This is a genomic window from Variovorax sp. Root434, from assembly GCF_001426595.1.
Taxonomy (GTDB): domain Bacteria; phylum Pseudomonadota; class Gammaproteobacteria; order Burkholderiales; family Burkholderiaceae_C; genus Variovorax.
Genome location: NZ_LMEK01000005.1, coordinates 57672 through 113283, shown reverse-complemented (window position 1 = coordinate 113283; position 55612 = coordinate 57672). Strand labels below are relative to the sequence as shown.

At 68.2% G+C, this 55612-nt stretch carries 57 protein-coding genes (2 of these 57 only partly in view); 36 read left to right on the top strand and 21 right to left on the bottom strand.

The annotated features are described in order from the left end of the window. The 13 genes from ASD05_RS06700 to ASD05_RS06640 all read left to right on the top strand — a co-directional run. On the top strand, positions 1 to 125 hold the 3' portion of the coding sequence (locus tag ASD05_RS06700; protein ID WP_007838156.1) for an HPr family phosphocarrier protein. It extends 145 nt beyond the left edge of the window; the window shows 125 of its 270 coding nt (coding positions 146-270); the start codon falls outside the window, past its left edge; its stop codon occupies positions 123 to 125. 10 nt (positions 126 to 135) lie between these two features. After that, on the top strand, positions 136 to 1944 hold the full coding sequence (gene ptsP / locus ASD05_RS06695) for a phosphoenolpyruvate--protein phosphotransferase (RefSeq protein WP_056589446.1): 1809 nt from the start codon (positions 136 to 138) through the stop codon (positions 1942 to 1944). A 214-nt stretch (positions 1945 to 2158) separates the two neighbouring features. Beyond that, positions 2159 to 2533: a hypothetical protein gene (locus ASD05_RS06690; RefSeq protein ID WP_056589443.1), complete on the top strand. Its 375-nt coding sequence runs from the start codon at positions 2159 to 2161 to the stop codon at positions 2531 to 2533. Positions 2534 to 2586: 53 nt separating this feature from the next. Next, the gene (locus tag ASD05_RS06685; RefSeq protein WP_056589440.1) at positions 2587 to 3051 is read left to right on the top strand and encodes a Spy/CpxP family protein refolding chaperone; all 465 of its coding nucleotides are present in this window, start codon (positions 2587 to 2589) and stop codon (positions 3049 to 3051) included. Next, positions 3044 to 3547: a DUF4260 domain-containing protein gene (locus ASD05_RS06680; RefSeq protein ID WP_056589437.1), complete on the top strand. Its 504-nt coding sequence runs from the start codon at positions 3044 to 3046 to the stop codon at positions 3545 to 3547. The genes ASD05_RS06685 and ASD05_RS06680 overlap by 8 nt, the downstream gene beginning before the upstream one ends. Beyond that, on the top strand, positions 3541 to 3933 hold the full coding sequence (locus ASD05_RS06675) for a hypothetical protein (protein WP_056589435.1): 393 nt from the start codon (positions 3541 to 3543) through the stop codon (positions 3931 to 3933). Before ASD05_RS06680 ends, ASD05_RS06675 begins: the two co-directional genes overlap by 7 nt. A 50-nt stretch (positions 3934 to 3983) precedes the next feature. Then, positions 3984 to 4682 carry a response regulator transcription factor gene (locus ASD05_RS06670; protein ID WP_056589432.1) on the top strand — a complete coding sequence of 233 codons (699 nt, stop codon included), beginning with the start codon at positions 3984 to 3986 and terminating at the stop codon, positions 4680 to 4682. A gap of 29 nt (positions 4683 to 4711) precedes the next feature. Continuing rightward, a complete protein-coding gene (locus ASD05_RS06665; RefSeq protein WP_056589429.1) occupies positions 4712 to 6100 on the top strand; it encodes a sensor histidine kinase in 1389 nt (462 codons plus the stop codon). A gap of 121 nt (positions 6101 to 6221) precedes the next feature. Next, positions 6222 to 7268 (top strand): NADP-dependent oxidoreductase, encoded by a 1047-nt coding sequence (locus ASD05_RS06660; protein ID WP_056589427.1) that lies wholly within the window; start codon positions 6222 to 6224, stop codon positions 7266 to 7268. A 171-nt stretch (positions 7269 to 7439) separates the two neighbouring features. Further along, a complete protein-coding gene (locus tag ASD05_RS06655; protein ID WP_056589424.1) occupies positions 7440 to 8009 on the top strand; it encodes a fimbrial protein in 570 nt (189 codons plus the stop codon). Between the two features lie 152 nt (positions 8010 to 8161). After that, on the top strand, positions 8162 to 8938 hold the full coding sequence (locus tag ASD05_RS06650; protein ID WP_056589421.1) for a molecular chaperone: 777 nt from the start codon (positions 8162 to 8164) through the stop codon (positions 8936 to 8938). A 20-nt stretch (positions 8939 to 8958) separates the two neighbouring features. Further along, complete coding sequence (locus ASD05_RS06645) at positions 8959 to 11628, top strand: fimbria/pilus outer membrane usher protein (RefSeq protein WP_056589418.1); 2670 nt, start codon at positions 8959 to 8961, stop codon at positions 11626 to 11628. Next, a complete protein-coding gene (locus ASD05_RS06640) occupies positions 11625 to 12626 on the top strand; it encodes a fimbrial protein (protein ID WP_056589416.1) in 1002 nt (333 codons plus the stop codon). The genes ASD05_RS06645 and ASD05_RS06640 overlap by 4 nt, the downstream gene beginning before the upstream one ends. Before the next feature lie 7 nt (positions 12627 to 12633). Here ASD05_RS06640 and ASD05_RS06635 read toward each other — a convergent pair whose 3' ends face one another. The 9 genes from ASD05_RS06635 to ASD05_RS06595 form a co-directional block, all read right to left on the bottom strand. Next, the gene (locus tag ASD05_RS06635) at positions 12634 to 12957 is read right to left on the bottom strand and encodes a hypothetical protein (RefSeq protein ID WP_056589413.1); all 324 of its coding nucleotides are present in this window, start codon (positions 12955 to 12957) and stop codon (positions 12634 to 12636) included. Between the two features lie 76 nt (positions 12958 to 13033). Further along, entirely contained in the window at positions 13034 to 13873 is an 840-nt protein-coding gene (locus tag ASD05_RS06630) for a DMT family transporter (protein WP_056589409.1), read from the bottom strand. 199 nt (positions 13874 to 14072) lie between these two features. After that, complete coding sequence (locus tag ASD05_RS06625) at positions 14073 to 14783, bottom strand: AraC family transcriptional regulator (RefSeq protein ID WP_056589406.1); 711 nt, start codon at positions 14781 to 14783, stop codon at positions 14073 to 14075. Between the two features lie 83 nt (positions 14784 to 14866). After that, entirely contained in the window at positions 14867 to 16018 is a 1152-nt protein-coding gene (locus ASD05_RS06620; protein WP_056589404.1) for an SLC13 family permease, read from the bottom strand. Continuing rightward, complete coding sequence (locus ASD05_RS06615) at positions 16015 to 17268, bottom strand: MFS transporter (RefSeq protein WP_056589401.1); 1254 nt, start codon at positions 17266 to 17268, stop codon at positions 16015 to 16017. The genes ASD05_RS06620 and ASD05_RS06615 overlap by 4 nt, the downstream gene beginning before the upstream one ends. Positions 17269 to 17287: 19 nt before the next feature. Further along, positions 17288 to 18043 (bottom strand): hypothetical protein, encoded by a 756-nt coding sequence (locus tag ASD05_RS06610; RefSeq protein ID WP_056589397.1) that lies wholly within the window; start codon positions 18041 to 18043, stop codon positions 17288 to 17290. A 150-nt stretch (positions 18044 to 18193) separates the two neighbouring features. Next, a complete protein-coding gene (locus ASD05_RS06605) occupies positions 18194 to 19549 on the bottom strand; it encodes a sigma-54-dependent transcriptional regulator (protein ID WP_056589394.1) in 1356 nt (451 codons plus the stop codon). Next, positions 19534 to 20994, bottom strand: coding sequence for a sensor histidine kinase (locus ASD05_RS06600; RefSeq protein WP_056589390.1), 1461 nt, complete (start codon positions 20992 to 20994; stop codon positions 19534 to 19536). The genes ASD05_RS06605 and ASD05_RS06600 overlap by 16 nt, the downstream gene beginning before the upstream one ends. Then, positions 20991 to 22520: a class I adenylate-forming enzyme family protein gene (locus ASD05_RS06595; protein WP_056589489.1), complete on the bottom strand. Its 1530-nt coding sequence runs from the start codon at positions 22518 to 22520 to the stop codon at positions 20991 to 20993. The genes ASD05_RS06600 and ASD05_RS06595 overlap by 4 nt, the downstream gene beginning before the upstream one ends. 195 nt (positions 22521 to 22715) lie before the next feature. Between ASD05_RS06595 and ASD05_RS06590 the strand changes: the two genes are divergently transcribed. Beyond that, positions 22716 to 22958 (top strand): GlsB/YeaQ/YmgE family stress response membrane protein, encoded by a 243-nt coding sequence (locus ASD05_RS06590; protein ID WP_056589387.1) that lies wholly within the window; start codon positions 22716 to 22718, stop codon positions 22956 to 22958. Between the two features lie 13 nt (positions 22959 to 22971). Then, positions 22972 to 23466, top strand: coding sequence for a hypothetical protein (locus ASD05_RS06585; RefSeq protein ID WP_007830173.1), 495 nt, complete (start codon positions 22972 to 22974; stop codon positions 23464 to 23466). Between the two features lie 15 nt (positions 23467 to 23481). Here ASD05_RS06585 and ASD05_RS06580 read toward each other — a convergent pair whose 3' ends face one another. The 9 genes from ASD05_RS06580 to ASD05_RS06540 all read right to left on the bottom strand — a co-directional run bounded on the left by ASD05_RS06580 (position 23482) and on the right by ASD05_RS06540 (position 32214). Then, on the bottom strand, positions 23482 to 24909 hold the full coding sequence (locus ASD05_RS06580) for a hypothetical protein (protein ID WP_056589383.1): 1428 nt from the start codon (positions 24907 to 24909) through the stop codon (positions 23482 to 23484). A 46-nt stretch (positions 24910 to 24955) separates the two neighbouring features. Then, complete coding sequence (locus tag ASD05_RS06575; RefSeq protein ID WP_056589379.1) at positions 24956 to 26062, bottom strand: DegT/DnrJ/EryC1/StrS family aminotransferase; 1107 nt, start codon at positions 26060 to 26062, stop codon at positions 24956 to 24958. Next, positions 26059 to 27015 (bottom strand): Gfo/Idh/MocA family protein, encoded by a 957-nt coding sequence (locus tag ASD05_RS06570; RefSeq protein ID WP_056589376.1) that lies wholly within the window; start codon positions 27013 to 27015, stop codon positions 26059 to 26061. The genes ASD05_RS06575 and ASD05_RS06570 overlap by 4 nt, the downstream gene beginning before the upstream one ends. 19 nt (positions 27016 to 27034) lie before the next feature. Continuing rightward, positions 27035 to 27811: a hypothetical protein gene (locus ASD05_RS06565; protein WP_056589372.1), complete on the bottom strand. Its 777-nt coding sequence runs from the start codon at positions 27809 to 27811 to the stop codon at positions 27035 to 27037. Continuing rightward, positions 27808 to 29145 (bottom strand): glycosyltransferase family 4 protein, encoded by a 1338-nt coding sequence (locus ASD05_RS06560; protein ID WP_235507880.1) that lies wholly within the window; start codon positions 29143 to 29145, stop codon positions 27808 to 27810. The genes ASD05_RS06565 and ASD05_RS06560 overlap by 4 nt, the downstream gene beginning before the upstream one ends. Positions 29146 to 29246: 101 nt before the next feature. Further along, positions 29247 to 30248, bottom strand: a complete 1002-nt coding sequence (lipA, locus tag ASD05_RS06555) for a lipoyl synthase (protein ID WP_056589367.1) — start codon at positions 30246 to 30248, stop codon at positions 29247 to 29249. Between the two features lie 7 nt (positions 30249 to 30255). Next, positions 30256 to 30984: a lipoyl(octanoyl) transferase LipB gene (gene lipB / locus ASD05_RS06550; RefSeq protein ID WP_056589365.1), complete on the bottom strand. Its 729-nt coding sequence runs from the start codon at positions 30982 to 30984 to the stop codon at positions 30256 to 30258. Between the two features lie 31 nt (positions 30985 to 31015). Then, on the bottom strand, positions 31016 to 31324 hold the full coding sequence (locus ASD05_RS06545; RefSeq protein WP_056589362.1) for a YbeD family protein: 309 nt from the start codon (positions 31322 to 31324) through the stop codon (positions 31016 to 31018). After that, positions 31321 to 32214, bottom strand: a complete 894-nt coding sequence (locus ASD05_RS06540; protein ID WP_056589359.1) for a D-amino acid aminotransferase — start codon at positions 32212 to 32214, stop codon at positions 31321 to 31323. Before ASD05_RS06540 ends, ASD05_RS06545 begins: the two co-directional genes overlap by 4 nt. A 157-nt stretch (positions 32215 to 32371) precedes the next feature. Here ASD05_RS06540 and ASD05_RS06535 point away from each other — a divergent pair, with 157 nt between their 5' ends. From ASD05_RS06535 to ASD05_RS06440, 20 genes are all read left to right on the top strand, one after another. Next, the gene (locus tag ASD05_RS06535; protein ID WP_007830187.1) at positions 32372 to 32857 is read left to right on the top strand and encodes an ATP synthase subunit I; all 486 of its coding nucleotides are present in this window, start codon (positions 32372 to 32374) and stop codon (positions 32855 to 32857) included. 4 nt (positions 32858 to 32861) lie between these two features. Continuing rightward, on the top strand, positions 32862 to 33731 hold the full coding sequence (atpB, locus tag ASD05_RS06530) for a F0F1 ATP synthase subunit A (protein WP_056589357.1): 870 nt from the start codon (positions 32862 to 32864) through the stop codon (positions 33729 to 33731). Positions 33732 to 33792: 61 nt separating this feature from the next. Then, on the top strand, positions 33793 to 34056 hold the full coding sequence (gene atpE / locus ASD05_RS06525; protein WP_007830191.1) for a F0F1 ATP synthase subunit C: 264 nt from the start codon (positions 33793 to 33795) through the stop codon (positions 34054 to 34056). Between the two features lie 81 nt (positions 34057 to 34137). Further along, positions 34138 to 34608: a F0F1 ATP synthase subunit B gene (locus ASD05_RS06520; protein WP_007830193.1), complete on the top strand. Its 471-nt coding sequence runs from the start codon at positions 34138 to 34140 to the stop codon at positions 34606 to 34608. A gap of 8 nt (positions 34609 to 34616) precedes the next feature. Beyond that, on the top strand, positions 34617 to 35147 hold the full coding sequence (locus ASD05_RS06515) for a F0F1 ATP synthase subunit delta (protein WP_056589354.1): 531 nt from the start codon (positions 34617 to 34619) through the stop codon (positions 35145 to 35147). A 39-nt stretch (positions 35148 to 35186) separates the two neighbouring features. Then, positions 35187 to 36800 carry a F0F1 ATP synthase subunit alpha gene (atpA, locus tag ASD05_RS06510; protein ID WP_007830199.1) on the top strand — a complete coding sequence of 538 codons (1614 nt, stop codon included), beginning with the start codon at positions 35187 to 35189 and terminating at the stop codon, positions 36798 to 36800. Positions 36801 to 36833: 33 nt separating this feature from the next. Continuing rightward, a complete protein-coding gene (gene atpG, locus ASD05_RS06505; RefSeq protein WP_056589351.1) occupies positions 36834 to 37709 on the top strand; it encodes a F0F1 ATP synthase subunit gamma in 876 nt (291 codons plus the stop codon). Between the two features lie 88 nt (positions 37710 to 37797). Then, positions 37798 to 38184: a hypothetical protein gene (locus tag ASD05_RS06500; RefSeq protein ID WP_056589348.1), complete on the top strand. Its 387-nt coding sequence runs from the start codon at positions 37798 to 37800 to the stop codon at positions 38182 to 38184. A 134-nt stretch (positions 38185 to 38318) separates the two neighbouring features. Next, positions 38319 to 39719, top strand: coding sequence for a F0F1 ATP synthase subunit beta (gene atpD / locus ASD05_RS06495; RefSeq protein WP_007830203.1), 1401 nt, complete (start codon positions 38319 to 38321; stop codon positions 39717 to 39719). A 12-nt stretch (positions 39720 to 39731) separates the two neighbouring features. Beyond that, positions 39732 to 40151 (top strand): F0F1 ATP synthase subunit epsilon, encoded by a 420-nt coding sequence (locus tag ASD05_RS06490; protein ID WP_007830205.1) that lies wholly within the window; start codon positions 39732 to 39734, stop codon positions 40149 to 40151. A 306-nt stretch (positions 40152 to 40457) separates the two neighbouring features. After that, positions 40458 to 41627 carry an ROK family protein gene (locus ASD05_RS06485; protein WP_056589346.1) on the top strand — a complete coding sequence of 390 codons (1170 nt, stop codon included), beginning with the start codon at positions 40458 to 40460 and terminating at the stop codon, positions 41625 to 41627. Beyond that, positions 41624 to 43162, top strand: a complete 1539-nt coding sequence (locus ASD05_RS06480; protein ID WP_056589342.1) for a sugar ABC transporter ATP-binding protein — start codon at positions 41624 to 41626, stop codon at positions 43160 to 43162. The genes ASD05_RS06485 and ASD05_RS06480 overlap by 4 nt, the downstream gene beginning before the upstream one ends. After that, entirely contained in the window at positions 43125 to 44153 is a 1029-nt protein-coding gene (locus ASD05_RS06475; RefSeq protein ID WP_056589339.1) for an ABC transporter permease, read from the top strand. The genes ASD05_RS06480 and ASD05_RS06475 overlap by 38 nt, the downstream gene beginning before the upstream one ends. Before the next feature lie 61 nt (positions 44154 to 44214). Continuing rightward, the gene (locus ASD05_RS06470; protein ID WP_056589335.1) at positions 44215 to 45177 is read left to right on the top strand and encodes a substrate-binding domain-containing protein; all 963 of its coding nucleotides are present in this window, start codon (positions 44215 to 44217) and stop codon (positions 45175 to 45177) included. Positions 45178 to 45327: 150 nt separating this feature from the next. Further along, positions 45328 to 46491 (top strand): Gfo/Idh/MocA family protein, encoded by a 1164-nt coding sequence (locus tag ASD05_RS06465; protein WP_056589332.1) that lies wholly within the window; start codon positions 45328 to 45330, stop codon positions 46489 to 46491. Between the two features lie 25 nt (positions 46492 to 46516). Next, entirely contained in the window at positions 46517 to 47221 is a 705-nt protein-coding gene (locus tag ASD05_RS06460) for a phosphatase PAP2 family protein (protein ID WP_056589329.1), read from the top strand. A 77-nt stretch (positions 47222 to 47298) separates the two neighbouring features. Beyond that, entirely contained in the window at positions 47299 to 47826 is a 528-nt protein-coding gene (locus ASD05_RS06455; RefSeq protein ID WP_056589326.1) for a DUF3617 domain-containing protein, read from the top strand. A 91-nt stretch (positions 47827 to 47917) separates the two neighbouring features. After that, positions 47918 to 49045, top strand: a complete 1128-nt coding sequence (locus ASD05_RS06450; RefSeq protein WP_056589323.1) for a ligase-associated DNA damage response exonuclease — start codon at positions 47918 to 47920, stop codon at positions 49043 to 49045. Beyond that, complete coding sequence (locus ASD05_RS06445; protein ID WP_056589320.1) at positions 49042 to 50697, top strand: ATP-dependent DNA ligase; 1656 nt, start codon at positions 49042 to 49044, stop codon at positions 50695 to 50697. The genes ASD05_RS06450 and ASD05_RS06445 overlap by 4 nt, the downstream gene beginning before the upstream one ends. Further along, positions 50694 to 53444, top strand: coding sequence for a ligase-associated DNA damage response DEXH box helicase (locus ASD05_RS06440; protein ID WP_056589317.1), 2751 nt, complete (start codon positions 50694 to 50696; stop codon positions 53442 to 53444). Before ASD05_RS06445 ends, ASD05_RS06440 begins: the two co-directional genes overlap by 4 nt. 5 nt (positions 53445 to 53449) lie before the next feature. Here ASD05_RS06440 and trxC read toward each other — a convergent pair whose 3' ends face one another. Further along, on the bottom strand, positions 53450 to 53899 hold the full coding sequence (trxC, locus tag ASD05_RS06435; RefSeq protein WP_056589314.1) for a thioredoxin TrxC: 450 nt from the start codon (positions 53897 to 53899) through the stop codon (positions 53450 to 53452). A gap of 77 nt (positions 53900 to 53976) precedes the next feature. Between trxC and pdeM the strand changes: the two genes are divergently transcribed. Beyond that, positions 53977 to 54654 (top strand): ligase-associated DNA damage response endonuclease PdeM, encoded by a 678-nt coding sequence (gene pdeM, locus ASD05_RS06430; RefSeq protein WP_056589311.1) that lies wholly within the window; start codon positions 53977 to 53979, stop codon positions 54652 to 54654. Positions 54655 to 54775: 121 nt separating this feature from the next. Here pdeM and ASD05_RS06425 read toward each other — a convergent pair whose 3' ends face one another. After that, complete coding sequence (locus tag ASD05_RS06425) at positions 54776 to 55306, bottom strand: TPM domain-containing protein (RefSeq protein ID WP_056589486.1); 531 nt, start codon at positions 55304 to 55306, stop codon at positions 54776 to 54778. 5 nt (positions 55307 to 55311) lie between these two features. Beyond that, positions 55312 to 55612: the 3' end of a TPM domain-containing protein gene (locus ASD05_RS06420; protein ID WP_414930039.1), read on the bottom strand. The gene runs 602 nt beyond the window's last position; the window shows 301 of its 903 coding nt (coding positions 603-903); its start codon lies beyond the right edge, outside the window — the gene reads right to left on this strand; its stop codon occupies positions 55312 to 55314.

Sequence of the window (55612 nt, the reverse complement as noted above, 5' to 3'; positions counted from 1 at the left end):
GCGTCATGATGCTGGCCGCCGGACTGGGCAGCACCGTCGAGCTCGAAACCAACGGCGAGCAGGAAGATGAAGCAATGAACGCCATCGTGCTCCTGATGGACGACAAGTTCGGCGAAGGCGAATAAGGACCGTTCCATGACTTTTGCAGTCCACGGCCTTCCCGTCGCCCGTGGCATTGCCATCGGGCGCGCGGTGCTGGTGGTGTCGAGCCGCATCGACGTGGCCCACTACTTCATCAAGCCTGAAGAAATCGAGACCGAGATCGACCGCGTGCGCACCGCGCGCAACGCGGTGGCCGACGAGCTCACCAAGCTGCAGGCCAACGTTGCGCAGATGGGCCCGAACGACACGCCGCACGAACTCTCGGCGCTGCTCGAGGTGCACCAGATGCTGCTGCAGGACGAGGTCCTCACCGGCGGCGTCAAGCACTGGATCACCGAGCGGCTCTACAACGCCGAATGGGCGCTGACCACGCAGCTCGAGATCATCGCGCGCCAGTTCGACGAGATGGAGGACGAGTACCTGCGCGAGCGCAAGGCCGACCTCGAGCAGGTGGTCGAACGCCTGCTGCATCGCATGAAGGGCACGGCCGCCGTGCTCGCGCCGAGCCCGCCGCGCCGCAAGCGCGCCACCTCCCAGGACGACGACAACGACAACGACGATCCCACCGCGGGCGACGGCATCGACGTGCCGCTGGTGCTCATCGCGCACGATCTCTCGCCGGCCGACATGCTGCAGTTCAAGAAGAGCGTGTTCGCCGGCTTCGTCACCGACGTGGGCGGGCGCACCTCGCACACCGCCATCGTGGCGCGCAGCATGGACATCCCGGCCGTGGTCGGCGCGCGCACCGCGAGCCAGCTGGTGCGCCAGGACGACTGGGTCATCATCGACGGAGACGCCGGCGTGGTGATCGTCGACCCTTCTCCGATCATCCTGGCCGAGTACGGCTTCAAGCAGCGCCAGGGCGACCTCGAACGCGGCCGGCTCGCGCGGCTGCGCCACAAGCCCGCCGTCACGCTCGACGGCCAGCGGGTGGAACTGCTCGCCAACATCGAGATGCCCGAGGACACCTTGGGCGCCGTCAAGGCCGGCGCGGTGGGCGTGGGCCTGTTCCGCAGCGAATTCCTCTTCATGGGCCGCGAGTCGACCACGCGCCAGACCCGCCTGCCCGACGAAGAGGAACAGTACCAGGCCTACAAACGCGCGGTCGAGGGCATGCAGGGCATGCCCGTCACCATCCGCACCATCGACGTGGGCGCCGACAAGCCGCTGGACGGCAAGTCGGCCAACAAGCAGGAGCACCTGAATCCCGCGCTCGGCCTGCGCGCCATCCGCTGGAGCCTGGCCGACCCGGCGATGTTCCTCACCCAGCTGCGAGCCATCCTGCGCGCCGCGGCGCACGGTGAAATCCACCTGCTGATTCCCATGCTCGCGCACGCGAGCGAGATCCGCCAGACGCTGTCGCTGATCGATTTCGCGCGCACCGAACTCGACAGCCGCGGCGCCGTGCACGGGCAGGTGAAGCTCGGTGCAATGATCGAGATTCCCGCGGCGGCGCTCACGCTGCGCATCTTCCTGAAGCACTTCGACTTCCTGTCGATCGGCACCAACGACCTGATCCAGTACACGCTGGCCATCGACCGCGCCGACGAGTCGGTGGCGCACCTTTACGACCCCGCGCACCCGGCGGTGCTGCGCCTCGTGGCCGACACCATCGCCGAGTGCCGGCGGCAGGGCAAGGGCGTGGCCGTGTGCGGCGAGATGGCGGGCGACGTGGCCTTCACGCGGCTGCTGCTGGGGCTGGGCCTGCGCAGCTTCTCGATGCATCCCTCGCGCATCCTCGCGGTCAAGCAGGAGGTGCTGCGCGCCGACACCGGCAAGCTTGAAGCCTGGGCCCAGAGCGTTCTCGACTCCGACGACCCCGCCGCCGCAATGGCGGGCTGATTCGGCTGCTCATTCGGGAAACACCGCGGAACCGGCTTTGCCGGGCCGCTGGTGTTGCCCCCGGTAGGGGGTTGGAGAAGCGACACGAAGTGCGCGCAGCCTGGGGGCGAGCTGAAACTTAACGAAACACGCCGAAACCGCGGCGAAAGGACTTGCGGCAGCGCCGCAAGCACGATCAGGTCTCCTCTTCAACCCCGAAAGAAAGACCTGCATCATGAAATCTCTCTCCCTGACCCAGCTCGTTGCCGTCGGCTCCTTCGCCATGCTCGCCGCCGCGGGCGCCAAGGCTGAAAGCTACGAGGGCGTGCAGCCCGCCGTGTCGGCCAAGAGCCGCGCCGACGTCAACGCCGAAGCCGTGCGCACCGCATCGGCACCCGACCAGAACGTGGTGCGCGGCTCGCGCGGCGCAGAAGGCATGGCCGTGTCGACCGAGCGCGCACGCATCGTCGCGGAAGCAGTGCGCGCCGCCGCCGCACCCGACCAGAACGTGACGTCCAGCTCGCGCGTGAACAGTCAGGTCGTCTCGACGATGCAGAACCCTGTCGACGCGCGCGCCGCAGCCGCCAACGCCAAGAGCAGCCGGCTGTAAGACCTCCCCCCAACGATGCCCTCGGGCGACTCGAGGGCGAGCAAGGAATCATCATGAAGCACTGGATCAAACGCACTCTTTTCGGATTCGCGGGCGCCGCGATGGTCGCCGGCAGCATTGCCGGCTGCGCCGGCCAGCGACATGGCTGGGGCGGCGACAGCGCCGACTTCCGCGCGAAGATGGTCGAGCGCGTGGGCAGCAAGCTCGAACTCGACGCCAACCAGAAGCAGAAGCTCACCGTGCTCGCCGAGAAGCTGCAGGCGCAGCGCGAAGCCATGCGCGGCGCCGGCGGTTCGGGCGATCCGCGCTCGCAGTTCAAGGCGCTGTTCGCGGGCAACAAGCTCGACCAAGCCGGTGCCGCGCGCCTGGTCGACGAGAAGACCACCGCCGTGCGCAATGGCAGCCCCGAGATCATTGCCGCCGCCGCCGACTTCTATGACAACCTGAACGCCGCGCAGCAGCAGAAGGTGCGCGAATTCATGGAGCGCGGCGGCCGGCGCTGGAGCCGTCATGGCTAGGCTTGGCTCAACCCCAGGCTTTGCGCACTTCGTGTCGCTGCGCCACCCCCCTCTCCGGGGGCGACACCAGTGGCCCGGCGAAGCCGGTTCCACGGCGGCTCCCGAAGAGGCCGCTGCGGTAGCCGCGGGCGGCGTGCGCACCCTGCTGCGCCTCGAAGGCGCCGTGGTGCTGGGCGTGGCGCTCGCCGCCTACGCCCAGTTCGGTGCGGGCTGGGGCGTGTTCGCGCTGTGGCTGCTCGCGCCCGATCTCTCGCTGCTGGGTTACCTCGCGGGACCGCGCACGGGAGCGGCGCTCTACAACGGGGCGCACTCGTACGTCGGCCCGGTGCTGCTGCTGGCGCTCGGCGCGCTCGCGGCGATGCCGTGGGCGGTGGCCGGCAGCCTGATCTGGCTGGCCCACATCGGCATGGACCACGCGCTCGGCTACGGGTTGAAGTACGCGACCGGCTTCGCCGCCACGCACCTGGGCCGCATCGGCAAGGCTGATCCATGGTGAGCCGCGACGACATCGCTTCCCATGCCGTGCACGCGCCTGCCGCGCGCGCATGGATGCTGACAGAGGCGCTCGCGCTGGGCATCGCGTCGATGGTGCATGCCGGGTTCCTCGTGCCCGGCTACGCGCATCCGGCGGCCCGCACCGCAGAGGCGGTGATCGCCACCGTGCTGGTGCTGGCCTCCGTCGAGACCTGGCTGCGCCCGCACCATGCGCGCCGCGCGGCCATCTTCGGCCAGGGCTTCGCGCTGCTGGGCACGCTGGTCGGGCTCGGCACCATCATCGCGGGCATCGGTCCGCGCACGGTGCCCGACGTGGTCTATCACGCGTTGCTGCTTTCCATCCTCGTGACGGGCCTGACCTGGGCGGTGCGATGCCGGCAGGTCTGATGGTCAGCGAGGTCATCCGCCACTTTCTTGTCAGGAGGCACAATCCCGCCATGCCGCGCATCCTGCTGATCGACGACGACGAACATCTCGCCGCGCCGCTGACCACCTACTTCGCACGCTTCGGCTGCACGCTCGAAAGCGCCGTGCGCCCGAGCGAAGGCCTCGCAAAGTTGCGTGCAGGCACCTACGACGCGGCCATCCTCGACGTGATGCTGCCCGAGATGGACGGCTTCGCGCTGTGCCGCGAGATCCGCAAGGAAAGCGACATTCCCATCGTGATGCTCACCGCGCGCGGCGAGGTCATGGACCGCGTGGTCGGCCTCGAACTCGGCGCCGATGACTACGTGCCCAAGCCCTTCGAGCCCCGCGAGCTGGTGGCGCGCGTGCAGACCATCCTGCGCCGCCAGCGCAGCGCCGCGCCGCAGGCAGTGGCCAACGGCACGCAGCACCGTGTGTTCGATGGCCTGACGATCGACCTCGACCGGCGCCAGGTGCTGCGCCACGGCGAGCGCGTGGAGCTCACCGGCACCGAGTTCGAGCTGCTCGCGCTGCTGGCGGCCGAGCCCGGCAAGGTGTTCAGCCGCGACGACATCCTCAACCGTCTGCGCGGCCACGAGGCCGAGCTCTACACGCGCGCCGTCGACATCGTCGTGAGCCGCCTGCGCAAGAAGCTGGAGCCGCTGGACTGCATCAAGACGCTGCGCAACGCCGGCTATGCGTTGGCGGTTGCGCGCAGCGAGCCTGCATGAATCTCGGACGAAGCAGGGAGTCCCGCAGGATGCGGTGGCGCGGCGAGGAGTGTCGCGACGAAATCGCGCGCAGCGACTGGCACGCGAAGTGGCATGCGCGCTGGAACGAGAAGGTGCAGGGCAAGCGCCGCTGGCGCCGTTCGCTGCGCGTGCGGCTGGTGCTGATGTTCGTGCTGCTCGCGCTGGTGATGGCGGCGGTGTTCATGGGCGGCATGAAGAAGTCGTTCTCCACCGGCTGGGCCGAGGCCGCCAAGCCGATGCTGACCGACTACGCCGACCGCCTCGTGGCCGAGATCGGCACGCCGCCCGACGTGGCGCGCGCGCAGGCGCTGGTGGCGCGGCTGCCGATCACCATCCGCATCGTCGGTCCCAAGGTCAACTGGGATTCCAACCCCGGCGGCGCGAACAGCCCCGGCGGCTGGATGCACGACCGCGAAGACGTGTTCGGCGGCGACAAGTGGTTCATCCGCCCCACGGCCGACGGGCACCGCGTGATCTTCGGCTGGGCGCCCAAGCTCTGGCAGCTCGCGCCGCGCGTCATCGGCTGGGCCACGCTGGGCCTGCTGCTGTCGTGCGTGCTGCTGGGCTACGCGTACGTGAGCCGGCTGTTGCGCCCGCTGATCGACATCCGCGAGGGCGCGCAGCGCTTCGGCCGCGGCGAGTTCACGCAGCCCATTCCGGTGCGCCGTAACGACGACCTCGGCGACCTGGCCGAGCGCATCAACACCATGGCCGAGGACATCCAGGCCATGCTCGATGCCAAGCGCGGGCTGCTGCTGGCGCTGAGCCACGAGCTGCGCTCGCCGCTCACGCGCGCCCGGCTCAACGCCGAGCTGCTGCCGAGCACGCCCGAGGGACAGGCCGAGCGCGACGCGCTGCTGCGCGATCTGAACGAGATGCGCGACCTCATCAGCGACCTGCTCGAAAGCGAGCGCCTCGCGAGCCCGCACGTGGCGCTGCAGCGCGAGCCGGTCGACCTGGCGGCGCTGATCCGCGAGATCGCCGCCGAGATGCCCGGCGCGGAGCATGTGCACCTCGACCTCGCCGAAGGCCTGCCGCCGCATGGCGTGGACCGCATGCGCGTCCGGTTGCTGGTGCGCAACCTGCTGGACAACGCGCTGCGCTACAGCGCCGACGCGCCCCGGCCGCCGTGCGTGTCGCTGCGCGCGGTGATCGAGGGCGAGGGCAGCCGGCAGGGCGTGGAGATCGAGGTGCGCGACCACGGCCCCGGCGTGGACGAGGAGCAGCTCGAGCGCCTGACCGAGCCCTTCTACCGCACCGACGGCGCCCGGGCGCGCGCCACCGGCGGCGTGGGGCTGGGCATGTACCTGTGCCGGCTGATCGCCGAGGCGCACGGCGGCAAGCTGACGGTGCGCAACGCGGAGCCGGGGCTGCAGATCGTCGTCAGGCTGGCTTAGAAAGAAGGGCGGCCAAAGGGCCGGCGGGTGCTGTCGCCTGCGCTACCTGCCTGCCGGGAGGGCGCCGCTACGATGCGCCTGCGCGCCAGCCCCCTCATTCAAGGTCAAGGAGACAGCCACCATGAGCAGCCCACTCACCAATCACCAGGTCCGCCTCGCCAAGCGCCCCGAAGGCGCGGCCACGCGCGAGAACTGGAAATTCACCACCGAACCCGTCGGCGAGCCGGCCGAGGGCGGCGTGCTGGTCAAGACGCTGTCGCTGTCGCTCGACCCCGCCATGCGCGGCTGGCTCAACGACGCCAAGAGCTACATCCCGCCCGTGGGCATCGACGAAGTGATGCGCGCCGGCGGCGTCGGCCGCGTCGTTGCCTCGAAGAACCCGCAGTTCGCGGTGGGTGACACCGTCTATGGGACGCTGGGCGTGCAGGAATACATCCTCATCCCGCAGGAAGAGCTCAAGCGCAACGGCCTCGTCAAGATAGACCTGCGCGTGGGCAGCATCACCCAATGGCTCAACGTGCTGGGCATGCCCGGCATGACCGGCTACTTCGGCCTGATGGACGTGGGCATGCCCAAGCCGGGCGAGACGGTGGTGGTTTCCGGCGCGGCCGGCGCGGTCGGCCAGACCGTGGGCCAGCTGGCCAAGATCAAGGGCTGCCGCGTGGTCGGCATTGCCGGCGGCGCCGCCAAGTGCGACTGGGTGGTCAAGGAGCTGGGCTTCGACGCCTGCATCGACTACAAGGCCGGCGCCGGTGCGGTGCGCGAAGGCCTCAAGACCCACTGCCCGAAGGGCGTGGACATCTATTTCGACAACGTCGGCGGCGAGATCCTCGACATGGTGCTGGCGCGGCTCGCGCGCAAGGCCCGCATCATCATCTGCGGTGCCATCAGCCAGTACAACAACGCCAACAGCATGCCCGCGGCCGGCCCGAAGAATTACCTGAGCCTGCTGGTGAACCGCGCGCGCATGGAAGGCATCGTGGTGTTCGACTACGCCGACCGCTATCACATCGCCATCGCCGAAATGGCCGGGTACCTGAAGGACGGACGCATGAAGAGCAAGGAAGACATGGTGAAGGGCCTGGACACCTTCCCCGAATCGCTCAACAAGCTGTTTGCCGGAGAGAACTTCGGCAAGCTGGTGCTGCAGGTGGCTGCCGACGAATAGTTTCCCGAAGCCGGGTGTGGTGCTTTATTTCACGGGTATTCGAAGAAGACTATTAACTATAGTTAATCGCCACTAACTTCGTTCATTTTGCGTCCTTGAGTCAATAGACTGCGCCTGCCTTGCCGAAAAGCAGGTAGTCAATCAGTCATATCAACACTCAGGGAACGCAAAATGCAAAAGACCATCTTCGTCAAACTCGCAACGCTGGCCGTGGCCGGCATGCTGTCGCAAGGCGCTTTCGCCGCCGACGGCACCGTCAACTTCACCGGTGAAATCGTCGACGCGCCCTGCTCGATTTCGCCCAACAGCCAGAACCTGACCGTGCCGCTGGGCAAGGTGTCGCGCACCGTGTTCGGCACCGTCACCGGCACGCCGCCCGTGAGCACCGCGACGATCGGCAAGAAGTCCACGCCCGCCAACTTCACGATCGACCTGCTGGGTTGCGGCGCGACCGCCAAGGGCGCGACCGTGACCTTCTCGGGCACCGCCGACCTCGACGACGCCAGCTATCTGCGCGTGGCCAATGCCGGCCAGGTGGGCGTGGGCGCGGCTTCGGGCGTGGCGATCGAGCTTGGCGATTCCGCCGGCACCAAGATCGCGCTGGGCTCGCCGTCCGGCGAGTACGTCCTGGGCCTCGGTGACAACTCGCTGAAGTTCCAGGCTGCGTACGTCGCGACCCGGACGGCCGTGACGGTCGGCCCGGCCAACTCGGTCGCGCAGTTCACGGTTGCCTACAAGTAAGTAGCGCCCTTCGCCGGCGCCGAGCCCGGACCCCGCGTCCCCGGCCGGCGCCGGCATTTCCCTCTTTCCAGTTTTTTCCGGCGGTGCCGCGATGCGCCGCCGTGCCGGGGTGCGCGTGTTGCGCACCTCGCTCGCGCCAAGGACTTTTTCTCATGTGCAGCAACAATCGCTTCCGCTGGGCTCTTGCCGTCCTGCTGATGCTGGGTCTCCAGTGGCCGGCCGGCGCGGGCGTGATGCTCGGCGGCACCCGCGTGATCCTCGGTGAAAAGGACCGCGAAGCTTCCATTCCGGTGAAGAACACCGGCACCACGCCCTACGTGGTCCAGACCTGGATCGATGCCGGCGAAGGCAGGAACAAGACCCCGCTGCTCGTCACGCCGCCGCTGTCGCGGCTCGACCCCGGCATGGAAAACATCCTGCGCATCATGCGAGTGGGCGGCGAACTGCCGGCCGACCGCGAGTCGGTGTTCTGGCTCAACGTGAAGGAGATTCCCGAGAAGCCGAAGGAAGAAAACGTGCTGCAGATTGCGGTGCGCAGCCGCATCAAGCTGTTCTACCGGCCTTCGAAGCTCGCGGGCAAGCCCGAGGAATCGCGCGCCCAGCTCAAGTGGGCGGTCGGCGCCGGCGCGCAGGGGCAGGGCGCCGTGCTCAAGGTAGGCAACCCCACGGCCTATCACGTGACCTTCACCGCGCTGAACGTCAACGACGGCCAGCAGCTGATCAATGCCGACATGGTGCCGCCGTTCGGCGAAATGGCGTATCCGCTGAGCGCCGTGAAGACTCCGCAGGCGGTCCAGGTCAACTTCACCACGCTCAACGACTACGGCGGCGAGTCGCCCGAAGAGTTCGTCAAGGTGCCCGCAGGTGCCGAGCCGGTGGCCGTGCAGGCCGAGCCGGTCCCGCTGCCCGCACGCAGTGCGAAGCCTTGAGACGCGAGGGACGAACCGCCATGCGTTGCTCATCCGCTTTCCACGCGCCGTTCCGGCTGACGATATGCGCCGCCTTGCTGGGCGCCATGGGCCTGCCCGGCCATGCGCAGCAGCAGGTGGCCGGCTCCAGCTTCAACGAAGAGTTCCTCGGCATCGGCGGCGACCAGCCACATGCGGACCTGTCGCTTTTCTCCTTCGGCAACCGCGTGCTGGCCGGCAAGTACATGGTCGACGTGTCGCTCAACGAACGCGGTGCCGGACAAACCGAAATCCGCTTCGTCGAGAAGGACGGCAAGAACGACGCCGTGCCCTGCCTCACGCGCTCCATGCTCGACGACTGGGGTGTCAACGTGGCGGTGTTCCCCGCACTGGCGAGCGCCGCGGACGATGCCTGCGTCGACCTGGCTGCGACCATTCCCGATGCGGCGTTCACCTATGACGGCGGCAAGCAGCGCCTGTTCGTCAGCATTCCGCAGGCGGCGCTGAAGCGCTCGGCGCGCGGCGCGGTCGGTCCCGAGAAATGGGACAGGGGCATCACCGCCGGCATGTTCGACTACCAGCTCAATTTCGCGCGCTACAGCGGCAACCGCTACCGCAACGATGCCAACCCCTTTGCGGTGCCGCAGAACGTGTTCGACGGCAACCCCTTTGTCGATCGCAACAGGAACACCCTCCAGCGCAACACCCTGTTCGCGGGCCTGCGCGCCGGCTTCAACCACGGCGACTGGCGCTTGCGCCATTTCTCGACCTACAACCGGGGCATCGACGGCCGCAGCCGCTGGCAGGGCATCAGCACCTACGCGCAGCGCGACCTCGCCTCCATCAACGGCCGGCTGCTGATCGGCGACGGCAACACGCCGGGCAACTTCTTCGACAGCCTGCCGTTTCGCGGCGTGCAGCTGTCGTCCGACGGCGCAATGCTGCCCGACAGCCAGCAAGGCTATGCGCCCACCATCCGCGGCGTCGCGCAGACCAACGCCCGCGTCACGGTGCGCCAGAACGGCTATGTCGTCTACAGCACCTTCGTGGCGCCGGGCCCGTTCGTCATCGACGACCTCTATCCGACCGCGTCGAGCGGCGACCTCGAGGTGACCATCGCCGAGGCCGACGGCCGGCAGACCCGGTACACCCAGGCCTTCTCGGCCGTGCCCACGCTGCTGCGCGAAGGCACCTGGCGCTATTCGGCCACTGCGGGCAAATACCGCAACGGCTATCACGGCGGCACACCGGGCCTGCGGCGTTCCCTCTCGCAGCCGGCTTTCATGCAGGCGACGCTGGCGCGCGGCCTGGGCAACGAGTTCTCGCTCTACGGCGGCGCGCTGATGGCGAACATGTACCAGTCGCTGCTCGTGGGCGTGGGCAAGAACCTGCGCGATTTCGGGGCCGTGTCGGTCGACCTGTCGAGTGCGCGCACCACCGACCGCACCCCCGCCCACGGCGTGAGGACCTACGACGGGCAATCGCTGCGCTTCCTCTACTCGAAGGCCTTTCTCGATTCCGGCACCAATTTCCGCGTGGCCGGCTACCGCTATTCGACCAGCGGCTACCGCACCTTCCAGGAAGCGGTGCAGATGCAGGACCTGCAACCCTTCGAATCGTTCAACAGCCGACGCAACGAGGTGCGCTTCGAGCTCTCGCAGCAACTCGGCGACCAGGGCACGATGTACGCGTCCGCACGCCAGCAGAGCTACTGGGGCACCACTGCCAAGGACCGGCTGGTGCAGCTGGGCTACTCGGGCAACTACAAGCAGTTTGGCTACAGCGTGTTCTACAACCACACCACCAGCCTGAACCGGCCGGCAAGCCGCCAGATCATGTTCACGCTGACCGTTCCGCTCGGCGACACCCGCGCCAGCGCCCAGTACGCCGTGACCCGCGACGGCGGCGGCCGCGTCAACCAGCAGGCCAGCGTCTATGGCTCGGCCTTCGACGACAGCCGCCTGACTTACAACGTGACGGCCGGCCATGCGAACCGGGGCGGCAGCGACAGCGGCAGCGCGGGTGCGAGTTACCTGTCGCCGGTCGGGCGTTTCGACGTCGGCCACTCGATGGGCCGCGGCTATGGCCAAAGCACCTTCGGCATGGCCGGCGGGGTGCTGTTCCACGGCGGCGGTGTCACGCTGTCGCAGCCGCTCGGCGAAACCGTGGCGCTGGTGCAGGCGCCAGGGGCGCAGGGCGTGGGCTTCGAGTCGCAGCCCGGCGTGGCAACCGACTGGGCCGGCAATGCCGTCGTTCCCCACCTGACGCCGTACCGCCTGAACCGCCTGGCCATCCGCACGGCCGATCTTGGCGACACGGTGGAGGTGAAGAACGCCGCGACCGAGGTGGTGCCCACGCGCGGCGCCGTGGTGCGCGCGAAGTTCGAGACCTCGGTGGGCTTCCGCCTGCTGATGACGCTGACCGATCCGGGCGGCCGCATGCTGCCCCTGGGCTCGAAGGTCGAGAACGAGGCGGGCCAGGAGGTCGGCGTCGTCGGTCCCGAGGGGCAGGCTTTCGTCACCGGCGCAGGCAGCACCGGCCGCCTGACCGTGCGATGGGGGACTGGCAAGGCCGACCAGTGCGTCGTGCCCTACAGCCTTCCCGAAGAAAAGAACCCACCGCCGATCCGCGAGCTGAGCGGCCAATGCGACACCACCGCCACAGCCGCCGCCCCCACGCCAAACGACAAACAACCAAAGGGAACGGAATGAGCCACAGCATTTCTTCTGGCCTCATGCGTATCGCCGTTGCGGCAGCGGTGGCGCTGCTCGGCGCGCAAGGCGCCTGGGCGGCGTGCACGCGCTACCCAGGTGCGGCGGAGAAGTTCATCACCATGGACATGGGCAAAGTGGTCATTTCCAATGATCTGCCTGTCGGAGCCGTGATTGCGAGGAAGGTGTTTCCTATTCCAACCAGGGGCACCGCGGAGTACATGTTCGACTGCACCCGGGGCGGCGGCACGCTCATCGGGGAGATGCTGCAGGGAGCACCCATGCCGAGCGATCCGACGATCTACTCGACGGCGGTGCCAGGTATCGGCATCCGCTTGTCGCGAGTGATCGACGCAACGCTGACCGTGAACTACCCGCACCGGCTTCCGCGTGGACCCGTCTACATCTACTTTCCGCTGGGAACGCAGTTCCAGGTCGAGCTGATAAAAACAGCGGCTGCTACCGGAAACGGGCCACTGGCCTCGGGGACCTATACCCGCTACCACGGTGACGGCGACGGTGTGTCGATGCTGACCACCGTGCTCTCCGGCAATGGCATCACCATCGTCACCCCGTCATGCTCGGTGGATCTGGGCTCCCGGAACATTTCGGTGCAGTTCGGAAGGGTGCCCCAGAGCAACTTCAAGGGCAGGGGCTCCACCACCGGAGACCGCAACTTCAACATCAAGCTCAACTGCCAGGCCGGACAGAACATGCAGAACACCGTCCACCTGCGCATGGATGCCACGCCGGACCCGTCGAACGAACGAGGCGTGCTGAAGATCACGCAGGGCGGCACGGGCACTGCCACCGGCGTCGGCATCCAGGTGGTCGACAACCAGAGCCTGCCGGTCGCGTTCGGCGAAGACACGCTGGTCGGCCCGTCGAAGAATGGCGACTATGTGCTGCCGTACACCGCGCGCTACTACCAGACGGGCAACAAGGTGACACCGGGGCGTGCGGACGGCACGGCCACCTTCACCCTCGACTACAAATAGCCTGCGCTCAGTTCTCGTCGGGGCGCATGGGAATGTCGCCCATCGCCTCGTCCTCGCGCAGGCCGCGCGCGGCCTTCAGCAGTTCGATCGACAGCCCTTCGCCGTGGCCGGCGAAACCCTTGGCAATGCCTTCGAGCACCGTCGACAGGCCGGTCTCGCCGTCGCTGCGCGCGTCCATGCTGATGTTCAGCACCCGGGCCGCCATCTGGCGGTAGGTGACGGCGCCCGCGCCCTCCAGCGCGGCCACGAGGTCGAGGTACAGCGCCAGGTTCAGGTCGAACACCAGCTTGGGCGTGATCTCGAAATCCTCGCTCTTGCTCTTGCTGTCCATGGGAATTGGCTCCTTTTTTTCCTTGGCCCCCACTCTAGCCAGAAAAAAGCGGGCAATCCGTCGGATACAGCCTGATTCAGCGTGCGCGCGTGCCCATGATCGCGGCCGAGATGATGAGCCAGGCCGCGAGCACGATGGTCCAGGTCAGCGGCCTGCCGGTGACGAGCAGCAGCAGCGCGGTCGAGCCCAGCGGCGTGATGTAGCTCAGGATGCCGATCTGCCGCGCGTCGCCGCGCTTGAGCGCCATGTCCCACACGAAGAAGGCCGCGCCCAGCGGACCGAGGCCGCACAGCACGAGCAGCAGCCAGTCGCGGCCCGACAGCGCCACGGAAGGTTCGAGCACCGCATGGCAGGCCAGCGAGAGCAGGCCCGAGACCAGCCCGAACAGGCCGATCGCCGAGGTCGGGAAGGCCTCGACGCGCTTCGTCCACAGCGAGTAGCTGGCCCAGACGAAAGCCGAGGCCAGCGCCGGCAGGAAGCCCCAGTAGCCGGCGACGGCCGTGGCGCCAACCCTTGCGCCGAGGATCGCGGCAGCCGCGCCCGCGAAGCCCAGCAAGCCCGCCACCAGGTGCAGCGGCCGCAGCGACACGCCCGGCAGCAGCACCGGCGCCAGCACCACCATGAGCAGCGGCCACAGGTAGTTGACCAGGTTGGCCTCGACCGGCGGGGCGTAGCGCAGCGCGATGAACAGCAGGAAGTGGTAGCCGAACAAGCCGTAGATGCCCAGCGCCAGCGTGCGCGGCGGCACTTTCCATGCGCGGCGGTCGCGCAGCACGAGCGGCCAGCTCGGCACGCTGCCGATGATGAGCGCGAGGCCGGTGAGCAGGAACGGGGGCAGGTGGGACAAGGCCGTGCCGAGCGAGGCGAGTGTGGTCCAGAGCGCGATGGCGAGAAGGGCGTAGACGGTCGATGACATGGAGGCCGAGGCTACGCGATGCGGTCGTCGTGCAATGACGGTTCGTCGTCGCGCAACGACGGTTTGCTCTCCTGCTCCTTCTCCCTCTGGGGGAAGGTCGGGATGGGGGCAGGCCTTGGAGCAGGTGCTGCGCCGTTTCCGAAGCCGCCGTGCCCCCACCCCGGCCCTCCCCCAGCGGGGGAGGGAGAAATGCGGGGGATCAGCGACGCAATGCGGCGGTCAGTGCCGATGGCGAGCGATAGCCCGTGCGGCGCGCCGTCTCCGCCACGCTCATTCCGCCGAGCCGCAGCTCGCGTGCATGCGCCAGCCGCAGCGCGCGCAGCCAGTGCATCGCGCCCATGCCCTGTTCGTCGCGGCAGCGCTGCGCGAACTGGCTCGGGCTGAGGCAGGTGGCACCGGCCAGATCGGCCACGCCCAGCGGTTCGTGCCAGCGGGCGCGGGCCCAGTCGGCGAGCACAGGCCAGTCGATGCGACGGCGGCGTGAATCCGAATGAGAGGGCGGCGCGGGGTTCCAGGCCTCCAGCAGCAGCGCGGGCCCGTTCTGCAGGGCCAGGGCCGAGGCCTTGGGCTGCCGCAGGCATTGCGCCAGGTAGCGCGCCAGCGTGTGCAGCTGCGGCGCGTCGGGCGGTGCGCGCTCGGCGCAGCGGGCCCATGCCGCGTGTGTGGTGTCGAGCACCAGGCACACGCTGCCTTGCTTGCGCGCGCTGAAGTCGTGCCGGTCGCCGGGCGCGACCACCTGCGCCTCGCCCACGCCGATGCCGGCACCGCGGCCTTCCACTTCGATCTCCAGCACGCCGTCGAGGCCGATCAGCACCTGGAAATGGTCGTGCGCGTGGCTGCCATGCGAGTCGCCGTAGTTGCGCAGCGAGAGTGCATGGCTCGTCGGCAGGGAAGAGGCAGGGGTGTACATGTTCTTGCGTATTGTCCGCGCAGCCTCTTCGAGGCGGACAGCTGCCGGCCGCGACACGTCACAGGCGTGCGCGGCGCCATCAATCAACCGAGCCGCAGCAGCACTGCCGACGCCGCGCACACGATCAGAAACGGAATGCTGATGCGGTGGAACTCGCGCAGCCCGTGCGGCACCTTGGCCAGCCGCAGCGCGATCAGGTTGGCCAGCGAGCCCAGCACGCAGCCGAAGCCGCCCACGCTCACGCCGGCCGCGAGCGCGGGCAGGTCGTGCACGTAGCGGTCCAGCAGGATGGTGGCCGGCACGTTGCTGATGAACTGCGAGGTGACGATGGCCGCGAAGTACGCGCGCCAGCCTTCGGCAATCGGCCACTGTCCCACGGTCGCGGCCACGGCCGGCAGCTCGGCGAGCTGGCGCAGGTCGACGAACATCAGCGCGATGATCGCCAGCAGCGCCCAGTCGACATCGCGCAGCACGCGGCGCTGGAACAGCAGGAAGGCGCCGAACACCACCGCCAGGCCCGCCAGCAGCCAGTGCCGGTCGAGCGCGACGACGAAGCCCACGAACAGCACGCCCGACAGCGCCAGCAGTTGCGGCCGTACCGCGGTGGGCTCGGCGGCGGGCTTGAGCGCGATCGGCGTTCGCGGCCCCAGCAGCCACACGGCCACGACCAGCCAGAGCAGCATGACGAGCACCGTGGGCGCCATCATGGCCATGAAGCCGCCGAAGCTCTCGCCGGTGCGGTGCCACAGGTACAGGTTCTGCGGATTGCCGATGGGCGTGAGGGCAGAGCCCGCGTTCACCGCCAGCGCTTCCAGCACCACCAGCCGCGCCAGCGGCAGGTGCGCCTGCGTGGCCAGCACGCGCGTGAGCGGCACCAGCAGGAACAGGCTCACGTCGTTGGTGACGAGCGCCGACAGCACGGCGGCGGTGGCGGTGAGCAGCAGCGCGAGCTGGCGCAGGTTGGTGGTGCGTGCGAGCAGGCGCTGCGCGGCCGATTGCAGCATGCCGCTCCTCTCCACTCCCTGCGTGATCGCGAGCAGCCCGGCCAGGGCTCCCACGGTCTGCCAGTCGACCAGCTGGAGCCAATCCATCGGTGCGCGCGGCCGCAAGAAGGCGAACGCCACAGCCACCACCAGCAGCACCCAGAGCAGGCCATTGCCGCCGCTTTCGTGCGGCAACGGGGCGTTGTCGTCGGGGGAGGCAGGAGGCAGGGCGGGCGCGGTGTCTTTGGTCATGGGGCGGTGGTGGTCAGGGCGGAGGCGGCCGGCGCGCTCGCGGGAGAAGAACGGGGCCGGTGGCGAGTTTCGGGCATTGCCAGGGCAAACAGCGTCAGGGCACCGGCCGCAATGCCCGCGAGCATGACAAATGCCGTGCCGTAGCCGGCCAGGTGCGCGACCGTGCCCGCGACCAGGTTGCTGAGCGCAGCGCCCAGCCCCACGCAGGCCCCGCCGAGGCCGAGCGCAAAGTTGAAGTGGCCGCTGCCGCGCGTCAGGTCGCCGATCATCAGTGTGAACATGGCGCCGAAGATGGCCGCGCCGATGCCGTCGAGCACCTGCAGCGCCAGCAGCACGGCAGGGCTGTCGGCCAGCAGGTAGAGCAGCCCGCGCACCGGCAGCACCGCGAAGCCGACCAGGAAGATCGGCTTGCGCGCGAGCCGCGGCGCCCAGCGCCCGACCGCGAGGCCGATCGGGATGGTCACCAGTTGCGTGACGATCACGCCGCCCGAGAGCCACAGCGTGGCCGAGCTGCCGGACTGCTTGCCGACCTTTTGCGCCACCAGCGTGAGCATCGCGGCATTGGCCAGGTGGAACAGGAAGGCGCAGGCCAGCAGCACGAAAAGGCGATGGTCGTGCCAGCGCGCCGTGGAGGGCGCACCGCCGGCCTGCGCATCGGCGCCGCGCGCAAGGCGCAGGTCGATGTCCCGGTGGCGGATCGCGAGCGCCGCCGCGATGGTCGGCAGCGCCATCGCCACCGCATAGAAGAACATCGCATGCGGCCCGAAGGCGTGGCCCACCCAGCCGGTGCCCAGCGCCCACAGCACCGTGCCGGCTGCTGTGATCGCGACGTTGCGGCCGACGCGGGCGTCCAGCCCCGCACGGCCCACCATGCCCAGGCTGGTGGCGGCGATGGCGGGCGCAACCAGCGTGCCGGCCGCGCCGATCAGCGACTGTCCCGCGAGGATGACGCCGTATCCCGGCCAGTTCGCCATGACCACGAGGCAGCTCGCGATGAGCGCGATGGCCCCGGCGATCCAGCGCGGCTTGTGCCGCACGCTGTCGATCAGCGCGCCGGCCGGCGCCTGCATCGCCAGCCCGACCAGCGCCGAGACGAACATCACGGTGCCGATGCGCTGCGGATCCCAGGCCAGCGTGCCGGCCATGAAGACGATCAGGAACGGACCGACGCCGCCCTGGATGTCGGGCGCGAAGAAGACGAGCGCGTCGAGGGCGCGCAGGCTGCGGCGGGAGGGGGCGGTGGTGGTCATGGCGGGCCGATGCGAGGGATCAGGAAGCGGGCGCCGGCGGAGGCGGCATCATCATCGGCGCGGCGGGCGGCATGGGACCGGCGCCGCGCGGACCCCAGGGGACACCGGCCCCGCCGAACACTTCGCGCACCGTGTCGGCGGTCGGGCCGAGGCTCGTCGCTTCCAGCGCGGTGCCCTGTGCGCCGCGCGTGCCCCAGCCGCGCGCATGCAGCTGCGCGCCGGGTTGCAGCTGGGCGCCGTACATCGCGCCGATGTGCGGCGGGAAGCGCACGATGGTCTTGTCGGCGAGCAGCACGCCGTGCACGTCGCCGCGGTCGGTGTACAGCAGGCGCTCGATGCGGCCCCCCGCCGACATGGCGACGAGCGTGCCCGGGTCGCGCAGCGGCGGCGGGGCCATGCCAGGCATCGGCGGCTGGTCGGTCACGCTGCGGCCGTTGGCGCCGATGGTCTGCGCGCGCACCACCGGCACGTTGGGGGCGCGCCAGCCGCTGACCTGCACCGTGTCGCCGGGCCTGAGCATCTGCATCATGGCGGCCGAGAGGTGCGGGGGAAAGGCGACTTGCGTGCCATCGGACAGCAGAAGGCCGTCGGCCTCGCCGTTCGGGTTGATCAGCCATTGCTGCACGCGGCCGGTGGCAACCATCTCGGCCTGGAACGCGATGGCGCCGTGCGGCGGGGGCATGGGGCCGTGCGGCGGCGCGGGTGGCCGTTGGGCGAAGGCGGCGCTGCCGGCCAGCAGGCAGGCGGCGGCGGTGAGGGCGAGGCGGGGGGGCATGAGCGGTTCCTTGTGGAATGGAGACCCCATGGACATCTCACACAACGTGCCAGCGCGTGAACCCTTTGAAATCAACGACTTGCGCGCGCCGCGCGGGCGGCGGCCGCATGATCCGGGGACACCAGGCGTCCGCTTTCCGGACGCTTCGCCTCAGTCGATCCCGTACTGCGTCAGCTTGCGATAGAGCAATTGACGGTGAATGCCCAGGCGGCGTGCGGCCTCGGCACGGTTGCCCTGCGTCTGCGCCAGCGCGTGGGAGATCAGCAGGCGTTCGAGCTTTTCGACGGCGGCGGGCAGTTCGCCTTCGAGCCACTCGGCCGGCACCGTGTCGGACGCTTCGCCGCGTGGCGCGGCCCCGGGTCCGATGGCCAGGTCCGCCGCGCCGATCACGCGGTGCCGTACCAGCGCATGGCAGCGCTCCATCACGTTGCGCAGTTCGCGCACGTTGCCGGGCCATGGGTGGCTCAGCAGCCGTTGCGCGGCCTCGGCCGACAGCGCCTTCGGCGCATCGGATGCGGCCGCGCGGCGCAGGAAGTGCTCGGCCAGCGGGATGATGTCGGCCAGCCGCTCGCGCAGCGGCGGCATGCGGATCGACAGCACGTCGAGCCGGTACAGCAAGTCTTCGCGAAAGCGCCCCTCGCGCACGGCGGCGGCCAGGTCGCGGTGCGTCGCGGCGATCACGCGCACGTCGACCTTCACCGTCCGGTGGCTGCCCAGCGGCGTGACCTCGCCCTCCTGCAGCGCGCGCAGGATCTTGGCCTGCACGTCCAGTGCCATGTCGCCGATCTCGTCGAGCAGCAGCACGCCGCCATCGGCCGCGCGAAAGCAGCCGGGGCGTTCGCTGGTCGCGCCGGTGAAGGCGCCGCGCACGTGGCCGAAGAGTTCGCTTTCGAGCAGCTCCTTCGGAATGGCCGAGCAGTTGACGGCCACGAAGGGGCGGTCGGCACGGGCCGAATGGCGGTGCAGCGCGCGCGCCACCATTTCCTTGCCGGTGCCGGTTTCGCCGAGGACCAGCACCGGCATCGCGCTGGCGGCGGCCAGGCCGATGCGCTTGTGCACCTCGCGCATCGCGTGGCTCGGGCCGATCAGGTCGCTGCCGTCGTCGTCCTGCGGCACGCCGGAGGGCGACGCTGCCGCGTGCTGCTGCAGCGCGCGTTCCAGCACCTCGCGCACCGCCTCGCGGCTGATCGGCTTGGCCAGGTGATCGAAGGCGCCCAGGCGCATCGCCTCGATGGTGTTGCCCGCGCTCGCGAACGCCGTGAGCACGATCACCGGCGGCAGGCGCACCAGGGTGGCCTGCATGGCCGCGAGCGTCTGCAGGCCGTCCATGCCGGCCATGCGGTGGTCGAGGAACACGGCGTCGAAGCGCTCGCGCGACGACGACAGCGTTTCCAGCGCCTCGGCGCCGCTGGCCGTCGCCACCACGCCGTGGCCGAGGCCCTGCAGTGTTTCGGCGAGCGTGTCGCGGAAGGCGTTGTCGTCGTCGACGATCAGGAGGTGCGCCATGGAAGCTCCAGTTCGAAGCGGGTGCCCGGTTGCATGGGCACATGATGCAGCTCGCCGCCGTGCGCCAGCGCCACTTCGCGCGCCAGCGCCAGGCCCAGCCCGGTGCCGTCGGCGCGGCCGGTGGCAAAGGGCTCGAAGAGGCTGGCCTGCAGCGATTCGGGAACGCCCGGGCCGTCGTCGTCCACGCGGATGAGCAGCATGCGCGCATCGGGCTGCACGACGGACAGCACCACATGGCCGCCGCGCGGCGCATGGCGCACGGCGTTGTCGAGCAGGTTGTCGACGGCGCGCGCAAGGTGTACCGGGTCGAACACGGCGCTGGCGGGCAGGTCGTGATGCAGCGAGATCTGCACGCCGCCCGCCGCTGCCTTCGGCGCGACGGCGGCCACGCGCTCTTCGAGCCAGCGATGAAGCGCCACCTCGGCCGGTGCGAGGGCCACCGGCTGCACCAGCGCGAGCAGGCTTTGCACGAGGCCGTCGAGCCGGTCGATCTGCCCGACGATGACCTGCAGCGCCTGGCCCTGCCGCTCGGGCGCGGCGGCCAGTGCGTTCTCGGCCTTCAGCCGCATCGTGGCGATCGGGTTGCGGATCTCGTGGGCGATGCCGCCGGTCATGCGGCCGAGCGCCGCCAGGCGCTGGTCGCGGCTGTGCTGCTGCGCGGCCGCGCGCACGTTCATGCGCGCCTCCTCGAAGCGCAGGCGGTAGCGATTGAAGCCGTCGACGATGCGGTCGAGTTCGCGCACGCCGGTGCGCGGCAGCTCGGGCATGGCATCGCCGTCCGCATCGGCCTGCGCGAGCCGGGTTTCGAGGCGCTGCACATGGCGCAGCCCGCGTCGAAGGATGAAGCCGAGCCAAAGGCCCGACGCCAGCACCAGCGCCAGCAGGACGCCCAGGCCGGTGCGCAGGCTGTCCTGCGCGGCCAGCGCGCCGCTGCTGGTGCGAGTCATGGTCCACGCCGCCAGGTCGTTGCCCGGCGCGGCCAGCGGGCAGGCCGAGACGATCAGTGCCTCACGGCTGCCGCGCACCACATCGGTCTGCGGCTGCCGGGTGCGCGTCGCGAGCTGCGCCAGCTCGGCGATCAGCGGCTGCTCGGCCGCGGGCACGTCGCGCTTGACGCCGCTGCCTTCGTAGGTGGGGTAGGCATAGGCCAACTGCCCGCCGGCGGCCTGCCACACGCCGCCCTCGACATGGGGCGCCTCGATCAGCACCAGCTGCAGCAGCACCTGCAGCAGATCGACCTGCGGCTGCGCCGAGGAAGGTGCGGCCGCCGACCTGGCATAGCGCGCCGCGATCGCGCGGCACGACTGCTCGGTCGCAGCGCGCCCCGCAGCCACTTGCGCGCCGGCACTGCTGCGGTAGAGCGTGAGCATCACCACGGCCAGTGCGGCGCACATGCCGAACAGAAGCACCCAGAAAAAGACCAGCTGACCGCGAAGGGATTTCATCCACCGCGTTCACGCAGTTCGCGCTTGAGCACCTTGCCGATGGCGCTGCGCGGCAGTTCCTCGATGAAGGAGAGGCGTGCCAGGCGCTGCGTCTTGCCGAGCTGGGCGTTGGTCCATTGCAGCAGCGCGTCTTCGGTGGTGCTGTCGCCCTCGCGGCGCACCACGAAGGCCACCGGCGTTTCGCCCCATTGCTCGGAAGGCACCCCGATCACGGCCACGTCGGCCACCGCCGCATGGCCGCGCAGCACGGCCTCGAGGTCGCTCGGGTAGATGTTGAAGCCGCCGCTGATGATCATGTCCTTCTTGCGGTCGAACAGCGTGAGGAAGCCGTCGGCGTCGAAGCGGCCCACATCGCCCGTGCGGATGAAGCGCTTGCCGGTGGCATCGAACCATTCGGCCTCGCGCGTCTTCTCGGGCTGGCGGTGGTAGCCGGTCATCATGCCGGCCGAGTGGCCCACCACCTCGCCGGCCACCTCGGTGTTGCCGCGCGGCAGTTCGTTGCCTTCCTCGTCGATCAGGCGGATGTCGCTGCCCTCGGCGGGCTGGCCTACCGTGTGCAGCTTGGTCGGGTTCAGGTGTGCTTCCAGGATGCAGGTGCCGCCGCCCTCGGTCATGCCGTAGAACTCGATCAGCCCGCCGGGCCAGCGCTTGAGCACGTCGGCCTTGAGCGCGGCGTTGAAGGGCGCGCTGGTGCTGAACTTGAAGCGGAACGACGACAGGTCGTGTGCGTCGAAGCGCGGGTGCGCCATCAGCCGCTGGTACTGCACCGGCACGAGCATGGTGTGCGTCACGCGGCGTTGCTCGGCCAGCTGCAGGTAGCCGAGCGCGTCGAACTTGGGCATCAGCACCACGCAGCCGCCGAAGGCGATGGTGGGGAAGAACACCACCAGCGTGGTATTGGAGTACAGCGGCGTCGACAGCAGCGTGACGGTGTCGGGACCGTACTCGTACTTGGCGCCGCGCTGCACGTGGGCCCAGCGCATGCCGTGGCCCTGCACGATGCCCTTGGGCTCGCCCGTGGTGCCCGACGAATAGATGATGTTGAAGGGCCACGAAGGCTGCGTCTCCACAGCCTTGGGTTGCGCACCTGCCGGCGCGAGCCAGCTTTCGATGTCGCGGCCCACATTCGAGCCGTCGAGCGCGACGCGTGTAATGCCGCCTTCCTTCGTGGGGCCGATCACCTCGGCGGCCGAGGCATCGCTGAACAGGATGTGCGCATCGGCGTCCTCGATCATCCGGGCCAGGCTGGCGGGCGTGGAGCCGGGCGCCAGCGGTGCCACCGCGACGCCCGCGCGCAGCGCGCCCAGGAACACCGCCGCGTAGTTCACCGACGACGAGGCGCAGATGGCGATGGCATCGCCGGGCTGGAGCCCGTCGCGCTGCAGGCTGGCCGCGACGCGGTCCATGAGCGCGTCGAGTGCGCGGTAGTCCAGCGTGCGCCCGGCATCGGCCAGCGCGGCGTGGTCGGGCGTGTGTTGCGCATGGAGGCGGACCAGATCGGCAATGGCGCCGAAATTGCGTTCCATTTCGGCTTGAACGGCAGGGTGCGTTTGCAAGATCATTCCTTCTTCTTGAGCAACCGGCAGGATAGCGAAATGCTGCCGCTTTCGGCCAGCTCCTTGGCGACCGCGCGGCTGTCGGAGGGCGTACCGTCAGGCCGCGCTCAGGATGGGCGGGCAACGATCCCGCGTCATCTTTTTTCAACAGACAGGGAGTCTCTCTTGCACATCATCTGGACCATCTTGATCGGCTTCATCGCGGGGCTGATCGCCCGCGCCATCCTGCCGGGCAACAACTCCATGGGGTTCATCCTCACCGTGATTCTGGGCATTGCCGGGTCGCTGGTGGCAACCTATGCAGGACAGGCCCTGGGGCTGTACGCTGCGGGCGCGGGCGCCGGCTTCATCGCCTCGGTGATCGGCGCGGCCCTGCTGCTCGGGGTCTGGCATCTCGTGACCCGGTAACAAGGAGATCTCCATGGGTTTACTCGACATCCTCCAGCAGGCCATCGGCGGCAACGGCAGCCCCGAGGCCCACCTCGACAAGGTCACGCAGCAAGCATCGACCGACGAAGTCGGTGCGGGGCTCGCTGCTGCCATGCGCTCCGACCAGACGCCGCCTTTCGGCGACATGGTGGGCAAGCTGTTCGGCCAGTCGTCGCCGCAGCAGCAGGCCGGCGTGCTCAACCAGATCCTGGCCACGCTGGGCCCGGCAGCGGCCTCGGCGCTGGCCGGCGGCGTGCTCGGCCGCATGCTGCAGCCGGGGCAGACGCAGGTCACGCCCGACCAGGCCTCGCAGCTGTCGCCTGCGCAGGTGACCGAAATCGCCGCGCATGCCGAGCAGCAGCACGCGGGCGTGATCGACGAGGTGAGCCGGTTCTATGCGCAGCACTCGGGGCTGATCAAGACGCTGGGCGGGGCGGCGATTGCCATCGCGCTGGCGAAGATGAAGGAAAACGCCACGCGCGGTTGAGGCCGCGCGGCCCGGTCAGCGGGACGACGCAGGGGGCTCGGGCTGCGCCGTGTCGCCGCCGCGCTCGTGCGCATCGCGCGACAGGCTGCGCCGGTTCCAGAAGTGCATGGATGCCGCACGCTGCGGCGTCAGCTGCGTCGGGAAATGCACGAAGTGGCTGTCGGTGGTCGCGTAGATCGCGGGCGCGTCCAGCGACAGCGTGTCCACCACCTGGGCTTCGGTGACGAGGCCGTGGGCATTGAAGACATTCGCGAAGTAGGTCTGGTCGCCGCCGTTGGCGTGCACCGACGAGCGGTCGGGCGCGGCCTCGATCTGCCGGCAGACGTCTTCCACCAGCGCGTGCATCGCGGGCGTGTTGCGCACGCCGACCACGCTGGAGTTCATGTTCCAGGCCGTGTGGTCGTTGCCCACCAGCGCCTGCCGGCCGTCGACCAGCGGCTCCATGCGCAGCGACTGGTTCATGGCCAGGATGTCCGCATCGATCCACAGCAGGAACTCGTGCTCCGCGAGGTGGCGCCGCATGACGTGCGGCTTGGCCCACGAGCCCGTCAGCCCGTTGGCGAAGTCGGGCACCTTGCGGTAGAGGTGGTAGCCGTAGCCATGGCGCAGGCAGTAGCGCGCGAGGCTTTCTTCGTGGATGCGGCCATAGCTGGCGATGTGGTGCGTGTAGATGCTGACGAAGGCGATGCGCGCACCGGGGTTCAGGTGCAGGTCGTCGCCGGGCGGTGGCGCGGTCTCGGCGAGCACGAGGAATGGCGGGCGTTCGCCGGCGGCCAGGGCCGCGGCGTCCTCGACGAGGTTCTGCACGCCGCGGAAGTCGTAGTCCAGCGCCGGCGTCCACTGGTTTGCGGCGCCTGTGCGGCGCCAGGTGGGCGCGTCGCTGGCCACCAGCGGGCGCACACCCTGGAGTGATTCGTAGTAGCTGCCCGCGGGCCAGTTGGCCTGCACGTTGGCGTGGATGCCGTTGGGCAGGGGAAGGGCGCAGGGGCGGGGCGGGAAGACATGGGCGACCAGCGCGTTCTCGGGCTGCTCGTTGTCCTCCAGGATGCGCACTGCCCAATGGGAGACATGGTCGACCAACTGGCGCACCTGCTCGCGCACCGCAGCCGTGTTGCGCAGCAGCAGCATGCTGGTGTTGCAGAGCGTGTCGTCGTCGGGTTGCGCGCAGACCAGCGCGTCGATGCCGTCGAACGCCTCTTCCAGCGGTCGGGGCCAGTAGACGACCGCGAACTGGTCGAGCACCAGCAGCAGGCTGCCCTCGTCGGCTTGCGCCAGGTGCTGGTAGATCGCGTGGTAGCGGAAGAAGACCGGCTGGCGCGGACCCCACACGTGGGTGCTGTCGACGATGCGGTGCGCGTAGCCGTACCGGCGCGCATAGGCTGCGTGGTTCTCGACCAGGCCCTCGACGGGGCGTGTGGCCAGTGTGGTCAGGATGGTGGCCATCTGATCCGTTCTCCCTTTCGATGTGGTCCCGCGGCGTTGGCCGCCGCTATGCGCCGGAAGCCTGCCGTACGACGCCGATGATGTACTCGATTTCCTCGTCGCCGAGCATTGGATAGAGCGGCAATGCGAGCGAACAGCCGGCCAGTTTTTCGCTGTGCGGCAGGGCGCCGGTGCCGTGCCAGGGCCGCAGCGCCTCGTGCCGGTGCAGCGGCTGCTCGTAGTAGACCCGGGTGGCGATCCCGGATGCGGCCAGCCGCGCCGCGAAGGCCGCGCGTTCGCGGGGGCCGGACAGGGTGATGACGAAATAGTTCCACGCGTGGCCCGCCGAGTCTCGCGGCAAACCGATCGGACAGTCCGCCCAGGCCGCCAGGTAGCGCGCTGCGATGGCGCGCCGTCGCGCGATGTTGTCCGGAAAGTCGTCCAGCGCGGCATTGAGCAGGCAGGCCTGCAATTCGTCCATGCGGCTGTTGTGCCCGAGGCAGTGGTGACGGCCGTCGGCGTAGCCGTGGTTGCGCAGCAGCCGGGCCTTGCGGGCGTGCTGCGGATCCCTGAAGGCCAGTGCGCCGGCGTCACCCGCGGCGCCGAGGGTCTTGGTCGGGTAGAAGCTCATTGCCGCGGCGTCGCCCCAGGTGCCGGCGGCATGGGCGCCCAGGCATTGCGCCACGTCCTCGACCAGCCACAGCTTCTCGTCGCGGCAGTAGGCGGCCAGTTCGGGCAGGCCGCTCGGGTCGCCGAAGAGGCCGACCGCGAGGATCGCGCGGGTGCGTGGCGTGCGGGCGTCGCGGAAATGCGCGAGCGTCGGCAGGAAGTCGTCCGGCGCGCTGTCGACGAAGACCGGCCGCGCGCCCGCAGCGAGCACCGCTTCCGCGCAGGCGACGAAGGTGTAGCTCGGCAGCAGGACCTCGTCCAGCGCGGCCCCTCCGCCCGCGCTTCCGATGCCGAGGCTCTTGAAGGCCAGCAGAAGCGCTTCGGAGCCCGATCCCACGGCCACGGTCTCGCGGCCTTGCAGCAGGCCGGACAGCCGTGCCTCGAAAGCCTCGGCTTGCGGACCGAGGATGTACACGCCGCTGCGCAGCACTGCGGCGAGGGACTGGGCCAGGTGCGCCGCTTTCGGCTCGGCAGATGCGGCCGACCGGAACAGCGGGATCTTCATGCGTGCAGTACCTGGCAAGCCCGGGTCACGGCCGCCAGGCCATCGGCACCCGAGGCGACGCGGCTGGCCTGGCCCAGGATGGCGCGCCTGAAGCCGTGGTACTGCCGTGCCAGGGCGTCGTCGCCGGTCGTCGTTGTCGTCGAACGCGCGCCGCTGCGCAGGTCCAGCAACTGCTCCCGGTGGCCATCGCACACCTGCAATTGAGCGATCGCCGGCGTGCTGGCGTAGCCGCTCTCGAATTCGGCGACCAACGTGCCCAGCCGCACGCGCGCGCGCACGCTGTGCACATCGATGTGCCGTGCGAGCACTTCCATTGGCGCTTCCGCGGGAATCGCGCACAGCCAGGCGAACAGGTCGAGGTCGTGCACCATCAGGTCCAGCACGCTCTCCCTGGCCATGGCAATGCGCGTCGAATAGCGGCGAAACCGCATGAACGGACGCTGGTCCTGGCGGTGGCTTGCCGCGGCATTGCGCAGCCGGGCGAGGAGCACGGCGTCGAACACGGGGTTGAAGCGCTCGATGTGGCCGGTGCTCAGGGTCACGCCGCATTGCCGCGCAGTGCGGATCATCAGGGCACCGTCGTGCCGGTCGATGCAAAGCGGCTTTTCGACCAGCACGTGGCAGCCACGCCGCATCAACGACAGGGCAAGCTCGGCGTGCGCGTCGTCGCTGGTGGCAACGGTGGCCGACGCGATGCCCGGCGGTAGGTCGTCAAGGCTGGACAGCAATGGCAGCGCCGCGAGTTCCGCGCCGGCGCGGGCCGACGACGAGCAATCCACGAGGGCACGCAGCTGGAAGCCGCGCAGGGCGAGGAGCTTTCGGGCGTGGATGCTGCCGAAGCGGCCAAGGCCCACGATCGCATGGGCCAGTGCGGCGTCGACCGGGCTCGCGGCTGCCGTATCGGCGGCGATGGCGGTCGTGCTGTCGTCGTTGGCGGGCGTCGTGAAGGTCATCGAGGCATCGATGGATGTGTCATCGCATCGCGTCGCGCAGCCGATCCGCCACGGCCTGCAGATGCGCGCCGCGGATGACGTGCTTGTAGACGCCGGCCGCGACGCGTTCCTCTCCGAAGATTTCGAAGGCGGGTTTGGTGGCGGGCGCCTCCGCCAGTTCATAGCGCGTGGGCTGCGCGGCGAAGAGGCATTCCCGGCCGTAAGCCTGGGCGCCGAACTCGGCGATGAAGCCCGCCAGCTCGCGCTCCAGCTGGCCGCCGAAGCTGTGCGCGTAACCGTGCATGTCGTCGAGCTTGGCCTGCAACTCGGGGCCGTCGAGCTCGACCATGACATGGCGCTCGGAAGCCAGCCGTGCCGGTGGACTCGGATGACCCACGGTGGGATAGCCGAGCGAGACGACCCTGCGGCCGCGCGCCGCGGCGTGCGCGGCGACCTGGTTGGCCAGCAGGCGGCACAGGTCGTGCGAAGGGTTGTAGTCCTCGGCTTCGTCGGCGACGATGCAGTCGATGCCTTGCTCCACGACATGCGTCGTCAAGGCGTGGACCCATTGCGTGAACAGGCGCGTGTCGCCTTCGAGCAGCGCCCGGTAGATGTCGGCATCGGCAACCGGCTGCACCACCTCCGCAATCCAGCGGGCCCCCGCGCGCGCGAGATTGTCGATCGTCGGTTCGAGCCGCGGCACGCCGCTCGAACCGGCGCCGTTGGTCAGCACCACGAAGTCCGGCCGCTCGTTGCGCAGCCACTTCCACAGCAACAGTTCGTGCCCCGAATGGGCGGCGATCACCAGCGCCTTCATGCGCGTGGACCGCCGGGCCGGACGAGGGTTGACACCCGCCGCAGCGGTCCGGTCACACGCCACGAACGGCTGGCGTAGACCTCGCGCAACTGCGCCTGGAGCAGGGCGAGTTCGGTGCGCGCCTGCCGGGTCTGCTGCTCGGCTTCGGCCAGCCGTGCGTTGCAGTCGGCGTTCGATTGCGCCGCCTGTGCGGCCTGCGCGGCGGTCTGCATGGCGGCGAGCTCCGTCTGCCGGCGTGCCTCTTCGGCCTGGCGTTGCAGCTCTGCCTGCAGCGCGTCGATTCGAGCTTGATGCATGCGTTGATGGTCGTTGAAGGACTGCTGGATCCACCCGATGTGCTGCTGCAAGGACGCAACAGCCAGATGCGCCGCCGACGGGTTGCCGCGCCGGATCCAGTCCTCCATGTAGCGGGCCACCTCGTTCGCCCGCTGGCTCGCGGGCACCTCGATCACGGGATGCTGCAGGGCCATGCCCTGCGCGCAGCGCTCGAGCGCGCCGAGCGTTGCGTCGAGGCCGCCATGCGCACGCATCCATTCGCCGGCCTTGCCTGCATCCTCGGCGTCGTAGCGGTCGAGCTCGGCGCCCACGTTCTCCCGCGTGATCGGCCGGATCAGCAGCGCCCGGCCAAAATTCCAGCGCCGCGCGTGGGCCGCGGTGGCCGCCGTCACCATCTCGCCCATGCCCGCGCTCGGATCGAGCACCACCACCGCGTTGCCGGTGCACAGTGCCTCGGTGGCGCAGCGCCCCTTGCCGAAGACGATGTCGTAGCGGCCGAGTGCCTCGGCCGGGTCGGGCAGGTGGTTGCCGGTGCCGCTGCCGATCACGTCCAGCGACAGTCCGCGCTGCACGCAGGCGGCGCGGATCTCCTCGAGCTGCGCGTCGTGCGAGGCGTAGTTGCTGAAGACCAGCGCCGTCCGGGGCCGGGCCGGCAGCTCGCTGCGCCGCGGAAAGCGCGAAAGATCGACCCCGTTCTGGATCAGCTCGATGCGCTCGCGCGCGATGCCGAACTCGTGCACCAGGCGCTCCGCGCAGTTCTCGTCGACGGCCACATGGCATACGACCTGGGTGAACTGCGCCGGGCGTCCGTGTTCGGCGCTTCGGTCGTGGCATATCGTGAGGACCGGCACGTCGTGGAAATGCAGCAGCGCGCGAACCGTCTCGTGGTGGGTGTTGCCGATGATCACGTCCGGCCGCGCCGCGATGTCGCTCAATTCGGTGACGCAGGCAATCGAGGCAAAGCGCAGTTCGTCGGCCATGTCCCCGAAGGCCGTTGCAAAGATCGTGACGGCGTGGCCGCGGCGGCGCAGCCACAGCGCCAGGTCGCGGGTGAACATTTCCGCACCTGTTCGATGCACCAGGAAGCACATGGCCAGCAGGAAGTGCATCGGCCTGCCTGACTGCGGCGCGTCCGCCGCTGGGACGGTCGCCGCGGCGTTCAATCGAGCGAGGGCGCGCCGGCCAGAACGTGTCCTGCCTGCTGATCGGCGTGGTAGCTCGACCGCACCATGGCGCCCACGGCAGCGTGGCTGAAGCCCATCTTGTAGGCCTCTTCCTCGAACATCTTGAAGGTGTCGGGGTGCACGTAGCGGCGCACCGGCAGGTGCGAGCCCGACGGCGACAGGTACTGGCCGATGGTCAGCATGTCGATGCCGTGCGCGCGCATGTCGCGCATGACCTGCAGGATCTCCTCGTCGGTCTCGCCCAGGCCCACCATGATGCCGCTCTTGGTCGGCACGTCGGGGTGCAGCGCCTTGAACTTCTTCAGCAGGTTCAGGCTGAACTGGTAGTCGCTGCCGGGACGCGCTTCCTTGTACAGGCGCGGCGCGGTTTCGAGGTTGTGGTTCATCACGTCCGGCGGCGCGGCCTTGAGGATTTCAAGGGCGCGGTCGTCGCGGCCGCGGAAGTCGGGCACGAGGATCTCGATCTGCGTCATCGGCGAGAGCTCGCGGATGTTGCGGATGCAGTCGACGAAGTGCTGGCTGCCGCCATCGCGCAGGTCGTCGCGGTCGACGCTGGTGATTACCACGTACTTCAGGCGCAGCTTGGCGATGGTCTTCGCGAGGTTGAGCGGCTCGTCCTTGTCGAGCGGGTCGGGGCGGCCATGGCCCACGTCGCAGAACGGGCAGCGGCGCGTGCACTTGTCGCCCATGATCATGAAGGTGGCCGTGCCGTTGCCGAAGCATTCGCCGATGTTCGGGCACGAGGCCTCTTCGCAGACCGTGTGCAGGTTGCTCTCGCGCAGGATCTGCTTGATCTCGTAGAAGCGCGTGGTCGGGCTGCCGGCCTTGACGCGGATCCACTCGGGCTTCTTGAGCACCTCGCCCTGCTGCACCACCTTGACGGGGATGCGCGAGAGCTTGGCCGCGGCCTTCTGCTTGGCCAGCGGGTTGTAGTTTTCGGCGCTTTGGGCGTCGCGGACGACTTCTGTGGTGCTCATTGGTGTGTCAAGGCGCCAGGAAGGCGCCGAGCTTCTGGCTCAGCACCGTGGCGGCTTCTTCCCATGTGGTTTGGATGCCGATTGTAGAAAGGTCGACCGTCTGCAGCCCCGCATACCCGCATGGGTTGATGCGGGAGAAGGGTTCGAGGTCCATCTCGACATTGAGCGCCACGCCGTGGTAGGTGGCGTGGCGGCTCACCTTGATGCCCAGTGCGGCGATCTTGCCGAGACCGCGAAACGGGTCGCCCGCGGGCAGCGGGCCAGTCAGTGCCGAACCGTTTGAAGGCGATGCTTTCAGCATCGCGTGCGAGAACGGGTCGTCCAGCCGCACATAGATGCCCGGTGCGCTCGCCACGCGGTGGCCGGTGACGCCGAAGTGAGCCAGTGTGCGCAGCACCGATTCCTCGATGCGATAGACGTATTCCTTGACGAAGTAGCCCGCGCGGCGCAGGTCGATCAGCGGGTAGGCCACCACCTGGCCGGGGCCGTGGAAAGTGACCTGGCCGCCGCGGTCGGTCTGCACGACGGGAATGGCGCCGGGGTTCAGGATGTGGTCCTGCTTGCCCGCGATGCCTTGCGTGAAGACCGGGGCGTGTTCGCAAATCCACAACGCATCGGGCGTGTCTGCTGTGCGCTCCTGCGTGAACTGCTTCATTGCCGCGAAGGTGTCGGCGTAATCGACGCGGCCCAGCGGGCGCAGCTCGATGGCGGGGACGGTCGCGGCGGCGTCTGTCATGGCATGGCCTGCCGTGCGGGCAACTCGCGGCTCAAAGCACGACCTTGACCATCGGGTGCGCCGACAGCGCGCGGTAGATGTCGTCGAGCTGCTCGCGGCTGGTGGCCGTGACGGTAATGGTCACGCCGAGGTAGTTGCCGGCCTTGCTGTCGCGCAGCTCGACTGTGGTGGCGTCGAAGGCGGGATCGAAGCGCTCGGCGATCTGGGTGATCGCGTGCACGAAGCCGTCGACCTTCGCACCCATCACCTTGATCGGAAACGGCGAGGGGTACTCGATCAGCGATTCCTTGCGCGGATCGGGGATCGAGGTGGTTTCGGTGGTGGTCTTGTCGTCGGTCATGCCGGGGCTCCGTGTTTCTGTGCGTTGTGTTGCTTGGCCTGCTGGTAGGCCGCATACAAGCTCTGGTAGATGGGGCCGGGGCGGCCATTGCCAATAGCCTGCCCATCGAGGGTGACGACGGGCAGCAGCTCCTTGCTGGCCGAGGAGATAAGCACTTCGTCGGCGCCGAACACTTCCTCCCGGGAGATGCGCCGCAGCTCGAATGGAATGTCCAGCGAGTTGCTCAGGCGCTCGAACAGCCCGTAGCGGATGCCGGTCAGCACGAGGTTGTTCTTCGGCGGGCCCATCAGCTTGCCGTCCTTCACGATCCACACGTTGCTCGACGAGGCCTCGCTGAGCCATTCGTCGCGGAACATGATGGTCTCGGTCGCGCCGGCTTCCACGCTGATCTGGCGCGCAAGCACGGCGCCCAGCAGGCTGGTGCTCTTGATGTGGGCCTTCTGCCAGCGGAAGTCGGCCGCGGTGACGCAGGCCACGCCCTTGGCGCGGATGGCATCGGAGATGGGCGGCAGCGGGTTCACCATCACGAACACCGTCGGGCGGATGCCGCGCACCATCGCGTGGTCGCGCGGGGCCACGCCGCGCGTCACCTGAAAGTAAACGGATTGGGGTGCATCGCCGCCGGGCGCGACCAGCCGCATCACGATCTCGCGCCACTGGGCGAGCGACAGCGGGTTTTCTATCTGCAGTTCGGCGAGCGAGCGGTCGAGGCGGGCCATGTGCTCCTCGAAGCAGAAGGGCTGGCCGAAGTAGACGGGGACGTATTCGTAGATGCCGTCGCCGAAAATGAAGCCTCGGTCGAGGACGCTGATCTTCGCGTCGCGCAGGGCGGTGTATTCGCCATCGAGGTAACAAAGCGTGGCGGGCAGGGCATCGGTGATAGGGTGCATGCCGGAATTATGGTTGCGTGCGCCGCGTCGGGTTCGCGTCAGGGAATGCGGCATCGATTTGCATGCGCGACAGCGCAGGTGGCGGGACAGGCTGGGTTTTTACTTATAATCAATGGCTTTGTAGAAATTCTGGGTCGTCATCCGGGCTTCATTCGAAATGAAAAAAATCGCCCGTCAAGACTCGGAGGTCGCTGAAGACCTCGACGCAGAATTCAAGCCGTTGACCGCCGATGAGGCGCGTGAACTGCGGGCAAAGAACCCTTCGGTCTCCCCATGGCGGGTGGTCGCGGGGCAGTTGGTTGTCGGTCTGGTGGTGGCTCTGGCCGCCTGGGGACTGACGGGGAGGCAAAATCTGGGTTGGTCCGCCGCTTACGGCGCGATCGCGGTGGTCATTCCGGCGGCGGTGTTCGCGCGCGGGTTGACCGGCAGGTTCTCTTCCCTGAATCCAGGCACTGCGGTGTTCGGATTCTTCCTTTGGGAAATGGTCAAGATGGCCTTGTCCGTGGCGATGCTGATCGCCGCGCCAAGGCTGATAACGGCGCTGAGCTGGCCAGCAATGCTGATCGGCCTGGTGGTGACAATGAAGGCGGCCTGGTTGGCGGTGATGTTCTCGCCCCGGCGCCGGCAACAACGAGACGAGTAACGGAATGGCTGCTGAAAACGCTGCGGAACATGGTCAGACCGCTGGTGAATACATCGTTCACCACTTGACGCATCTGCAAAGCTCCAAGCCTGCAGGTGTGGCCGATCTTTCGGTCTTCAACTTCGATTCGCTGTTTTTCTCCATCGCTCTGGGTGTCCTGGGCTGCTGGTTGCTCTGGCTGGCTGCACGCAAGGCCACGTCGGGCGTTCCGGGCCGCTTCCAGGCTGCCGTCGAACTGCTGGTTGAAATGGTCGACCAGCAAGCCAAGGGCATCGTCCACAACGCCACGAGCCGCAAGTTCGTCGCACCGCTGGCCCTCACCATCTTCGTGTGGATCTTCCTGCTGAACGCAATGGACCTGTTCCCGGTCGATTTGTTCCCGGCGATCTGGGCCAAGGTCTTCGGCATCGCGGGCGAAGACCCGCACCACGCCTACCTGCGCGTCGTGCCCACCGCCGACCTCTCGGTGACGATGGGCATGTCGGTGGCCGTGCTGCTGATCTGCATCTTCTACAACATCAAGATCAAGGGCGCCGGCGGCTGGATCCACGAGCTGTTTACCGCACCCTTCGGCAACCACTGGGCGCTGTATCCCTTCAACTTCGCCATGCAGATGATCGAGTTCATCGCAAAGACCGTCTCGCACGGCATGCGGTTGTTCGGCAACATGTACGCCGGCGAACTGATCTTCCTGCTGATCGCCCTGATGGGCGGTGCCTGGTCTGTGTCGGCCACCGGCATCGGCCTGGCCATCGGCCACATCATCGCGGGCACGGCCTGGGCCATCTTCCACATCCTGATCATCACGCTGCAAGCCTTCGTGTTCATGATGCTGACGCTGGTCTACATCGGCCAGGCCCACGATCACCACTGATCATCCGCTTTCGTTTTTTGTTTTTCGTTTTCTCTTCAACCAAAGTCCTCTAGGAGTCATCATGGAAGTTATTAGCTTTGTTGCACTGGCCGCCGGCCTGATCATCGGTCTGGGCGCTGTGGGCGCATGTATCGGCATCGGCATCATGGGCAGCAAGTACCTCGAGTCGGCCGCACGTCAGCCTGAACTCATGGGTGAGCTTCAAACCAAGATGTTCCTGCTGGCTGGTCTGATCGACGCCGCTTTCATTATCGGCACCGGTATCGCTCTGTGGTTTGCAACGGCCAACCCGTTCCTGGCTCAGATCGCCAACCTGCCGAAGTAAGTCTTTCTCGTCGGACCTGCGTCGTCGTTCCCTAGTCCCCTAGCGAATGGCTTCGATTCAATCCCAAAGAGAGGGTGAAAAGTGAGCATTACCGGTACCCTGATCGTTCAGATGATCGTGTTCCTGATCCTGGTCGGGTTCACGATGAAGTTCGTGTGGCCGCCGATCGCGAAAGCGCTGGACGACCGCGCTGCGAAGATCGCCGAAGGCCTCGCTGCCGCCGACAAGGCCAAGTCCGAGCTGTCCGCCGCCAACAAGCGCGTGGAAGCCGAACTGGGCCAGGCACGCAATGAGTCCGCACAGCGTCTTGCCGACGCCGAACGTCGCGCCCAGGCCATCGTTGAAGAGGCCAAGGCCCGCGCGACCGAGGAAGGCAACAAGATCGTTGCAGCCGCACGCGTCGAAGCCGACCAGCAGGCACTGAAGGCCCGTGAAGCCCTGCGCGAGCAGGTTGCCGCACTGGCCGTCAAGGGCGCAGAGCAGATTCTGCGCAAGGAAGTGAATGCGGGCGTTCACGCCGATTTGCTCGCCCGCCTGCAGACCGAACTCTGATAGAAGCCATGGCTGAACTCGCCACCATTGCACGCCCCTACGCCGAGGCGCTTTTCAAGGCGTCGTCGTCCGACGTCGCCGGAACCAGCGCCTGGCTCGAAAAGGTTGCCGCCATCGGGGCCAACCCGGAGCTCCAGCAGCTCGCCGACAACCCCAAGGTTACGGCCGAGCAGGTTCTCGGCGTGGTCGCCGGTGCATTCGCTGCGCCGTTGCCCGCCGCGGCCCAGAACTTCCTGGCTGCGCTCCTCGAGAACGGGCGTTTCTCGGTGCTGCCGGAAATTGCGAAGCAGTTCCGGGCACTGGCCAACGCGAAGAGCGGCTCGTCCGACGCCGTGGTCTACAGCGCCTTTCCGATCGAAGTCTCGGCTCTGGCCGGTGTGGCGGCCGCGCTCGAAAAGCGCTTCGGTCGCAAGCTCCAGGTCACGGTCCAGCAAGAGCCGGAACTGATCGGTGGCATTCGTGTGGTGGTCGGCGACGAGGTGCTCGACACCTCCGTCAAAGCGCGCCTTGAACAAATGAAAGTTGCGCTGGCGGCCTGACCGGTCTCCATCGCCTTACAAAGAAAGAAGGAAAGAGTCATGCAACTCAATCCCGCAGAAATTTCCGAACTGATCAAGAGCCGCATCGAGGGCCTCGGGGTCAGCGCCAACATCCGCAACGAAGGCACCGTGGTTTCGGTGACCGACGGCATCGTGCGCGTGCACGGCCTGTCGGACGCGATGCAAGGCGAAATGCTTGAATTCCCGCCGAGCGCAGACGGCACGCCGTCGTTCGGCCTCGCACTGAACCTCGAGCGCGACTCCGTCGGCGCCGTGATTCTGGGCGAGTACGAGCACATCTCCGAAGGCGACACCGTCAAGTGCACGGGCCGCATCCTGGAAGTGCCCGTGGGTCCCGAACTCATCGGCCGCGTGGTGAATGCCCTGGGCCAGCCGATCGACGGCAAGGGTCCGATCAACGCCAAGATGACCGACGTGATCGAAAAGGTCGCTCCCGGCGTGATCGCACGGAAGTCCGTCGACCAGCCGATGCAGACCGGCCTGAAGTCCGTCGACTCGATGGTGCCCGTCGGCCGTGGCCAGCGCGAGCTGATCATCGGCGACCGCCAGACCGGCAAGACGGCCGTCGCCATCGACGCGATCATCAACCAGAAGGGTCAGAACATGACCTGCGTCTACGTTGCGATCGGCCAGAAGGCTTCGTCGATCAAGAACGTGGTGCGCGCACTCGAACAAGCCGGCGCGATGGACTACACCATCGTGGTGGCGGCATCGGCTTCCGAATCGGCGGCCATGCAGTACGTGTCGGCCTACTCGGGCTGCACGATGGGCGAATACTTCCGCGACCGCGGCCAGGACGCGCTGATCGTCTATGACGACCTGTCCAAGCAAGCCGTGGCCTACCGCCAGGTCTCGCTGCTGCTGCGCCGCCCACCAGGCCGCGAAGCCTACCCCGGCGACGTGTTCTATCTCCACAGCCGTCTGCTCGAGCGCGCAGCCCGCGTGAACGCCGACTACGTCGAAGCCTTCACCAAGGGTGAAGTCAAGGGCAAGACCGGCTCGCTGACCGCGCTGCCGATCATCGAAACGCAAGCCGGCGACGTGTCCGCTTTCGTGCCGACCAACGTGATCTCGATCACCGACGGCCAGATCTTCCTGGAAACCAACCTGTTCAACGCCGGTATCCGTCCCGCCATCAACGCCGGTATCTCGGTGTCGCGCGTGGGTTCGTCGGCGCAGACCAACCTGGTGAAGAACCAGTCCGGCGGTATCCGTACCGACCTGGCGCAGTACCGCGAACTCGCGGCCTTCGCCCAGTTCGCCTCGGACCTCGACGAAGCCACCCGCAAGCAGCTCGACCGCGGTGCCCGCGTGACCGAACTGCTCAAGCAGACCCAGTACAGCCCGCTGCCCATCTCGCTGATGAGCGCCACGCTGTTCGCGGTGAACAAGGGCTTCATGGACGACATCGACGTCAAGAAGGTTCTCTCGTTCGAACACGGCTTCCACCAGTTCCTCAAGTCGAGCCACGCACCCCTGCTGGCCACGATGGAAAAGAACGGCGCCAAGTGGGACCCGAAGCCCGCCAAGGCCGACGACAGCGACGAGAAGAAGGCTTTCAAGAAGGTCTGCCAGGACGCGGAAGCCGAACTGCTGGCCGCCGCCACTTCGTTCAAGAAGTCGTTCGCCTGATCGACGCCTTGATCGACGCAAGAAGGAGCTCTCATGGCAGCTGGTAAGGAAATCCGCGGCAAGATCAAATCGGTGGAAAACACCAAGAAGATCACCAAGGCCATGGAAATGGTCTCGGTTTCCAAGATGCGCAAGGCGCAGGAACGCATGCGCGCCGCTCGCCCCTACAGCGAAAAGATCCGTAACATCGCGGCCAATCTTGGCAAGGCGAACCCGGAGTACACCCACGCGTTCATGAAGACGACCGAGGCCAAGGGCGTCGGTTTCATCATCGTGACCAGCGACAAGGGCCTGTGCGGCGGCTTGAACACCAACCTGCTGCGTGCCGTTACGGCCAAGCTGCGCGAAGCGCAGGCAGCGGGCAACGTGGTCGAGTCGGTTGCCATCGGCAGCAAGGGTCTGGGTTTCCTGAACCGCATCGGCGCCCGCGTGGTGGCCCATGTGACGCACCTGGGCGACACACCGCATCTCGACAAGCTCATCGGGCCGGTCAAGACGCTGCTCGATGCCTATGCCGAAGGCAAGCTGTCGGCCGTGTACCTGTGCTACACGAAGTTCATCAACACCATCAAGCAAGAGCCGATGGTGGAGCAACTGCTGCCGCTGAAGGCCGAGACGCTGCAGGTCGAGTCGGGTCATCATTCGTGGGACTACATCTACGAACCCGACGCGCAAAGCGTGATCGACGAGTTGCTGGTGCGCTACGTGGAGTCGCTGGTGTACCAGGCCGTGGCCGAAAACATGGCGTCCGAGCATTCGGCGCGCATGGTGGCCATGAAGGCTGCGACCGACAACGCGGGCAACGTGATCAGCGAACTGAAGTTGATCTACAACAAGACCCGTCAGGCCGGCATCACCAAGGAGCTGTCCGAGATCGTGTCCGGCGCGGCTGCGGCCGCAGGCGTTTGATCGAGGCAATGCAACAGGCCGCGTTGCTGATCGGATGCGCTCTGCGCGTTCGCTAATCCAAGGCCTATTTTTAGGGGACTCTGCGCAAATGAAGAAGATTCTTGCCCTGTTGGCGGTTGCCGCCGCCCTGACTGCCTGCTCCAAGAAGGAAGAGGCGCCCGCGCCTGCACCGGCTCCCGCCGCTGCACCCGCAGCGCCCGCTCCGGCCCCCGCTCCCGCAGCAGCGCCGGCCGCTCCCGCCGCAGCAGCCCCGACAGCATCGGCCGACCTGCCGCAGGAGTGCAACGACTACCTCGCCAAGGTGCAGGCGTGCGTTTCTTCGCAAAGCGGTGCTGCCGCCGACGCGATGAAGGCCAACCTCGACCAAACGAAGGCCACCTGGGCTTCGATGGGCGCGGACAAGGCTGCACTGGGCCAGGCCTGCAAGGCTGCTTCGGACGCTTTCGCTGCGCAAGCAACGGCCATGAAGTGCTGATGAGCTGACGACGACAAGAAACTCAAGGGTGCCGGCCCGTCCGGCATTCTTGCAAAAGCGGCCCGTTTCGGCACCAGGACGCTTCTGCAAGAACCTGTCGCAAATTTATTGAGATCCATCCAGAAGGAAACGCCATGGCTGAAGGAAAAATTGTCCAATGTATCGGCGCCGTGGTCGACGTGGAGTTCCCGCGTGACCAGATGCCCAAGGTGTACGACGCCTTGAAATTCGAAGGCAGCGCGCTGACTCTCGAAGTCCAGCAACAGCTCGGCGACGGCGTGGTGCGCACGATTGCGCTGGGCTCGTCCGACGGCCTGCGCCGCGGCATCATCGTGAAGAACACCGGCGCACCCATCACGGTGCCCGTGGGCAAGGCCACGCTCGGCCGCATCATGGACGTGCTGGGCGCGCCCATCGACGAACGCGGCCCGGTCGGCCAGGAGCTCACCGCTTCGATCCACCGCAAGGCTCCCGCGTACGACGAACTGTCGCCCTCGCAAGACCTGCTGGAAACCGGCATCAAGGTGATCGACCTGGTGTGCCCGTTCGCCAAGGGCGGCAAGGTGGGTCTGTTCGGCGGCGCCGGCGTGGGCAAGACCGTGAACATGATGGAACTCATCAACAACATCGCCAAGGCTCACTCGGGTCTGTCGGTGTTCGCCGGTGTGGGTGAACGTACCCGCGAAGGCAACGACTTCTATCACGAGATGGCCGACTCCGGCGTGGTGAACCTCGAGAAGCTCGAAGACTCGAAGGTCGCCATGGTCTACGGCCAGATGAACGAACCCCCGGGCAACCGTCTGCGCGTGGCGCTGACCGGCCTGACCATCGCCGAGTCGTTCCGCGACGAAGGCCGCGACGTGCTGTTCTTCGTGGACAACATCTACCGCTACACGCTGGCCGGTACCGAAGTGTCGGCTCTGCTGGGCCGCATGCCTTCCGCCGTGGGCTACCAGCCGACGCTGGCCGAGGAAATGGGCCGCCTGCAGGAGCGGATCACGTCGACGAAGGTCGGCTCGATCACCTCGATCCAGGCCGTGTACGTGCCAGCCGACGACTTGACCGACCCGTCGCCCGCTACCACCTTCGCCCACCTGGACTCGACCGTGGTGCTGTCGCGTGACATCGCTTCGCTCGGTATCTACCCCGCCGTGGACCCGCTGGACTCGACCTCGCGCCAGCTCGACCCGAACGTGGTCGGCGAAGAGCACTACAACGTGGCCCGCGCCGTGCAAGGCACGCTGCAGCGCTACAAGGAGCTGCGCGACATCATCGCGATTCTGGGCATGGACGAACTGGCTCCCGACGACAAGCTCGCCGTGGCCCGCGCCCGCAAGATCCAGCGTTTCCTGTCGCAGCCGTTCCACGTGGCCGAAGTGTTCACGGGCTCGCCTGGCAAGTACGTGCCGCTGGCCGAAACCATCCGTGGTTTCAAGATGATCGTGAACGGCGAAGCCGACCACCTGCCGGAACAAGCGTTCTACATGGTGGGCAGCATCGACGAGGCGTTCGAAAAGGCCAAGAAGGTCGCTTAAGAAGGAATCACCATGGCAGGCACCATTCATGTGGACGTGGTCAGCGCGGAAGAGTCGATCTTCTCGGGCGAAGCCAAGTTCGTCGCGCTGCCCGGTGAAGCCGGTGAGCTCGGCATCTACCCGCGCCACACCCCGCTGATCACGCGCATCCGCCCCGGCGCCGTGCGCATCGAAACGGCCGACGGCGGCGAAGAGTTCGTCTTCGTGGCCGGCGGCATTCTCGAAGTGCAGCCCAATGCCGTCACCGTGCTGTCCGACACCGCGATCCGCGGCAAGGACCTCGACGACGAAAAGGCCAATGTGGCCAAGGCCGCAGCCGAGGAAGCGCTGAAGAATGCGAAGAGCGACATCGACATCGCGATGGCGCAATCGGAGCTGGCCGTGATGGCCGCCCAGATCGCCGCGCTGCGCAAGTACCGCCAGAAAAAGTAAATAGGCACACCCCCAGGCTGCGCGCACTTCGTGTCGCTACGCCAACCCCCTTGCAGGGGGCAACACCAGCGGCCCGGCAAAGCCGGTTCCGCGGTGTTTTTCGAATAAGCCGCCTTCGGGCGGCTTTTTTGCGCCTGGACCGCTCCGCCATCGTCGCTTCTTTGATCTGAATTTGGTCGAAGTTCAGCCTTGTCCGGCTAAAGACCTCCGCCTAGTATTCGCCTTCGCCCCAACCAGGGTGCGGCGAAGACAAGAACACCGGAGACAAGACGCGTGGCACGTTGGAGTGGCATCACTGCGGACGAGATGCGGCTGCTGGAGACGACCTTCTGGTCGGCCGGCGGATCGCGCCATGCCATGGCCGAGCAGCTCGGCTTTTCCAAGAGCAAGGCCAACGGGCTGATCGCCGGCCTCGTCGACCAGGGCCTGCTTGCCGAAGCCGGCCTGCAGCGCTCCTCGGGCGGGCGCCGCGCCGAGAACCTCCAGCTGAATGCCGGGCTCGGCGTGCTCGTCGGCATCGACATCGGCGCCACCAGTCTCGATGTGGCCGTGCTGCGGCCCAACCTCACCGTGCTCGCGCAGCACGACGAACCCGCCGACGTGCGCGAAGGCCCGGCCGTGGTGCTGGCGCGCGTGCGCACGCTCATGCGCGAACTGCTGGCCCGCTGCAATGTAGGCGCCAGGGACGTGCTCGGCATCGGCATTGGCGTGCCCGGCCCCGTGAACTTCGAGATCGGCCAGCTCGTGAATCCGCCACTGATGCCGGCGTGGGACAGCTTCTCGATCCGCGACTACCTGCGCGAGGACTACGCGGCGCCCGTCTTCGTCGACAACGACGTGAACCTGATGGCGCTCGGCGAACTCTGGCGCCTCAAGCGTTCGCTGAGCAACTTCCTCGTCATCAAGATCGGCACCGGCATCGGCTGCGGCATCGTCTGCCACGGCGAGGTGTACCGCGGCGCGGCCGGTTCGGCCGGGGACGTGGGCCACATCTGCGTCGACCAGGAAGGCCCGCGCTGCCACTGCGGCAATCTTGGCTGCGTCGAGGCCATGGCAGCAGGTCCCGCGATCACGCGCATGGCGATGCAGGCGGCCGAAGCCGGCGAAAGCGCGGCGCTCGCCGAGTGCCTGCGCGTGCACGGGCGCATCGACGCGATCGATGTGGGCCAGGCCAGTCGCGGCGGCGATACGGCGGCTAACGCCATCATCCAGCGCGCGGGCAGCCTGATCGGGCAGATGCTCGCGTCGGTCGTCAACTTCTTCAATCCGTCGCACGTGTTCATCGGCGGCGGCATCACGCGCATCGGCCCGCTGTTTCTCGCGGCCGTGCGGCAGAGCGTGTACCAGCGCTCGCTGGCACTCTCCACGCGGCATCTCGAGATCCAGTACACGCCGCTCGGCACGCAGGGCGGCCTCGTCGGCGCGGGCGTGCTCGCGATGCACGAGACGCTGAAGGTCCGAGGAGTGGCGCCATGACGGCGGCAGGCATCGGCAAGGGCAGCGTGGCCGTCGAGTTCGACGGCGTGGTGAAGGCCTTTGGCCCGGTGCAGGTCTTGCACGGCGTGAGCTTCGCGCTCGCGCCCGGCCGCGTGTACGGGCTGCTCGGCGAGAACGGCGCGGGCAAGTCGACGCTGATGAAGATCCTCGCGGGCTATGAATCGCTGAGCGGCGGCACGCTGCGCATCAACGGACAGCCGCAGCGGTTCGGGAGTTCGCGCGACGCCGAGGCGCTGGGCATCGTGCTCATCCACCAGGAGTTCAACCTCGCGGAAGACTTGAGCGTGGCGCAGAACATCTTCCTGGGCCATGAAAAGAAGAAGGGCTGGCTGCTCGACGACGCCACGATGGAGCGCGACGCTGCCTCCGCGCTCGCCGCCGTCGGTCTGAACATCGACCCGCGCACCAAGGTGCGCCGCCTCATCGTCGCCGAGAAGCAGCTCGTCGAGATCGCCAAGGCCATCGCCCGCCGCGCGCGCCTGCTCATCATGGACGAGCCCACCGCGACGCTGACGCCGGGTGAAACCGAGCGCCTGTTCAAGCTCATCGCGCAGTTGCGTGCCGACGGCGTGACCATCGTCTACATCTCGCACAAGCTCGACGAAGTGGAGCAGGTCACCGACGAAGTGATCGTCATGCGCGACGGCCGCTTCGTCGCGCGCGCGCCCACGGCCGAGGTCACGCGCCAGCAGATGGCCAACCTCATGGTGGGCCGCGAGCTGGCCGACCTGTACCCGCCGCGCGACGTGGTCGTGGCGGCCGATGCACCCGCCATGCGCGTGCGCAACTTCAGCGTGCCCGGCTGGGCGCAGGACGCGAGTTTCGAGGTGCGCCCCGGCGAGATCCTCGGCTTCGCGGGCCTCGTCGGCGCGGGCCGCACTGAACTCTTCGAAGGGCTGCTCGGCCTGCGCCCCGCGAGCGGCAGCGTCGAGGTGCTCGGCAAGCCCGTGCCCGGCGGCAAAGGCTGGCGCAACCCGCGCGATGCCGCGAGGCACGGCCTCACATACCTCAGCGAAGACCGAAAGGGCAAGGGCCTGCACGTCAACTTCGGCCTGCGTCAGAACCTCACGCTGATGGCGCTCGAGCGCTATGCACAGCCATGGCTCAAGCCCGAGGCCGAACGCGGCGCGCTGGCCGAGGCGGTGAAGGACTACGGCATCCGCACCGGTTCGCTCGACGTCAAGGCCTCGTCGCTGTCGGGCGGCAACCAGCAGAAGCTCGCGCTCGCCAAGGTGCTGCAACCTCGCCCCAAGGTGGTGGTGCTCGACGAGCCCACGCGCGGCGTCGACGTGGGCGCCAAGCGCGACATCTATTTCCTGATCCAGCGACTCGCCCGCGAAGGGCTCGCGGTGATCGTCGTCTCGTCGGAGCTGATGGAGCTGATCGGCCTGTGCCACCGCGTCGCAGTGATGCGCGCGGGCCGGCTCGTCACCACGCTCGATGCAGGCCATCTGACAGAAGAGGAGCTCATCGCTCATGCCACCGGAACCGCAAACTCCCCCGCAGTCGCTTGAGGCCGCGCAGCAGCACCGCAGCGAGGCGGCGCCGCGCTGGACGCAGCGCCTGCACGGGCTCGGCCCGGTCATCGGACTCGCGCTGCTGTGCATTGCCGGCACGCTGCTGAACGGCGACTTCGCCACGCTCGACAACGCGATGAACGTGCTCACGCGCACGGCCTTCATCGGCATCATCGCGGTGGGCATGTGCTTCGTGATCATCTCGGGCGGCATCGACCTGTCGGTGGGCTCGATGGCCGCGCTCATCGCGGGCAGCGTGATCATGTTCATCAACTGGGCCGGCCCGGCGTCGGGCTCGCCGCTGCTGGCGGTGGTGATGGGCGCGGTGCTGGCGGTGGTGCTCGGCGCGGTGTTCGGCCTTGCTCACGGCCTGCTGATCACCAAGGGGCGCATCGAGCCCTTCATCGTGACGCTGGGCACGCTCGGCATCTTCCGCGCCTACCTCACGTACTTCGCCGACGGCGGCGCGCTCACGCTCGACAACGAGCTGTCGGACCTCTATGCGCCCGTGTACTACGCGAGCCTTGCAGGCATCCCGGTGCCGGTGTGGGTGTTCGTGATCGTCGCGATCATCGGCGGCGTGATCCTGAATCGCACGGCCTACGGACGCTACGTGCAGGCCATCGGCTCCAACGAGCAGGTGGCGCGCTACGCGGCCGTCGACGTCGACCGCGTGAAGATCCTGACCTACGTGCTGCTCGGCGTGTGCGTGGGCATCGCCACCCTGCTGTACGTGCCGCGCCTCGGTTCGGCATCGCCGACCACCGGCCTGCTGTGGGAACTCGAGGCCATCGCGGCCGTGATCGTCGGCGGCACCGCGCTCAAGGGCGGCGCGGGCAGCATCACCGGCACCGTGGTGGGCGCGATCCTGCTCTCGGTCATCAGCAACATCCTGAACCTCACCAGCATCATCAGCGTGTACCTGAATGCGGCGGTGCAGGGCTTCGTGATCATCATCGTCGCGTTCCTGCAGCGCGGCCGCCGGTAGACCGTTTCCTGTTGTTCCCGTTCGTACGTTCGTTCCATCCACCAAAGAGGAGACATCCAGCATGACGACTTTCACCCGACGCATCGCACTCACGGCAGTTGCCGCTGCTGCATTCGCCAGCCTGCCCGCGCTCGCCGCGGAGAAGGTCAACCTCGGCGTTTCGATTCCCGCGGCCACGCACAGCTTCATGGGCGGCATCAACTACTGGGCCAACCAGGCGAAGAAGGACCTCGAGAAGGAACACAAGGACCTGAAGATCACGATCAAGACCGCGGCGAACGCGCCCGAGCAGGCCAACCAGCTGCAGGATCTTTCGACGGTCACCAAGATCAACGCGCTGGTCGTGTTCCCGTTTGAATCGGCTGCACTGACGAAGCCGGTCGCGCAGGTTAAGGCCAAGGGGGCGTACGTCACCGTGGTCGACCGCGGCCTGACCGACACCAGCGCGCAGGATGCGTACGTGGCCGGCGACAACACCGCCTTCGGCAAGATCCCGGCCGAGTACATCGTCAAACAGCTCGGCGGCAAGGGCAACGTGGTGGCACTGCGCGGCATCGCCACCACGCTCGACAACGAGCGCATGGACGCCTTCAACGCCGTGCTCAAGGGCAGCCCCGACATCAAGCTGCTCGACGCCAAGTACGCCAACTGGAACCGCGACGATGCCTTCAAGGTCACGCAGGACTACCTGACGCGCTTCAAGAACATCGACGCCATCTGGGCGGCCGACGACGACATGGCCGTGGGCGTGCTCAAGGCCATCGAGCAGGCCAAGCGCGACGACATCAAGATCATCTTCGGCGGCGCGGGCGCCAAGGGCATGGTCAAGACCATCATGGACGGCAAGGACAAGCGCATCACCGCCGACGTGAGCTACTCGCCCAAGTTCATCTACGACGCGATCAAGCTGACGGCCGAGGCGCGGCTGAAGGGCGAGAAGCTGCCGGCGACGACGATCATTCCTTCGGTGCTGATCACCAAGGAAAACGCAAAAGACTTCTATCACCCCAACTCGCCTTTCTAAGGGCGTCTTGCCCCCTCTCCCCTTGGGGAGAGGGCTGGGGTGAGGGCCGGCGGCGATGGCAAAGACCGTGCGCGTGCAAACGCCAATGCCCTCACCCTGACCCTCTCCCAGAGGGAGAGGGAAAAGTTTCCGGAAATGCCGAGACGATCGATGACAGACACACCTCCTCGCAAACTCCGCTACGCCATGGTCGGCGGCGGCCGAGACGCCTTCATCGGCGCCGTGCACCGCAAGGCCATGGCGCTCGACGGACAAATCGAGTTCGTCGCGGGCGCGCTGTCGTCGAGCCCGGACAAAGCGCGCGCTTCGGGCCGCGACCTCGGCCTGGCCGACGGCCGCAACCATGGCGACTGGCAGTCGCTGCTGGCCGACGAGCTGAAGCGCCCGCTGGAAGAGCGCATCGACTTCGTGTCGATCGTTACGCCCAATCACGTGCACTTTCCAGTGGCGCAGGCCTTTGCCGAAGCCGGCTTCCATGTGGTGTGCGACAAGCCGCTGGTGCACACGCGCGAGCAGGCCGACGCGTTGGTCGCCGCCGTGGCGAAGCAGGGCACGGTGTTCGGCGTCACCTACAACTACACCGGCTACCCGATGGTGCGGCAGGCGCGCGAGATGGTGCGCTCGGGCGAGATCGGCGAGGTTCGCAAGGTCGTCGTCGAATACAACCAGGGCTGGCTCGCCAGCCACGTCGAAGGCGGTACCAACAAGCAGGCCGACTGGCGCACCGACCCCGCACGCAGCGGCGCGGCGGGCGCCATCGGCGATATCGGCTCGCATGCCGAGAACCTCGTCGCCACCGTCACGGGGCTGCAGATCGACAGCTTGTGCGCGGACCTGAGCGCGCTGGTGCCGGGCCGCTTGCTCGACGACGACGGCAGCCTGTTGCTGCGCTTCAAGGACGGCGCACGCGGCGTGCTGATCGCCTCGCAGATCAACACCGGCCTGGAGAACGACCTGCGCCTGCGCGTCTCCGGCACGCTGGGCACGCTCGAGTGGCGCCAGGAGCAGCCGAGCCAGCTGATGCATCTGCCGCACGACGGACCGAAGCGCGTGCTGACGCGCGGCGCGCCCTGGCTGTGCGAATCCGCGAAGCGCGCGAGCCGGCTGCCGGCGGGGCACCCCGAAGGTTTCATCGAGGCCTTCGCGAATGTCTACGCGGGCGTGGCGGCGGACATCCGCGCGCGGCTGGCGGGTCAGCCGGCCGACCCGCTGGACGCCGACTACCCGCGCGTGGAAGACGGCGCGCGCGGCGTGCGGTTCATCGAGCGCACTGTGGCCTCGGCGAGAAGCGAATTAAAGTGGACGCCCTGGTAGCGCGCTGCGCGCTGCACAGGTCTCCATGACACCTTCCGCTTCCGACGCATCTTCTTCATCGACGGCACAGCAGCCCTGGGTGGCTGCCCTGTGGCGGCGCTGCATCACGCTGTTCCCGTTGAAGCTGGTCGGCAACACGGTCGCCACTCTCGGCTTCTTCCCCCTGTACTTCTGGATCATGAAGCACGCCGGCCAAGCCTGGGTGCTGCCGCTCACGGCCGTCGACCATCTCATTGCCTTCTGGCCAGCGCTGCTGCCGGTGTACCTCTCGCTCTGGGGCTACATCGCGCTGCCCGTGCTGCTGGCCAAGGACAAGCGCGAGCTGTCGAGCTTCTCCTTCGGCTGCGCGGCGATGACGGTCTTTGCGCTGCTTGTCTTCTGGTTCATGCCCACGGCAATTCCGAACTTCGCGGTCGACACCGTGCCGGGCACCTCGCTGCAGTTCCTCAAGATGGTCGACTCGGCGGGCAACGCCTTTCCTTCGCTGCATGTGTCGTTCTCGGTGTTCACTTGTGTCGCTCTCGCGCGGCAGCTGCGCGAGGTGGGAGCGCCGGCGTGGCTGCGCATCGTCAACGTGGCCTGGGCCGCTGGCATCGTCTATTCGACGATGGCGGTGCGCCAGCATGTGTTGATCGACGTGCTGGGCGGCCTGGCGCTGGGCGTGGCGCTCGGTGTCGCCACACGGCAGCGCGGCCCGGCGCTCGCACCGGTGCACGCGCGACCGGCGTAGGCCGATTGCGGTATTCCGCCGCGGCGGGGTGCGCGGTACAACCCGGGCATCGTCGTCCATCGGTGCGGGAGCCCGCCATGAAGATTCGTTTGTCCTCCCTCGCAGCCTGCATCGCGGCCAGTGCGGTCGCATGCCCTGCGTTCGCCCTCGACTTCCCCTCGCGCAAACCCGGCCTGTGGGAAATCCAGACCGGGGACGGCACGGGCAAGGGACCCGGCGCCGGCCACACCGTGCAGCAGTGCATCGACGCGGCCAGCGACAAGGCGCTGCGCGACATGGGCCAGGGCATGGGCAAGGAAATGTGTTCGAAGCAGGAGTTGCGTTCCGACGGCGGCAAGCTGGTGATGGACTCGGTCTGCAAGATCGGCAACACGGTCGCCACCTCGCATGCGGTGTTGAGCGGCGACTTCGGCACGTCCTACCGCATGGAAAGCAAGTCGACCTACAACCCGCCGCTGATGGGCCGTGCCGAGGGCGCGAGCGTCATGGAGGCCAGGTGGATCGGCCCCTGCAAGGCCGACCAGAAGCCGGGCGACATGGTCATGTCCAACGGCATGAAGATGAACGTGCTCGACATGGCGAAAAACCGGCCGAAGAGGCCGTAGCCCGCCGCACGCCGGGTAGGCGCCGGCCCACAGCGCTTTGCGCCCGCCGTGGCGCGGCGGGAAACCGCCGCTGCGCCTACGATGGCGTGCCATGCCCGCACAGCAGGAAGAAGACCTCCTCGTCGTCGCCCGGCCCGAGGGCCTTTATTGCCCGCCCGGCGATTTCTACATCGACCCGTGGCGGCCGGTGGCGCGCGCCGTCATCACGCATGCGCATTCGGACCATGCGCGCGCCGGGCACGCGCACTACCTGGCCCACACCGACAGCGCCGGCACGCTGCGCGCGCGCCTTGGCAGCGACATCGACCTGCAGACGCTGGCCTACGGCGAGGCCATCGAGCACCGTGGCGTGCGCGTCTCGCTGCATCCGGCCGGCCATGTGCTGGGCTCGGCGCAGGTGCGGCTCGAACATGGCGCTCGCGTGTGGGTGGCCTCGGGCGACTACAAGACCGAGCCCGACGGCACCTGCGCGCCCTTCGAGCCCGTGCCTTGCGACACCTTTATCACCGAGTCGACCTTCGGCCTGCCGATCTACCGCTGGCCCACGCAGGCCGTGCTGTTCGCGGAGATCGACGCGTGGTGGCGCGCCAATGCGCAGGCCGGGCGCGCGTCGGTGCTGTTCTGCTATGCCTTCGGCAAGGCGCAGCGCATCCTGCATGGCGTGGACTCCTCGATCGGGCCGATCGTGGTGCACGGTGCGGTCGAGCCGCTCAACGCGGTGTACCGGGCGGCGGGCGTCTCTTTGCCGCCCACCTTGCGTGCGGACGATGAGGGCGTCGACGCCGCATTGCTGAAGCGTTCGCTGGTGCTCGCACCGCCATCGGCGCAGGGCTCGCCGTGGATGCGCCGCTTCGGCAACTATGCCGATGCGTTCGCCAGCGGGTGGATGCAACTGCGCGGCACGCGCCGCCGAAGAGGCGTGGACCGCGGCTTCGTGATGTCCGACCATGCCGACTGGCCCGGCCTGCAGCAGGCGATTGCCGGCACCGGCGCAGAGCGCGTGTTCGTCACGCACGGCAGCGTGCAGGTGATGGTGCGGTGGCTCACGGAGAACGGCCTCGATGCGCAGGGCTTCAAGACCGAGTACGGCGACGAAGACGATCAGGAAACTCCGTCCCCTTCCGGGGGAGGGCTGGGGAGGGGGCTCGCGGCGCTTGATGGAGGCGCCGAGAGCCCCCATCCCAACCTTCCCCCAAAGGGGGAAGGAGAAATACCGTGAGAGCGTTTGCCGCGCTGTATCGCGAACTCGACGCCAGCACGTCGAGCCTCGCCAAGCAGGCTGCGCTGCAGCGCTACCTGCGCGAGGCCGACGCGGCCGATGCTGCATGGGCGGTTTACTTCCTGGCCGGCGGCAAGCCGCGTCAGCTCGTGCCCACCAAGCTGCTGCGCCTGCTCGCACAGGAGGCGGCGGGCCTGCCCGAATGGCTGTTCGACGAAAGCTACGACGCCGTGGGCGACCTCGCCGAGACCATCGCGCTGCTGTTGCCGCCGCCGAGCGAGGTGCACGACCTCGGTCTCGCGGGTTGGGTCGAGCAGCATCTGCTGCCATTGCGCGACGCCGCGAAGACGGCACCCGAGCAGCTCGCGGATCGGCTGCGCGCGCAGTGGCGCCAGCTCGCGGTCGAAGAGCGGCTGGTGTACTTCAAGCTCATCACCGGTGCATTCCGCGTGGGCGTGTCGAAGCTCCAGGTGACGCAGGCGCTCGCCGCGGTTGGCGGCATCGATGCCAAGCGCGTCGCGCAGCGGCTCATGGGCTACACGCACATCGGTGCACGGCCCCGGGGCGACGACTACCGCACGCTCATCGCACCCGAGTCGAGCGCCGAGCAGGTGCAGAAGACCAGCGGCCAGCCGTACCCCTTCTTCCTCGCGCATCCGTTCAACATTCCGCTCGAGCAGTTCGATGCCGTGCTGGGGTCGCCGTCCGGCTGGATCGTCGAGTGGAAGTGGGACGGCATTCGTGCGCAGCTCGTGAAGCGCGCGGGCGCCGTCTGGCTGTGGTCGCGCGGCGAAGAGCTGGTGACGGAGCGCTTCCCCGAGCTTGCCGTGCTGGGCGAGGCCTTGCCCGACGGCACGGTGCTCGACGGCGAAATCGCCGTGTGGCGCGAAGACAAGGTACAGCCCTTCGCCGAGCTGCAGAAGCGCATCGGCCGCAAGACGCTCGGCGCCAAGTTGCTGCGCGACATTCCCGTGGTGCTGCTGGCCTACGACCTGCTCGAATGGGAAGGGCGCGACCTGCGTGCGCTGCCGCAGTCGGAGCGCCGCGTGTTGCTCGACGAGCTGATCACGCGGATGCAGCATCCTTCGCTGCTGCCGAGCCCGATGCTCACCGGTGCCGGCTGGCCCGATCTCGCAAGGCAGCGCGAGGCCGCGCGCACCATGGGCGTCGAAGGGATGATGCTCAAGCGCCGCGATGCGCAGTACGGTGTGGGCCGCACCAAGGACGTCGGCGTGTGGTGGAAGTGGAAGATCGACCCGCTCAGCGTCGACGCGGTGCTGATCTACGCACAGCGCGGCCACGGCCGGCGCGCGAGCCTCTTCAGCGACTACACCTTCGCGGTGTGGGACGGCCCGCCCGGGCAAGCCGACCGCAAGCTCGTGCCCTTCGCCAAGGCCTACTCGGGCCTCACCGACGCCGAGATGGCGCTCGTGGACGCGATCATCCGCAAGACCACGGTGGAAAGCTTCGGACCGGTGAAGAGCGTGAAGCCGACGCTGGTGTTCGAGCTGGGCTTCGAGGGCATCGCGCGCAGCACGCGGCACAAGAGCGGCATCGCGGTGCGCTTTCCGCGCATGCTGCGCTGGCGGGAGGACAAGCCGGTGGCGGAAGCAGACACCTTGCAGACGCTCGCTGCGTTGCTTCCCTCATGACCGGCCCCATGGATCCCGAGTTTCTCCCTCCCCCTTTGGGGGAGGGCAGGGGTGGGGGCAAGCGGCGTATCCGGAGCCAGCGGCCTGTCGAAGGCCGCTTGCCCCCATCCCAGCCTTCCCCCAGAGGGGGAAGGAGCAAATCCAAGTCCGTGAAGCCTGCACTCGACGCGTGGTTCGCCGCGCGCGGGTGGAAGCCTTTCAAGTTCCAGCGCGAGGTGTGGAAAGCCATCGGCGAAGGCGGGTCCGGCCTGCTTCACGCGACCACCGGCGCGGGCAAGACCTACGCCGTGTGGCTCGGTGCGCTGCAGGCTTTCTCTCAGGCGCGCAAGGAAACGGCACGCCCCGCCGCCCCGCCGCTCACCGTGCTGTGGCTCACCCCGATGCGCGCGCTTGCGGCCGACACGCTGCGCGCCCTGCAGCAGCCGCTCGAAGCCCTCGGCGCCGATGTGCATCCGTGGAGCGCGGGCGCACGCAGCGGCGACACCTCGTCGGCCGAACGCAGCGCGCAGAACCAGCGCCTGCCCAGCGTGCTCGTCACCACGCCTGAAAGCCTGTCGCTGCTGCTCGCGCGCGCCGATGCGAGCGAGGTGCTCGGCCATGTGCGGATGGCCGTCGTCGATGAATGGCACGAGCTGCTCGGCAACAAGCGCGGCGTGCAGGTGCAGCTCGCGCTGGCGCGGCTCAAGCGCTGGAACCCCGGCCTCGCGATCTGGGGCATGTCGGCCACGCTGGGCAATCTGCACGAGGCGATGCATTCGCTGCTGGGCCATGCGGACGGCGTGCTCGTGCAGGGCCAGGTGCCGAAGAAGCTCGTCATCGATTCGCTGCTGCCCGGCACCACCGAGCTCTTCCCCTGGGGCGGTCACCTCGGCCTCACCATGCTGCCCCAGGTGATCGCGGAGGTTGCCGCGAGCAAGACCGCGCTGGTCTTCACCAACACACGCTCGCAGTCGGAGATCTGGTACCAGGCCATGCTGGAGGCGAAGCCCGAGTGGGCCGGCCTCATCGCGCTGCACCACGGCTCGCTCGACCGCGAGGTGCGCGAGTGGGTCGAGCTGGGCCTCAAGAGCGGCGAGCTGAAGGCGGTGGTCTGCACCTCGAGCCTGGACCTGGGCGTCGACTTCCTGCCGGTCGAGCGCGTGCTGCAGATCGGCTCGCCCAAGGGCGTGGCGCGGCTGCTGCAGCGCGCGGGCCGTTCGGGCCATGCGCCGGGGCGGCCGTCGCGCATCACGCTCGTGCCCACGCACAGCGTCGAGATGGTCGAAGGCTCGGCCGCGCGCGCTGCCATCGCGGCGGGGCATATCGAGGCGCGCCATTCGCCTGACCAGCCGCTCGACGTGCTGGTGCAGCACCTGGTGACGGTGGCACTCGGCGGCGGCTTCATGCCCGACGATCTGTACGACGAGGTGCGCGACACGGCTGCGTACCAAGGCCTCTCGCGCGAGAGCTGGCAGTGGTGCCTCGACTTCGTCTCGCAAGGCGGCCCCTCGCTCGCGGCCTACCCCGACTACAGGCGCGCCGTGCCCGACGCCGACGGCGTCTGGCGCGTGCCCGACGCGCGGCTCGCGCGCCGGCATCGCACGAACATCGGCACCATCGTGAGCGACGCGAGCATGTCGGTGCAGTACCTCGGCGGCTCGAAGATCGGCAGCGTGGAGGAGAGTTTCGTCGCGCGCATGAAGGCCGGCGACTGCTTCCTGTTCGGCGGCCGGCTGCTCGAGCTCGTGCGCATCCACGACATGACCGCCTGGGTGCGGCGCGCGAGCGGCAAGCGGCCCGCGGTGCCGCGCTGGAACGGCGGGCGCATGCCGCTGTCGAACACGCTGGCCGATGCGGTGGTGCAGCAGCTGGCGCTGGCCGGCGAGGGGCGCTACGACTCGCCCGAGCTGCAATGCGTGCGGCCGCTGCTCGAGATACAGCAGCAGTGGTCGGCGCTGCCGACGCCGCAGACGCTGCTGGCCGAGACGCTGGACACGCGCGAAGGCTCGCACCTGTTCCTCTATCCGTTCGCGGGCCGGCATGTACACCTCGGGCTGGCGAGCCTGCTGGCCTGGCGTGTCGCGCAGCACGAGGCGCGCACCTTTTCCATCGCGGTCAACGACTACGGTTTCGAGCTGCTGAGCGCGACCGAGGTCGATTGGGCCGTGCTGCTGCCGCAGGTGCTGAGGCCGCCGGAAGGCGAAGCGCCCGAGGCGCTGCTGCACGAGGTGCTGGCCTCGCTCAACGCGGGCGAACTCGCGCAGCGGCGCTTCCGCGAGATCGCGCGCGTATCGGGGCTGATCTTCCAGGGCTACCCAGGCGAGAAGCGCAGCAGCAAGCAGCTGCAGGCCTCGTCCTCGCTGTTCTGGGAGGTGTTCCGCAAGTACGACCCCGGCAACAGGCTGCTGCAGCAGGCCGAGCAGGAGCTGCTCGCGCAGGAGCTCGAGATCGGGCGCCTGCGCGCCAGCCTCGCGCGCATGGCCACGCAGCAGCTCGTGCTGAAGCCCCTTGCGCGGCCGACGCCGTTTTCGTTTCCGCTGATGGTCGAGCTGTTCCGCGAGAAGCTGTCGAACGAGAACGTGGCCGACCGCATCGCGCGCATGGTCGAGCAGCTGGAAAAGGCCGCGGGCGGCGTGGTCACCGCCGGCGGCGTCGAGCGGGTGAAGGGCACGCTGGCCTTCGGCCAGGAAGGGCCGGGCAAGCCGCCGAAGCCCGTGGGGCAGCGGCGCGACAGGCGCAGGCCGTCACGCCCGTTGCCGCCGCTGTGAGCCGATCAGCCCGCCCCGTGCGCCTTCACCCACCGCACGATGTCCGCCGCGCTCATCGCGCCGGCCTGCCGCGCCACCTCGCGGCCGCCCTTGAACAGCGCCAGCGTGGGGATGCTGCGGATGTTGAAGCGCGCGCCCAGCGCCTGCACGGCCTCGGTGTCGACCTTGGCCAGCCGCACCTTGGGTTCGAGCTGGGCCGCGGCCTGCTCGTAGCCCGGCGCCATCTGGCGGCAGGGGCCGCACCAGGGCGCCCAGAAGTCGACCAGCACCGGGATCTCGTTGCGCGCGATGTGGCGGTCGAAAGTGGCTTCGTCCGGCAGCGCGGTGGAATGGCCGGCGAACAGCGGGCGGTGGCAGCTGCCGCAGTCGGGCGCGCTGTCCAGCTGCGCCGCGCGCACGCGGTTGGTCGTGTGGCAATGCGGACAGACGATGTGCAGCGGTGGCGATTCGGTCATGGGAAGGAACTGGGGACGGCCAGGGCCGATTGCAAGGCGGCCGCGGGAACCTGCGTCTTTTGCGACACTTCCAGCCCGTGAGCCATTCCGATTCTTTCCCATCGCCGTTCCCGGTCCGCTGGGCGGGCGAGCTGCTGCAGCTTTTGCCCGAGCGGGCGCTGTGGTGGCCCGATGCGCGCGTGCTGTTCGTGGCCGACCTGCATCTGGGCAAGGCCGCGACCTACCGCGCGCTCGGCCAGCCGGTGCCGGGCGGCACGACGCAGGAAAACCTTGCGCGGCTCGATGCGTTGATGGCCCGGCTGGCCCCGCATCGCATCGTGTTCCTCGGCGACTTCCTGCATGCGGCGCAGGCGCGCACGGTGCTCGCCACGGTGGAGGCCTGGAGGGCGCGCCATACCGGCGTCGCGATGACGCTGGTGCGCGGCAACCACGACAGCCGTGCGGGCGATCCGCCGGACGCGCTCGGCATCGACGTGGTCGACGAGCCTTTTCTGCTCGGGCCGTTCGCCTGCTGCCACCATCCGCAGACGCACGCCACGCACTTCGTGCTCGCGGGGCACCTGCATCCCGTTTGCAGGATCCACGGCCCGGGGCGCGACAGCGTGCGGCTGCCGTGTTTCGTGAGCGATGCGCAGCAGGCGGTGCTGCCGGCTTTCGGCGAGTTCACGGGCGGGTGGTTGATGGAGCAGGCGCCGGGGCGGCGCTTTCATGCGGTGGGCGGCGACGCGGTGTGGGCGCTGCCCGAGCAGGAATGATTTGGGCTCCTTCCCCCTCTGGGGGAAGGCCGGGATGGGGGCAGGCAGGGCGCCAAGTGTGGGCGCCGCGTGCCCCCACCCCAACCCTCCCCCAGCGGGGGAGGGAGAAAGAAAGAGAAAGTCAGAGCACCACCGGCTCGTCCGGCAGTTCGTTCACGTCGATTTCGTTCTCGCCCCGCGGAAAGTGCTGCACCAGCAGGGCCGAGATTTCTTCCAGCGCCTGCGTGATCCCGTCCTCGAAGCGCCCTTCGCGAAAGGCGGCGCCCATGCGCTGCGCCATCGCGGCCCATTCGGCATCGTCGACGCGCGCATTGATGCCGCGGTCCGCCACGATCTCGATCGCGTGCTCGGCCAGCAGCAGGTAGATCAGCACGCCGTTGTTGTGCGCGGTGTCCCACACGCGCAGCTTGCCGAACAGCGTGACGGCGCGCTCGCGCGGCGGTGCATGGCGCCACAGGTACGACATCGGCAGGCCGGCCTCGACGCAGATGCGGATCTCGCCGCTGTGGCGCCGCTCGCTCGCGGCGACGCGGCCTGCGAGGCGCTCCAGCGCGGCCGGGGGCAGCGCGCGGCGAACCTCGGACTCGTCGATCCAGCGGTGGCGCCAGATGCGGCCGAGCTTCGAGAAGAAGGTTGCGTCGGTTGCCGCCATCGTGTTCACCAGTCCCCCGACGCACCGCCGCCGCCGAAATTGCCGCCGCCGCCGGAGCTGAAACCTCCGCCTCCGCCTCCGCCGCCACCGCCGCTGCTCCAGCCTCCACCGCCACCGGAACTCCAGCCGCCCCCACCGCCGCCGCCCATCCGCCCGGCACCTGCGACCAGCGAGACGATGAGCGCGACAAGCGCCGCGATCACCGCGATGACGATGCTGGTGGTGATGAGGAACACGACCACGCCGACGCCGCCCCCCACGACCACCGTGCCCAGCTTCTTGCCGAGGATGGCGCGCGCGATCGGC

Coding starts and splice junctions, on each gene's coding strand:
- ptsP (WP_056589446.1), top strand. CDS start 136: ATGACTTTTGCAGTCCACGGCCTTCCCGTCGCCCGTGGCATTGCCATC.
- ASD05_RS06690 (WP_056589443.1), top strand. CDS start 2,159: ATGAAATCTCTCTCCCTGACCCAGCTCGTTGCCGTCGGCTCCTTCGCC.
- ASD05_RS06685 (WP_056589440.1), top strand. CDS start 2,587: ATGAAGCACTGGATCAAACGCACTCTTTTCGGATTCGCGGGCGCCGCG.
- ASD05_RS06680 (WP_056589437.1), top strand. CDS start 3,044: ATGGCTAGGCTTGGCTCAACCCCAGGCTTTGCGCACTTCGTGTCGCTG.
- ASD05_RS06675 (WP_056589435.1), top strand. CDS start 3,541: ATGGTGAGCCGCGACGACATCGCTTCCCATGCCGTGCACGCGCCTGCC.
- ASD05_RS06670 (WP_056589432.1), top strand. CDS start 3,984: ATGCCGCGCATCCTGCTGATCGACGACGACGAACATCTCGCCGCGCCG.
- ASD05_RS06665 (WP_056589429.1), top strand. CDS start 4,712: ATGCGGTGGCGCGGCGAGGAGTGTCGCGACGAAATCGCGCGCAGCGAC.
- ASD05_RS06660 (WP_056589427.1), top strand. CDS start 6,222: ATGAGCAGCCCACTCACCAATCACCAGGTCCGCCTCGCCAAGCGCCCC.
- ASD05_RS06655 (WP_056589424.1), top strand. CDS start 7,440: ATGCAAAAGACCATCTTCGTCAAACTCGCAACGCTGGCCGTGGCCGGC.
- ASD05_RS06650 (WP_056589421.1), top strand. CDS start 8,162: ATGTGCAGCAACAATCGCTTCCGCTGGGCTCTTGCCGTCCTGCTGATG.
- ASD05_RS06645 (WP_056589418.1), top strand. CDS start 8,959: ATGCGTTGCTCATCCGCTTTCCACGCGCCGTTCCGGCTGACGATATGC.
- ASD05_RS06640 (WP_056589416.1), top strand. CDS start 11,625: ATGAGCCACAGCATTTCTTCTGGCCTCATGCGTATCGCCGTTGCGGCA.
- ASD05_RS06635 (WP_056589413.1), bottom strand. CDS start 12,957: ATGGACAGCAAGAGCAAGAGCGAGGATTTCGAGATCACGCCCAAGCTG.
- ASD05_RS06630 (WP_056589409.1), bottom strand. CDS start 13,873: ATGTCATCGACCGTCTACGCCCTTCTCGCCATCGCGCTCTGGACCACA.
- ASD05_RS06625 (WP_056589406.1), bottom strand. CDS start 14,783: ATGTACACCCCTGCCTCTTCCCTGCCGACGAGCCATGCACTCTCGCTG.
- ASD05_RS06620 (WP_056589404.1), bottom strand. CDS start 16,018: ATGACCAAAGACACCGCGCCCGCCCTGCCTCCTGCCTCCCCCGACGAC.
- ASD05_RS06615 (WP_056589401.1), bottom strand. CDS start 17,268: ATGACCACCACCGCCCCCTCCCGCCGCAGCCTGCGCGCCCTCGACGCG.
- ASD05_RS06610 (WP_056589397.1), bottom strand. CDS start 18,043: ATGCCCCCCCGCCTCGCCCTCACCGCCGCCGCCTGCCTGCTGGCCGGC.
- ASD05_RS06605 (WP_056589394.1), bottom strand. CDS start 19,549: ATGGCGCACCTCCTGATCGTCGACGACGACAACGCCTTCCGCGACACG.
- ASD05_RS06600 (WP_056589390.1), bottom strand. CDS start 20,994: ATGAAATCCCTTCGCGGTCAGCTGGTCTTTTTCTGGGTGCTTCTGTTC.
- ASD05_RS06595 (WP_056589489.1), bottom strand. CDS start 22,520: ATGGAACGCAATTTCGGCGCCATTGCCGATCTGGTCCGCCTCCATGCG.
- ASD05_RS06585 (WP_007830173.1), top strand. CDS start 22,972: ATGGGTTTACTCGACATCCTCCAGCAGGCCATCGGCGGCAACGGCAGC.
- ASD05_RS06580 (WP_056589383.1), bottom strand. CDS start 24,909: ATGGCCACCATCCTGACCACACTGGCCACACGCCCCGTCGAGGGCCTG.
- ASD05_RS06575 (WP_056589379.1), bottom strand. CDS start 26,062: ATGAAGATCCCGCTGTTCCGGTCGGCCGCATCTGCCGAGCCGAAAGCG.
- ASD05_RS06570 (WP_056589376.1), bottom strand. CDS start 27,015: ATGACCTTCACGACGCCCGCCAACGACGACAGCACGACCGCCATCGCC.
- ASD05_RS06565 (WP_056589372.1), bottom strand. CDS start 27,811: ATGAAGGCGCTGGTGATCGCCGCCCATTCGGGGCACGAACTGTTGCTG.
- ASD05_RS06560 (WP_235507880.1), bottom strand. CDS start 29,145: ATGTTCACCCGCGACCTGGCGCTGTGGCTGCGCCGCCGCGGCCACGCC.
- lipA (WP_056589367.1), bottom strand. CDS start 30,248: ATGAGCACCACAGAAGTCGTCCGCGACGCCCAAAGCGCCGAAAACTAC.
- lipB (WP_056589365.1), bottom strand. CDS start 30,984: ATGACAGACGCCGCCGCGACCGTCCCCGCCATCGAGCTGCGCCCGCTG.
- ASD05_RS06545 (WP_056589362.1), bottom strand. CDS start 31,324: ATGACCGACGACAAGACCACCACCGAAACCACCTCGATCCCCGATCCG.
- ASD05_RS06540 (WP_056589359.1), bottom strand. CDS start 32,214: ATGCACCCTATCACCGATGCCCTGCCCGCCACGCTTTGTTACCTCGAT.
- ASD05_RS06535 (WP_007830187.1), top strand. CDS start 32,372: ATGAAAAAAATCGCCCGTCAAGACTCGGAGGTCGCTGAAGACCTCGAC.
- atpB (WP_056589357.1), top strand. CDS start 32,862: ATGGCTGCTGAAAACGCTGCGGAACATGGTCAGACCGCTGGTGAATAC.
- atpE (WP_007830191.1), top strand. CDS start 33,793: ATGGAAGTTATTAGCTTTGTTGCACTGGCCGCCGGCCTGATCATCGGT.
- ASD05_RS06515 (WP_056589354.1), top strand. CDS start 34,617: ATGGCTGAACTCGCCACCATTGCACGCCCCTACGCCGAGGCGCTTTTC.
- atpA (WP_007830199.1), top strand. CDS start 35,187: ATGCAACTCAATCCCGCAGAAATTTCCGAACTGATCAAGAGCCGCATC.
- atpG (WP_056589351.1), top strand. CDS start 36,834: ATGGCAGCTGGTAAGGAAATCCGCGGCAAGATCAAATCGGTGGAAAAC.
- ASD05_RS06500 (WP_056589348.1), top strand. CDS start 37,798: ATGAAGAAGATTCTTGCCCTGTTGGCGGTTGCCGCCGCCCTGACTGCC.
- atpD (WP_007830203.1), top strand. CDS start 38,319: ATGGCTGAAGGAAAAATTGTCCAATGTATCGGCGCCGTGGTCGACGTG.
- ASD05_RS06490 (WP_007830205.1), top strand. CDS start 39,732: ATGGCAGGCACCATTCATGTGGACGTGGTCAGCGCGGAAGAGTCGATC.
- ASD05_RS06485 (WP_056589346.1), top strand. CDS start 40,458: ATGCGGCTGCTGGAGACGACCTTCTGGTCGGCCGGCGGATCGCGCCAT.
- ASD05_RS06480 (WP_056589342.1), top strand. CDS start 41,624: ATGACGGCGGCAGGCATCGGCAAGGGCAGCGTGGCCGTCGAGTTCGAC.
- ASD05_RS06475 (WP_056589339.1), top strand. CDS start 43,125: ATGCCACCGGAACCGCAAACTCCCCCGCAGTCGCTTGAGGCCGCGCAG.
- ASD05_RS06470 (WP_056589335.1), top strand. CDS start 44,215: ATGACGACTTTCACCCGACGCATCGCACTCACGGCAGTTGCCGCTGCT.
- ASD05_RS06465 (WP_056589332.1), top strand. CDS start 45,328: ATGACAGACACACCTCCTCGCAAACTCCGCTACGCCATGGTCGGCGGC.
- ASD05_RS06460 (WP_056589329.1), top strand. CDS start 46,517: ATGACACCTTCCGCTTCCGACGCATCTTCTTCATCGACGGCACAGCAG.
- ASD05_RS06455 (WP_056589326.1), top strand. CDS start 47,299: ATGAAGATTCGTTTGTCCTCCCTCGCAGCCTGCATCGCGGCCAGTGCG.
- ASD05_RS06450 (WP_056589323.1), top strand. CDS start 47,918: ATGCCCGCACAGCAGGAAGAAGACCTCCTCGTCGTCGCCCGGCCCGAG.
- ASD05_RS06440 (WP_056589317.1), top strand. CDS start 50,694: ATGACCGGCCCCATGGATCCCGAGTTTCTCCCTCCCCCTTTGGGGGAG.
- trxC (WP_056589314.1), bottom strand. CDS start 53,899: ATGACCGAATCGCCACCGCTGCACATCGTCTGTCCGCATTGCCACACG.
- ASD05_RS06425 (WP_056589486.1), bottom strand. CDS start 55,306: ATGGCGGCAACCGACGCAACCTTCTTCTCGAAGCTCGGCCGCATCTGG.